This window comes from Streptomyces sp. NPDC026515 (assembly GCF_055567595.1).
In genome coordinates, this window is sequence record NZ_JBVHQD010000001.1 from 173,960 (window position 1) to 230,552 (window position 56,593).

Below are 56,593 nucleotides of genomic sequence, written 5' to 3' on the forward strand. Positions count from 1 at the left end.
AGGACGCGTGGGACAGGGGGGGATAAGAGCCCCCCGGGGGACACCACAACGGGGAGCCGGGGACCAGAAAAGAAAGAGGGGCCCCCCTCCGCCGCGGCGGGGGCCGCCCCTCTGTCGTGCTGCGTCAGTCTTCCCGCCGTACCGACAGCAGATCCTCCAGCTGTTCCTCGCGCGCCTGGGCCGCGACGAAGAGGAGTTCGTCGCCCGCCTCCAGGGAGTCGTCGCGGGAGGGGGTGAGGACCCGGGTGCCGCGGATGATCGTGACCAGCGAGGTGTCCTCGGGCCACTCCACGTCGCCGACCTGGGTGCCGGCCAGCGCCGACTCCTCGGGCAGCGTCAGCTCCACCAGGTTGGCGTCGCCGTGGCTGAAGCGGAGCAGCCGGACCAGGTCGCCGACGCTCACCGCCTCCTCGACCAGGGCGGACATCAGGCGAGGCGTCGAGACGGCCACGTCCACACCCCAGGACTCGTTGAACAGCCACTCGTTCTTCGGGTTGTTGACCCGGGCGACGACGCGCGGAACGCCGTACTCGGTCTTCGCCAGGAGGGAGACGACCAGGTTCACCTTGTCGTCGCCCGTCGCGGCGATCACGACGTTGCAGCGCTGCAGCGCCGCCTCGTCCAGGGAGGTGATCTCACAGGCGTCGGCGAGCAGCCACTCCGCCTGCGGGACCCGCTCCACCGAGATGGCGGTCGGGGCCTTGTCGATCAGCAGGACCTCGTGGCCGTTCTCCAGCAGCTCGCCCGCGATCGAGCGGCCGACGGCGCCGGCTCCGGCAATGGCGACCCTCATCAGTGACCGCTCTCCTCTTCCGGACCCCCGGCGAAGGCGGCCTCGACCTTGTCGACGTCGTCCGTGCGCATCATCACGTGCACGAGGTCGCCCTCCTGGAGCACCGTCTGCGAGGTCGGCAGCATCGCCTCGCCGAGCCGGGTCAGGAACGCGACCCGGACGCCGGTCTCCTCCTGGAGCGTGCTGATCTTGTGCCCGACCCACTTCGGGGAGGCGTGCACCTCGGCGAGCTGGACCCCGCCGGTGGGGTCGCGCCACAGCGGCTCCGCGCCCGAGGGCAGCAGCCGGCGCAGCATCTGGTCGGCGGTCCAGCGGACCGTGGCGACGGTCGGGATGCCGAGGCGCTGGTAGACCTCGGCGCGGCGTGGGTCGTAGATACGGGCCGCGACGTTCTCCACGCCGAACATCTCGCGGGCGACCCGGGCCGAGATGATGTTCGAGTTGTCGCCGCTGGAGACGGCGGCGAAGGCGCCGGCCTCCTCGATGCCCGCTTCACGCAGGGTGTCCTGGTCGAAACCGACCCCGGTGACCCGGCGGCCGCCGAATCCCGGGCCCAGCCTGCGGAAGGCGGTGGGGTCCTGGTCGATCACGGCGACCGTGTGCCCCTGCTGCTCCAGGGTCTGGGCGAGAGCGGAACCCACTCTGCCGCAGCCCATGATGACGATGTGCACGACCGTCCTTCCGGTGTCCCAAAGTTACTGCTCAGCCCCATCAGGGTCTCAGACCGACGCCCAAGCTACACACGCACCGTCCCGGCCGGGCACCCCTCGGCCAAGCTCATCGCCGAGTGATGCTGCGCACGCTCCAGGCGGTGAGGATTCCGAGGCCGAGGAGGGTCACCGCGGCGCCGATCAGTTCTGCGGTCGCGGGCATGAGACCTCCGAAGTGCGATGACAGGCGGGATCTGCCATCTAGGCACGAATGACGCGCAGGGTACGGAATGCGCAGTTCCAGCCGTCACCTTTTTCACTCGGGAGGCAGATCGTGCCCTGCGGCTGGAGCCATGCCAGGTGGAAGCCCTACGATCCTCTCTCGTGTCCAAACTGACCGACGTGCCCAAACGGATCCTGATCGGGCGGGCTCTGCGCAGTGACCGGCTGGGCGAGACGCTCCTGCCGAAGCGCATCGCCCTCCCCGTCTTCGCCTCCGACCCGCTGTCCTCCGTCGCCTACGCGCCGGGGGAGGTCCTGCTGGTCCTGTCCATCGCGGGTGTGTCGGCCTACCACTTCAGCCCCTGGATCGCGCTCGCGGTCATCGTGCTGATGTTCACCGTGGTCGCCTCCTACCGGCAGAACGTGCACGCCTACCCGAGCGGCGGCGGCGACTACGAGGTCGCCACCACCAACCTCGGCAACAAGGCCGGCCTCACCGTGGCCAGCGCCCTGCTCGTCGACTACGTCCTGACCGTCGCCGTCTCCATCGCCTCCGGCATCGAGAACCTCGGCTCGGCGATCCCCTTCGTGGTCGAGCACAAGGTCTTCTGCGCCGTCACCGTGATCGTGCTGCTGACCCTGATGAACCTGCGCGGGGTGAAGGAGTCCGGCAAGCTCTTCGCGATCCCGACGTACGTGTTCGTCGGCGGCGTCTTCGTCATGATCGCGTGGGGGGCCTTCCGGGGCCTGGTCCTCGGGGACACGATGCGGGCCCCGACCGCCGGCTTCCACATCAAGGCCGAGCACCAGGGTCTGGCGGGCTTCGCACTCGTCTTCCTGCTCCTGCGCGCCTTCTCCTCCGGCTGTGCCGCGCTCACCGGTGTCGAGGCGATCTCCAACGGCGTCCCGGCCTTCCGCAAGCCGAAGTCGAAGAACGCGGCGACCACCCTGGCCATGATGGGCCTGCTGGCCGTCACCATGTTCTGCGGGATCATCGCGCTCGCCGCGGTCACCAAGGTCCGCATGGCCGAGAACCCGGCGACCGACCTGATCCACAACGGTGTCCCGATCGGCTCGGGCTACGTCCAGAACCCGGTGATCTCCCAGGTCGCCGAGGCCGTCTTCGGCAAGGGCAGCCTGCTGTTCATCGTGCTCGCCGCCGCCACCGCACTGGTCCTGTTCCTGGCCGCGAACACGGCGTACAACGGCTTCCCGCTCCTCGGCTCGATCCTCGCCCAGGACCGCTACCTCCCGCGCCAGCTGCACACCCGCGGCGACCGTCTCGCCTTCTCCAACGGCATCGTGCTGCTCGCCGGCGCCGCCGCCCTGCTGGTGGTCATCTACGGCGCCGACTCGACCCGCCTCATCCAGCTCTACATCGTCGGCGTGTTCGTGTCCTTCACGCTCAGCCAGACCGGCATGGTCCGGCACTGGAACCGCCACCTGGCGACCGAGAAGGACCCGGCCAAGCGCAGCCACATGACACGCTCCCGCGCGATCAACGCGTTCGGCGCCTTCTTCACCGGCCTGGTGCTGGTCGTCGTGCTGGTCACGAAGTTCACGCACGGCGCCTGGGTGGCGCTGCTCGGCATGTGCATCTTCTACGCGACGATGACCGCGATCCGTAAGCACTACGACCGGGTCTCCGAGGAGATCTCGGCGCCCCAGGAACCGGACGACGACCTGGTCCGCCCCTCGCGCGTGCACTCGGTCGTCCTGATCTCCAAGATCCACCGCCCCACCCTGCGCGCCCTCGCCTACGCCAAGCTGATGCGCTCGGACACCCTGGAGGCGCTCACCGTCAACGTCGACCCGGCCGAGACGAAGGCGCTGCGTGAGGAGTGGGAACGGCGCGGCATAGACGTACCCCTGAAGGTCCTCGACTCGCCCTACCGGGAGATCACCCGGCCGATCATCGAGTACGTCAAGGGACTGCGCGCCCAGTCCCCGCGGGACGCGGTCTCCGTGATCATCCCCGAGTACGTGGTCGGCCACTGGTACGAGCACCTGCTGCACAACCAGAGCGCCCTGCGCCTCAAGGGCCGGCTGCTGTTCACGCCGGGTGTCATGGTGACCTCGGTGCCCTACCAGCTGGCGTCCTCGGAGGCCGCCAGGAACCGGGCCCGCAAGCGGCAGGACTGGAACGCCCCGGGCGCCGTCCGGCGCGGTCCGGCGGAGCACCGGCCGAAGGAGCACAGCGGGGGGTGAGCCGGCGGCCCGCCCCGAGCGGGGCGGGCGCCTTCGCCGAGCACGTAGACTGGTGGGCTGTCGTCGGCCCGCGCGCGGCCGTACCCCCTCTCGTTGATCTGGAGTCACCCCGCCATGCAGGCAGAACCGAAGAAATCTCTGGTGGGGACGGAGTACGAGGTCGAGGTGGGCCCGGTCGCCCACGGCGGGCACTGCATCGCCAGGACCGCCGAGGGGCAGGTGCTGTTCGTCCGGCACGCGTTGCCCGGTGAGCGGGTGGTGGCCCGGGTGACCGAGGGCGAGGAGGGGGCCCGCTTCCTGCGCGCCGACGCGGTGGACATCGTGGACGCGTCCAAGGACCGCGTCGAAGCCCCCTGTCCCTACGCGGGCCCCGGCCGCTGCGGCGGCTGCGACTGGCAGCACGCCAAGCCGGGCGCCCAGCGCCGGCTCAAGGGCGAGGTGATCGCCGAGCAGCTGCGGCGGCTGGCCGGCCTGACGCCGGAGGAGGCGGGCTGGGACGGCACGGTGATGCCCGCCGAGGGCGACAAGCTGCCGGCGGGCGGGGTGCCGCAGTGGCGCACGCGCGTGCAGTACGCCGTCGACGCCGACGGCAACGCGGGACTGCGCCGGCACCGCTCGCACGAGGTGGAGCCGATCGAGCACTGCATGATCGCGGCGCCGGGCGTCAGCGAACTCGGCATCGAGGAGCGCGACTGGTCGGGCATGGTGTCGGTGGACGCGATCGCCGCGACCGGTTCCCAGGACCGGATGGTGATCCTGGAGCCCCGCCCCGGCGCCCGCCTGCCCCTGGTCGAACTCGACAAGCCGGTCTCGGTCCTGCGGGTGGACGAGAACGACGGCGGCATCCACCGCGTCCACGGCCGTGCCTTCGTCCGTGAGCGGGCCGACGGCCGCACCCACCGCGTGGGCAACGGCGGCTTCTGGCAGGTCCACCCGAAGGCGGCGGACACCCTGGTCACCGCGGTGATGCAGGGCCTCCTCCCGCGCAAGGGCGAGATGGCCCTGGACCTGTACTGCGGTGTCGGCCTGTTCGCCGGCGCCCTCGCCGACCGCCTCGGCGAGAAGGGCGCGGTGCTCGGCATCGAGTCCGGCAAGCGCGCGGTGGAGGACGCCCGCCACAACCTCGCCGGCTTCCCCCGGGTCCGCGTCGAGCAGGGCAAGGTCGAGTCGGTCCTCCCGCGCACCGGCATCACCGAGGTCGACCTCATCGTCCTCGACCCGCCCCGCGCGGGCGCGGGCCGCACCACGGTCGAGCACCTGACGTCCCTGGGCGCCCGCCGCGTCGCCTACGTCGCCTGCGACCCGGCCGCCCTGGCCCGCGACCTGGCGTACTTCCGGGACGGCGGGTACCGGGTGCGGACGCTGCGGGCCTTCGACCTGTTTCCGATGACGCATCATGTGGAGTGCGTTGCCATCCTTGAACCGGCCGGAAAGACCGCCTGACCTGCGGGTTCGGGTGGTGTGCGCGATGTGCGGTGTGGGCGTTACGGGCGATGTCTTGACGCTGAAATGACGCTCTCCGGGGTATCTTGACGCTCACTTGACGCTCGTTCTGATGAGGTGTCAGGAGCGCCGCGTCGCTGGTCGAATTCCCTATGGAGGCGTGGGGGACCTCTTCAGTTCTCGATACCGATTGAGGGGGGATCCGTAGGTCAGATGACTAACCTAGAGGATTCCGCAGGCCTCGACGCTCTTGCTGAATGGTGGGAACGGCAGCAGGAGGAGCGTGCGCTGACGGAGTGCAGGATGCCCGCGACGAGTGCGGTGGGCCGGGCTTGTGCGGCGAGGTCGGCCGCGCCTTCTTGCGAGGTGAACACCACGTCCGGCTGCAGCCCGGACAGCAGGCTGTGGAGGGTCGATGCCGTCCGGTGCTGCGGTACGGCGATGCAGTCCACTTTCTTCCACTGGTAGCGCAGGTCGCCCCGCGTCTCCTCGTAGGGGGTGTGGTGGGAGTCGAGGAAGGCTCGTATCTGGGGGAGTTGTGTTGCCTGGTCCCAAGGTGCCTGGTGGGAGCCGAGGTAGACGGTCCGCCAGCCGGCTGCGGCGAATTCTTCAGCGAGCAGTTGTTGGGTGACCTCGGCCCCGCCGATGAGCAGCGGGGGCGGAGTGTGCCGCCAGGCGAAGAGGGCGGTGGGCAACGGCCAGTCACCTTGCCAAGAACGCGACGAGGGATTCGACTGCGTGCGCGACGTCGGCCGGGTCGGTGTCGGCCCGGCCGACGATGACCTCCCGTGACACCGGCGGTCGTGCTCTGGAGACGAAGTAGTTCCGGGCGTGGGTGAGGAACGCCGGATCGTGGAGGAAGTAGTCGGATTCCGTTGCCGTGTGCCTGGCCAGTTTGCGGCGGAGGTTCAGCGCTTCGGCGGGTACGTCGAGGTAGAGGGTGTGGTCGGGGCGTAGGAATGGGAGTTCCTGGAGGCGGTCGCGGAGTTGGTCGTGGACGTCGTATCCGTACAGGGCGTCAAGGGCGTGCGCGTGGGCCAGAAGGGTGTCGACGGAACGGTCGAGGACGGCCCCGGGTTTGGCGCTGGCCAGGGCCGCTCGGACGCGGGTGTTCTCGATGGCCATGAACTTCTCGAAGGCGGCGAGCTGCGCGGCCGCGGATTCGGTGCGGGCCGGGGGGATGTCGTCGCGGTGGGCGATCTGGCGGACGTAGCAATCCGATACGAATGCTTGTCTCTCGATGCCAATGCTGCGCAGATGCTCAATCGCGGTGGACTTTCCCGCGTACGAGGGTCCTTCGACAGCGATGATCTTCATGGTGATTCCATCCGGTAGAAGCGTTCCGCGTAGGTTCCTGTGCCGACCGGGAGAGCGGTGGCGGTGGTCCAGGCGTGCCGGATGGGCCGGTACATCTTCCGGTCCGGGTGCATCTGCGAGCCGTGCATCCGCAGGACGGTGGTCTTGTCGAGGATCACGTCGGTGATGTCGACCCGTTCGGTGGTCAGGGCCGGGCCAGTGCGGGCGCGGAAGAGGTGCTGGTCGCATCCGGCGAGCGCGTAGGTGGGCCAGAACGCGAGGTCTTCCCAGAACCATCGGCATCCCAGGCGTACGGCTGCGTGGTGCACGAGGAGGTGGTCGGGGTGCCGGGTGACGGCGGCCGGGGCGAGGAGTTCGGCGTCGGGATGGGCGTCGATGACTTCGTGGAGTTCGTGGGTGACTTGTTCCAGGCGGTCCTGGTTGTAGGGCCGGTACGGCGGTTCGGCGTCCTTGTGCCCGAGCAGGACGCGCTCGGCGGCCAGCGGGGCAAGTGCGGCGGCGCCTTCCCGTTCGCGCAGGTGGGACACGGCGGCCTCAGTGGTGAAGGCGTCCTCCAGAGCCGGATGGACGATGGTGGACCGGGTGAACACGGTGGCCACGGTGGCCACGGTGAGGGGACGAGGGTGGGCGAGGAAGGTTCCGGAAGCCGACAGGGCGAAGTCGTCGTGGTGCGGCTCGATCACGAGGACCGGGCGGCCGGCGGGGTGGCGGAGCTCGATGAGGTAGGGGTGGCCGTTATAGGGGGTCATCAGCTCGATGACGTGGTCGTCGTGGGCGCGGTGGCGTTCGACGAGGTGGTTGGTCCACTGCTCGCGGGCGCGGGCGCGGACGAGGTCGTCGGGGAACGTGTAGATCCCTTCTGCGTCCGGCACCGGCAGCGTCACGGGCGTATGGCTCTGGTTCATCGGACCGTGGTCCCCTACCAGTGGCGCCACATGCGCGGGGAGCTCAGCCGCAGACGGGCGGTCACGGGGTTCCGCCACCACAGCATCCGGAGGCTGGACCACTGGTCGTAGCGGCGAGTGGAGGGGCGCACGCGCAGCTCGTCCAAGATCGCGACCGAGGCGGCGGTGGCCCGGCCATGGTGGCGGTCAGGCGATGGAAGAAGTCGACGTCCTCGCTCATGAACAGGTCGTCCCGGTATCCGCCGATCTTGTTGAAAGCCAGGGCGGTTGCGAACTGGGCGACGCCCTGCGCGCCACCGTGGGCGGTTCGGTAGTGGTCCCAGTACGCGCACAGCAGCCGTGCCCCGAGCCGCTTGGGGGTGTACAGGGGCGGGATGGCGCCACCGACGGCCCCCGTGTCCATCGCGGTCGCGGCGGCGGTGATCGCTTCCAGGGGCAGTGCGACGTCGGCGTCCGTGAAGAACAGCCGTCGGCCGCCGGCCACGGCCGCGCCGCTGTTGCGGACTCGCCCGATATTGCGCACGCTCTCGCTGATCACGCGCACGCCGAAGGAGGCGGCCACCTCGGCGGTCGTGTCGGTGGAGGCGTTGTCGACCACGATCACCTCCCCCAATTCGCCGCTGCTCTCCTCCCACCTGGTGAGGGAGGCGAGGACGGTGGGGAGGTAGCGGGGCAGGTACGCGGCTTCGTTGTGGGCGGGGATGACGACGGTCAGGCCAGCGGCTCTGGTCATCGGGGAGTCCTTTCCGTGCGTGGTGTGCGGAAGAGGTGGGGTGTCCGGTGGGTGAGGTCTGCGAGCCGGCCCCGCCACAGCGCTTGGTCCTCGCCGGGAGCGGAATACGCCCAGCAGCGGACGGTGATCAAGACCACCCATGCCGACAGACGGGCGCTGTTCAAGGCGAGGGGGTAGCTGCTGGTGAGCGCGTCACGGTCCCACGGCGTGTGGGCGGCGGTCATGACGAGGGCATGGGCGACATCCGACTCCCGCGAGCCGGGGGCCGCGTCGGTGAAGTCGACCAGATGGCGTGTGTCCCGGGGCCGAAGAGCCGTACTGGATCGCCTACTTCGACGAGGCAGAACTCGCTGGCACCACGGGCGGCAGGCTCCTCGAACTCGCCCCCCAGAACCCGAAGAAACACGCCGAAGCCGCAGCCGGAGAGATCCGCCACGCCCTTGCCCGGCGCGGTCCCGAAGCCGGCCGCAGCCATGCCCTCGACCGTATCGGCCTGGCCCAGTGCCACTTCCTGCTCGGCGACCTGACCGGCGCCCTGGCGGAGACCCACCGAGCGGTGGACGCGGCGAGCGGGACCCGCTCGAACAGGGTCCGTGCCCAGCTGGGCGAGCTTTACCCGTACACCGTGGGCAACAGCGCGGCCCGGCCCGTGCGCGAGGCCCGCGATAGGATCCGCGACCTGCTGTCGACCTGAGAAGGAGAACGACGACCGTGACGACGATCGCGGTGACCGGGCACATGGACCTGACCGATGACAGCATCCCTCTGGTCCGCACCGCCCTGGACGACCTGCTCAAGCAGTACGCCGAGGACGGCGATCTCGTCGGCGTCTCCTGCATCGCCAAGGGCGCCGACTCCCTCTTCGCCGAAGCCGTCCTCGCCGCCGGCGGACGCCTGACCGTCGTCATCCCCTCCCAGGACTACCGCCAGAACAAGGTCAAGCCCAACCATGCTGCCCTCTTCGACCACCTCGTCGAAGCCGCCGCCGAGGTCCTCGTCCTCCCTCACGAGACGGCCAACCGGCAGGCGTACGAGGCCGCGAACACCGTCCTCATCGAACGCGCAGACCGGCTCGTCGCGGTATGGAACGGCGAACCCCCGACGGGTAAGGGCGGTGGCACCGCGGACACGGTCCTCGAAGCGCAGGCGGCGGGCATCCCTGTGGACGTGGTCTGGCCCGAGGGAACGGCTCGTAAGAGCTGATTCGCGCGCGTGTGCCCTGGCCTTGCCGGTTACCGGTGGGCGCCCGGCTTGCTGCGGCGCGAGGATGGCTGGGGGACCGGTGCTGGACTGGTGCCCGAGCGCTGATGCGGTGTTCCCGGGTAGGCGGCCAAGTCTGCCATGCGGCGCAGGCGCCAGACGAGGACGTCGCTGACGGAGGATGCGCTGGCCAGCTGGCCTCGGCGAGGACGGTGTCAGCCAGGTCGGGCAGAACCACGCGTAGCTGGACGGCGTACCAGTCACTGACTCGCCGGATGACCTGCCTGCCTTGTTCGCGTAGCCGGGCGATGGGCGCTTCAACGGCCCCAACGTACGCGGCGCGCAGGTGGTCGGCGGCTTGGCGGGCGGCCTCTGCCTGTTGGGCGTGCTGCCGCTTGGCGTGCCAGTGGCCGGCGGAGAGAACCAGGAGCGGTGTCCGTTGCGGTAGTTCTCCCGGCCGCCCTCGGCCCGCTCACCGGGCTCGTGTCCCAGGTGATCGGTGAGCTCGCCCTCCAGGGCTGCCTCCAGCACCCGCTAGGTCAGCTGCTGCAGCAGGCCACCCTCCCCGGTGAGCTTCGCGCCACCAGCCTGGGCCCGGGCAACCAGCTCGGCCACCAGCCCGCCATCCACCGCGTTCGTCCCACTCACAGCGGCCTCCACGGCCTCGGTGCCACTCGTGACGTCAGTCATCAACTGTCGCTTCCAGCGCGGGAGTTGCACCGCTCACCGTACAGACCCGCCCTCGTCATCTTGTGAACGGAGATACGTGATCTTGTGAGCAGAGATACGCAGGCTCATTTGCGCAGTCTGGACTGCGCAAGTTAGCCTGAGTGTATGGATGAGGTCATCAGCACCACCGGCGGAGTGTCCGAGTCGGCCGTACGCGCAGCGCGCGAGGTCCGTGTGGTCTACAGCCGGCTGAGGCGCCGCCTGCGTGAGACCTACGACCGCGGCGAGCTCACACCGTCGCAGACGTCCGTCCTCAGCCGTCTGGACAAGGACGGCGAGGCGTCGGTCAGTGACCTGGCGGCCGCCGAACGGGTCCGCCACCAGTCAGTGGCCGCCATTACGGGCGCCCTGGAAGAGCGCGGTCTGGTCGCCCGCCGTCCGGATCCCCAGGACGGCCGACGTCAGCTGGTCTTCGTCACCGACAGCGGCCACGCCTTCCTGGAGGACCGCCGCCAGGCCGGTGAGGGCTGGCTCGCCAGCGCGCTGGAGGAGCAGTGCACCGAAGAGGAGCGCCGCACGCTTCTCGAGGCAACCGCCGTACTCGAACGGATCGTGCGCTCGTGAGCGGCGTCCTGCACAGGCTGCGTCCCAGCCGGGGCAAGCGCCCGGACGACGGGTTCGACCGTCGTCTGCTGGCCCCGATGATGACGGGAGCGGCCCTCAACCCGGTCAACTCCTCCATCATCTCCGTCTCCCTGGTGCCGATCGGCGCCGCCTTCGGGGCCCCACCGTCCCAGACCGCATGGCTGATCTCCGCCCTCTACCTGGCCACCGCCATCGGACAGCCGGTGGTGGGCCGGCTGATCGATCTCTTCGGGCCCCGCCGTCTGTTCCTGGCCGGGACCGCCCTGACCGGCATTGCCGGCGTCACCGGCATGCTCGCCCCCAGCCTCGGCGTCCTCATCGCCGCACGGGTACTCCTGGGCTTCGGTACGTGCTCCGGCTATCCGGCGGCCATGTACCTCATCCGCAGCGAGGCCCGGCGCACCGGTCACGACAGCCCCGCCGGCGTCCTCACCGCTCTGGCCGTCACCACCCAGACCATCGCCGTGATCGGCCCCAGCCTCGGCGGCCTGCTGATCGGCGTCGGCGGCTGGCGCGCCACCCTGGCCGTCAACATCCCCCTCGCGATAGCCGGCCTCTACCTCGGCGCCCGCCGTATCCCCGTCACCCCCGGCTCCCGCCGTGCCGACGGGCACCGTCCGGTGAGCGACCTGGACGTGCCGGGCATGGGCCTGTTCTCCGCAGCGCTCGTCTGCCTCCTGCTGTTCCTGATGAACCCGGGCGTCGGTGACTGGTACCTACTGCTCCTGGTCGTCGCCGCGGGCGCCGGCTTCGCCTGGCGGGAACTGCACGCACGGCAGCCCTTCATCGACGTACGCGTCCTCGGCGGCAACCTGCCGCTGCTGGCCACCTACGGGCGGACCCTGCTCTGCTACATCGTCACCTACGCCTTCCTGTACGGCTACACCCAGTGGACGGAGGAGGGACGCGGCCTCTCCGCATCGCTGGCCGGCCTGGTGCAGCTGCCCCTGTTCGCCGTCGCGATCGTTGTCTCCACCCTCACCGGACGACGCCAGGCCGTCCGCAGCAAACTCCTGGTCGGTGCTCTCGGCCAGATCACCACCTGTGCCCTGCTGCTCCTCCTGCACTCCGACAGCCCGGTGTGGATGCTGCTGGCCGTCGTGATCGTCCTCGGCATCCCGCAGGGGCTGAACAGCCTTGCCCTGCAAAACGCTGTCTACCACCAGGCCGACGCCGACCGGATGGGCTCCTCTGCCGGGCTGCTGCGCACCTTTGGTTACCTCGGCGCCATCATCGCTTCCGCCGCCAACGGCGCCTTCTTCGGCGAGCACGTCACCACCGGCGGTCTGCACCATCTCGCCTGGTTCATGCTTGCCATCAGTGTCCTGTTCCTCGTGGTCACCGTCGCCGACCCCTCACTGCGCCGCATCGGGCGCGAAGCCGACGACCCCGCCGAGAGCGAACCCCCGCGTCCCGGCCGGTAGCCGACGACATCCGGGCCCGTGCCCGAAAGGATCCGCCTCGCGGCGCCCCGCCGCGCAGGATGACCCGTTCCACCCCGACACCGAGGATGAACCCGTGCCCAACTCCGCCCTGCTCGTGATGGACGTACAGAAGGCCATCATCGGTCGCGTCCCCGACCTCGACCCCGACTACACGCCCCGTCTCGCCCGCGCCGTCAACGCCGCCCGGGCTGCGGGCATTCCGGTGGTGTACGTCGTCGTCGGCTTCCGCGCGGGCCACCCCGAGGCCAAGTCCAGCCCGATGTTCAGCGCCCTGCCCGAGGACGCCTTCATCGATGGCGACCCTGGCGCCGCCATCCATCCCGACGTCGCGCCCCAGCCTGGCGAGAGCATCGTCACCAAGAAGCGCGTCAGCGCCTTCACCGGCAGCGATCTCGACCTCGTCCTGCGCGGCGCCGGCGTCAACCACCTCATCCTGACCGGTCTGGCCACCAGCGGTGTCGTCCTGTCCACCCTGCGCCAGGCCGCCGACCTCGACTACCGCCTCACCGTCCTGGCCGACGGCTGTGTTGACGGCGACCCCGAAGTCCACCGGGTGCTCACCGAGAAGGTGTTCCCCCACCAGGGCGCCATCCTCACGAGCGTCGATGCCTGGGTCTCGGACCTCACCTGACGTCCCCATCGCGCGCGGCGGCTGGCCGTGCCACGCCCGGCCGTCCGGGGCACCACCCCTGACAGCCGGGCGTCACGGTCGGCTCCTGACCGCGCCGAGCGCGGATCCGCGCCTGCGCCCCGGCCGAGCGATCGCGACCATCTTGCCGGTGCTGTCGAGTCCCCTTGATGACGAGCACCGCCAGGCCCCCGGGGGCCAGAGCTTCGGAGATCTGAGCGATGACGTCCCTGGGCCGCGGCGAGTGGCAGAGGCAGAACGCGGCGACGGCGACGGCGCACGGCATGGCGGGCAGTGGGAGGTGGTGAAAGTCGCCTTCGACGAAGGCCCCCGCTGTGTCGGGCAGCTCTTGTGGCGCTCGCGGGCCTGGGCGAGCAGGGCGGGGGCCGCGTCCAGGCCGACGACGTGCTGCGGCCGGAGCCGCCCGGGGATGACCAGACCGATCGTTCCGCGACCGCAGCTGATGCCGAGCACCACGCCGAGGCGGTCCGGACGCGCGTGGTGGGGCCGCACGAGGCTCACGATCGTCTCGGGCTCCGGACGACCGGCGGTCTTCACGCGCATCAGGGCGCTGGCTCGCCCGGCCAGCCGGGAGGCGCGCCCGTAGAGCTCCTGCTGGCGGGCGGGGTCCAGGAAAGGGTCGGGCTCGTTCATGCCGCACCCCTTGTCCAGGGGCACGGGCCGTTCAGGGCTGCTCGGCGGCGACCTTCCGCAGTCAGCGGCACGTCTGCCGCCGGTCGGCCAGCGGCACCACGTCGGCTCTGCCGGCTGCGAACTCCTCGGTCTTCGCCATCAACCGGGGGCCGCATCGTGCGGCGGTACGTGGCGACGTACTTGATCACACCCCAGTGGTGAGCTGCCCCGAGTTTCGTGGGCACACCGACGTGACTCCACCGCATGAGGCTCCGTACCGGGGGAGGTGCTGCTGTACCGCTGGTAGCCATGCCACGCCAGATCGCCCGTGCCGGACCGACGTACGGCCGTGACGCTCATCCGACGCTCCGGGCGCCCGCTGGCCCTCAGTTCCCCGACCAGGTCACCGCCCCGCGGAGACGGCCGGAGGACGATGCCTGCGACGGCCGCAACCGGGCTTGGCACGAGAGCGGCGCACAACCCCCAGGGCCAGGGCGGTCCGTCCTCTCCCTGGGCGCGGAGGGCTGTCGCCGGCAGGGGAGGGCACGACCGCGGACGTCCGTCGACAGCGGTGGTGGTCGGCTCAGTCGGCGGCGAGCAGGTGGGCGGGGGCGATCCGGGACAGCCCCCGGATCGGCACCGCCAGAGCCGCCACCACCAGCGCGGTCGCCGCGAGGGTGGCCAGCAGCGCGGCGCCGGCGATCGTGAACAGGTGTCCGTGCAGCACGCCCCGGCCGAGGGCCAGTACCCCGGCCAGACCGGCCACCGCACCGGACAGACCGCCCAGCAGCGCCAGTCCGATTCCCTCGTAGAGGGTCAGCCTCGCCAGCTCGCGGCTGGTCCAGCCGGTCGCGCGCAGCACCGCGAGATCAGCGGCGCGTTCGCGCTGGGAGATGACCAGGACGTCGATGGCACCGGCGGCGCCCAGCAGCAGGGACAGGGCGACGCTGAGGTAGTCGGCCTCGCGCGCCCGCGCCACCACGGCACTGCCGAGCAGCGACCCGGCCACCTCGCCCCGGAAGGCCAGCGTCAGGGCGAGCAGCACCGTGAAGGCGGCCACTCCCAGCGCCAGCCCCGCCGCACCCAGCAGCGTGCGGCCCCGCACCCGCAGCAGGTTGAGCACGGCCAGTCCGGCCACCGAACGCACCGGGCGCGCGCGGCGGGCCGCCGTCACCGGGGGCCGGACGGCTTCCATCGGTCCCAGCCGGGTGGCGAGCCAGGCGGGGATCAGGCCCGCCGCCGTGGCCAGCAGAAGCGCCACCGGGAGCACGAGGAGCGACTTGACACCGGCTTCGGGCTGTCCCAGCACCCGGCCCAGCACGTACGCGAGCACCGCGCCCGCCGCTCCGGCGGCCAGCCCGATCACCGCCAGTTCGCCGAGGACCAGGCGGAGTACCTCGCCGCCGCTCCAGCCGAGGCAGCGCAGCGTGCCGATCTCGGTGCGGCGCGAGCGCACCGAGGCCAGCGCCGCCTGGCCGAGGAAGAGCGCGCAGACGACGAGGACCAGCACGAAGAGCACCGCGCTCTTGGCGTCCACAGCCCTGAGAATGCGCAGTGCCACGCCCTTGGCGACCCAACGCTCCGTCACCTGCGCCGAGTCACTCAGCGCCACCGTCCGCGGCGCGGGCGAGCTGCCGACGGTGACGTCGACCTGGAGACGGGGGTAGGCGGCCCGGATCTTCCCGGCCACCGCGTTCACCCGCGCCCGGGAGGCGGTGTCGACGCCGGCCACTCCGGCCACCCGGATCCTGATCGCGCTGACCGGCGCCTTGTCCTGGATGCTCGGGACCCGACGGCTCTTGGTGAGCGCGGTGATGGAGTCCATGGTCGTCAGCATGGTGGGCGGCGGGCTGACGTAGCCGCCCAGGTTGCGGTCGGGCTGCAGCGGCCTGCCGTGGAGCCTCGCTCGGGTCGCGGTGTCCGCACCGGTGACCTGCGGTGTCTGGTAGGTCTCCAACGGGGCGTCGGACAGGGGTGAGAAGCCGGCCAGTCTGCCGGTGTCGTAGCGGCCGACGAGGTGGACGAAGGGATTGGGCAGGCGTCCGGAGTCCACACCGTCGCAGGTACCCAGTCCGATGCAGTCCGTGGCGGCGTGGCTGGTCACCTTCCGGTACTGGGTGCCCTGATGGTTCTCCTCGGGGACGCCGGAGAACGGCTGCTGGTTCGAGTTGGTGATCCACAGGCTGGGCTTCTGCGGCGGCTGCGGCCGCGCGGTGAGGTCGCCGTGGGAGGTCCGGCGGTAGGTGACCGGGCCGACCGTCCAGTAGGACCCGGTGTCGAACGAGTCCTCGTTCAGTGCCTTCCGGTAGCCCTTGCGCAGGTCGACCCGGGTCGTGCCCACCGTGGTGCCGTGGAGGCCTCGGACGAAGCTGTCGGCTGTCGGGTTGCCCAGTTTCGAGGGCAGCCCGGCCGGGTCGCCGACGTCGAGCCGCTCGACGGTGGCGTCGAGCGTGCCGGTGGTCAGCGGGTTGTCACTGAGCAGCGCCGGGATGTAGGAGTCGTGCTGTCCGTGAACGCTCTTGGCGGACGACACCGTCCACGGTTTGTCCTGCTCGGTGAGCATCCGGCCCGAGGCGATGGTGTCGCCCAGGCCCACCAGCCGGTCCTCGGCCACCGGGTCGACGGCGGACAGCAGCACGGGGTAACTGACCGGAACGTCGATGGTGGCCTTGTCCTGTCCGGACTGGCAGTTCATCCGCGAACTCAGGTCCGGGTCGAACGGCGACCTGTCCCTGAGGTCCTCGGCGATGATGTTCGGCTTCAACGGCAGCTGCAGGTTGAACTCGGTCTGCTCGGTCTTGTCCCGGTTGAAGTAGAAGCAGACGTCGTACTTCCCCTTGATCCGATACCGCTGGGTGCTCTTGCCGCCCGCACCCGTTTCCAGGGTGTCGGACTCGAAGAGGTGGTCCGACTCCGATGCCGACGTCAGGGGGGAGCGGGTGAGGTAGACGTACTCGTCCGAGGTGCGGTAACTGCCCAGTCCGGAGGTGAGCGTGGGGCTGATGCGCAGGATCTGGCGGGACGCCTTGCCGTCCAGGAAGCGGGACACGTCCACCGTGACGGTGCTCGCCACCATGAGGTAGCCGATGTTGGCGACCGGCGCGGCCACGTCGACCCCGGCCATGCCGCGGATGCGCCGGTACTGGTCCATGGTGATGCCGCCGAACGTGCCGGACAGGAAGTTCGGCGCGACCAGACCGCTCTGCCGCTCCACGTCCGTCTGCGAGTCGGGCGGGCGGACCAGGACGTCGTACGCGGACCGCGCGTTCTTCCGTACGGTGCCCACGGTGGTCGCCTGGCTCGTGCTCACCGTCGCGGTCAGCAGGGTGAAGCTGGTCGCCGCCACCAGGATTCCGGTGGCCAGGGCCAGCGCACGCCCGCGCCGCCGCCGGAGCTGATCGAGGATCATCGTGATCACGGGCGGAGGCCCCCCAGCCGGTGCAGCACGTCGACGGACGGGGTGACCCGCTGGTCCGAGGTGATCCTGCCGTCCTGCAGCCGCACCACCCGGTCGCCGTTGGCGGCGACCTCCGCGTCGTGCGTGGCGATCAGCATCGTCATCCCGTACCGCTCGCGCAGCGACATCAGCAGGTCGATGATCTCCCGACCGATGACGCTGTCCAGGTTGCCCGTGGGCTCGTCGGCCAGCAGCAGTCCCGGCCGGTTGATCAACGCGCGTGCGACGGCGACGCGTTGCTGCTGACCGCCCGACAACTGCGCGGGCAGCGCGTCGGCCCGCTGGTCCAGGCCGACGGCTTCGAGCAGCTCCATGCCGCGCGCCCGCCGGTCGAAGTCCACTCTGCGCGGCAGCACGGGGGCGAGCACGTTGTCCAGCACGGTCAGCGCGGGCAGCAGGTGGAAGCGCTGGAAGACGAAGCCGACACGCCGCCGGTGACGGTCCAGGTCCCGGGGCACCAGTTCCGCGCCGTCGACCTCGACGTGTCCTTCGTCGGGCTGGTCCATGCCACCCGTCACATGCAGGACGGTGGATTTGCCGGCGCCGGACGGCCCGGTCAGCATCACCACCTCGCCGGCCGCGACCTCCAGGTCGACCTCGTCCAGAGCGGTCAGCCCGGGATACCGACGGCTCACCCCGCGCAACGCCACGCTCACAGCCATTGATGCAGCCTCGCCCTCGCACATCGCGGCACAGACCTCGCCGCCCCTGCATTGTGACAATTCAGGGGTATGTTGTCACAATGTAGAAGGGACGTATATGCCGCTCCACCACGCCGTGCTCGCGCTGCTGACCCGGCGGCCGAATCACGGATACGAACTCAAGGCCCGTTTCGAGGAGGCCATCGGCCCGCAGTGGGGTGGCCTGAACATCGGTCACCTCTACCAGATCCTCGAACGGCTGGTCCGTGACGGCTATGTCTCACGCTCGCAGGTCACGCAGACCGACCGGCCCGACAAGAACCTCTACACGCTCACCGAGGCGGGCGAGGCCGAGCTGCGCTCGTGGGCGACCACCGCCTGGGTGCGCGTCGGCGGCTTCCGCGACGAACTGTTCCTGAAGCTCCTCGGCGCCTCCGCCCTGGGCCCGCAGGCCCTTGCCACGCTGATCGAGTCGCAGCGGCAGACGTACCTGTCCGAGCTCGCGGGCCTGGCCCAGCAGCGCCGCGCCCACGCCGACGAGCCGCTGGTCGCCGTCCTGATCGACGCCGCCATCGCGCACACCAAGGCCGACCTCGGGCTGCTGGACGGTGCCGCACGGCATCTGGGCCCGCTCGCCACGGCACAGAGCGCGCAGGCGCCGGAGCGCTCACCCTCACGGGGGCGGGGCGACAGCGACGAGGCCGGGGGGCACGGTGGGACGAGAGGGGACCGTACCGAGTCCGCCTGAGGGCTGTCCCGTGATCGCCGGTGGATCAGCGCGCGGCGTCAGATGCGGTGCATCGCAAGGCGGAGGGTCGTCCTCATCCTGGGCGTATTCGGGCTATCCGGCAACGCGGCGAGGTGCCGTGGCTGTCGTCGTGCGCCCGCCGGGGATCACGGGACAGCCCTTGGTGGCGTTCCCGGGTCGCCGTGGCGTCCGTCCGGATCGCCGTCGCCGGAGCCCGCGGTGAGGCCAGGCCGTGAATTCGCATTTTGCCTGTTGCTCAGGTTCCATTCCTCTTCCCATTCTTTTACTTGCCTTTTGGCTTACGGGAGTTGATTAAAGGGGGGGGTAATTCACGAAACAACCTTGACTGTGAACGGTCAAGGTGCGTAAAAATTACGTCCGTCGGCGCTTGTGGATCATGGGGGACTGCGATGACGCCTGTTCGGATACGCCAAGACGCTTGCGTAAAGGCTGGTTGAGCCTCGGCACCGTTCTGGCCGTGGCCATGGGGACGCTCAACGCGATACCGGCCTCCGCCGTCTCCACCGGGTTCGCCGCTGAAAGCCGGGAATCCCAGACGGACATGACGGACGCCCAGAAGGCGTCCCGGGAAGCGGTGGAAAGCGGCGAACGCGTCGAGGTACACAGCGAGCGCACCGAATACGCCACCACCTATGCCAATCCTGACGGCGCGACCTTCTCACTCGGCCCCACGCCGCCGACAACCCGGCGTCCTTCTCCGACCCGAGCGGCGAGCAGCTCATCGAGTGCGCGCAGGGCCTGATCGAGTGCCGGGGCGGGATGCCGGTCACGCACAGCAAGAAGACCTCCACCGACTCCGGCAACAGCGGCAAGGGCACCGGCGGCAAGACGGTCGTCCGGCACGGCGGCAAGAGCAACGTCGGCTCCGCCTGCGCCCTGACGTTCCACATGAGCGGCCATGACGCCGCCGTCTGCCAGTCCGGCCACGCGGCACAGGTGTGGGCCATGGAGTCCAAGGTCGAGGGCTACGTCACGGTGGACGTGGGCGACGGCGGCACCACCGCGAACACCGTGCCGGGCGCGAGCGGCAACAACACCGGCAACGACGGTGCCGCCGACGTCATCCTGTGGACCAAGGACAAGGTGTACATCTGGGAGGTCAAGCCGGGGAACGCCTACGGTAAGACGGACGGCCCCAAGGACCTGACCAGGTATGTCGAGGGCATGCAGGACTATCTGGAGGACGAGGGCGACGACCGGACCGTGGAACGGGGGGCCGGCCTGCTCTCCGGCCGGGACGCGTCCCGGGAGGGCATAGTGAATGTCTGGTCGAAGTCCGAGCCTGAGTACCAAGGCATGCGCTTCTATGGACGCAAGAACCGGGACAACCCCGCGCCCAGCCCGGACCCGGTCCAGACCCGGTCCAGTTCCCACGCCCAGCGCGAGCACCGCGGCACCGGTCGGGGAACCCGCACCGGGAACGGTCGACGCCCCAGCCGTGGAACCGGCGCCGGGCCCGACGGGGGGCGCGTCGGCCGGTGGGGCGGCGGGTGGCTTCCACATCTCTCCGGATGCGCAGAAGGCCGGAATGGGAGCGGTCGTCTTCACCGGCGTGCTGTTCACGGTCGGCTTCTTCTTCAACGGCCTCACGGGCGGCGCGTTCGCCTAGCGGGGCACCGAGTAGCGTCGGTAACGACGTGAGGAGGAGAGGTCTGTGATGGATTACGAGGCCCCCGACAAGGATGTGACCATCTGGGCGACGCTCGATGAACGGGCCGCGGCGTCCCGCGGGGACCTGGTCGTCCACTGGTTCCGGACCGCAATCGACTCCTTCTTCTCAAGCGGGGCGAAGGAGACGGCCGACTCGTATGCCCGTGCCACCGAGTCGTTCAGGGGCGGGCGGCAAACCCGGCTCAGGAACGTCCGGGAGAACTGGCCGGCGTTCGCCGGGGTCTTGCGCGCCCATCCCTTCTACGCGAGCGTCGGCTTCCACGAGCCGTCGGTGGACGAGGACGAATGGGCCGATGACTACGGGCGCGTGGGCAGTCAGCACGCGGGCCGTGGCGGTACGCACACCGAGCTTTCCGTGTTCCTCCCGGGCGGAGACCGGATCGTCGACCCGGACTTCTGCGCACGCCTGTTCGGCTTCCTGGCGGTGGCCCTCGACGGGGCTGACCCGGTCTTCGCGCGTGTCGACTACCTGAACTTCCACGACAAGCCCGACCTGGAGGTGGCTCTGCGACGGGACCACCGCAAGTATCTCAGCGAGTCCCGCACCCACCTGCGCGGCTACTCCTGGATCACCGGCATGCCTGGCGAACTCGCCGCCCGCCTCGGCGGCGCCCCGCGCCTCACCGCGACCGGCGCCTTCCACGCCGTACGGGAACTGCGCGGCGGCGGTGTGCTGCTGCAGGCGACCGAGACGCTCGCCGGGTACGACGACCGTGCGATGCGCGAGGTCTTCCGCGCCCTCGCGCCGGTGCTGCCACCGGGCATCCCGGAGGACGACCCCGCGCGGGGGAGTCTCCGAGTGGTGTTCGAGGACGCGAGCGGCGTCTGAACGGCGGCCCCGGACGCCCTCGCCCAGCCACCGAGAGGGGTCTCTGTCCGGCTCGGGCTCGGTGCCGGCGATGATGCCGTCGACCTGTGGCCGGTCGGACGGCCGCCGGTACCGCCCGAGCCGGGCGGCGGCGAACGCGATGACGGCCAGGGCCGCGACGGGTGTGCAAGGGGGCCGGATGAGCAGGCCCGCCCGCGGGCGGCGGCGCCGTGCCCCCGTGACCGCACAGGTGGCCAACGACGACGGCGGCACCGATCCGGCGCTCTCGGCGCCCGCACCCGCCCAGACCGCCTATCCGAGCGGCAGGCGGGTCTCGTCCCTCACCTCGTACGCCTCGATCGGCGACGCGTGGCATTCGACGCCGACTCGGACCAACGTGCCGGCGGCGGGCACGCAGCCGGCCATGTTCTCCTCCATGGCCGCCTTGGCGATCCGGTTGTCCAGTACCTGGCCGGAGCGCAGTGACAGCGGCGAGAACAGCTCGCTGGTCATCCGGGCTCCCCTCTCGATCTCGGTCGCCTACGATGTGTGCAGCGTTCACATTAGGGTGACGATGTGAGCGATGTAAACATGAGGGAGCGTGGCGGATGTCGCAGGCGGGAAGCACGTATCACCACGGCGATCTGCGCGCCGCCTGTCTGCGGGCCGCGCGGGAGCTGCTGGAGGAGGACGGCAGTGCCGGGCTGTCCCTGCGGGCGGTGGCGCGACGGGCCGGTGTGTCGGCGACGGCTCCCTACCGCCACTACGCGGACCGCGACGCGCTCGTCTCCGCGGTCGCCGCGCGGGGCTACCGCGAACTCGCCGAGTACCTGGGCGCCGTGCATCCCTCACCCACGACCCCCGACGAACTGGCGGCCGTCGCCGTCGCCTACGTCCGGTTCGCGCTGGAGCGCCCGGCGCTGTTCCGGGTGATGTTCGCGGAGCCCCGTGATCCGGACAGCGAGGAGCGGGTCGCCGCGACCGCCGCGATCTCGGAATACGTCCGCGGTGTCGTCCGCGGTGCCTTCCCCGGCGCCGACGCGGACGCGCTGTCCGTCACGGTGTGGGCCCTCGTCCACGGCCTGGCGTTCCTGCACCTGGACGGCAAGCTCGACACCTCCACGCCCGAGGCGGTCGCCGACCAGGTGCGCTCCGCCGTACGCGCGCTGTTCGTCGCCCCCGTGGCGGCCACGGCGCCGGCGACAGTGGCGGTACGGCCCGAGTAGCCGGCCAACGTCCCTCAGGGCTCGCAGAAGAACAACACGCCGGTTCCGGTTCTGGAACGCGCCGTCGTGCTGTCGGACGCTGCACTTGCAGGTCACGGCGGTCTGCACCGCGCGGGTCCGGAGGGGCTCGTACGTTGCCGCAGGACAGAACGCGGCAGGTCGGTGGCCGCTACCACAGCTGCTCGACACGGCCGGAGAATCAGCGTGTCGTTGTTCTGCAAGCCCTCAGGGAAGGGCCAGTTCCGCCCAGATGGTCTTTCCGGACGCGGTGTAGCGGGTGCCCCAGCGCTGGGAGACCTGGGCGACGAGGTACAGGCCGCGGCCGCCCTCGTCGTCGCGGCGGGCACGGCGCAGGTGAGGGGCCGTGTGCGCGTTGTCGGAGACCTCGCACAGCAGACTGCGGTCCCTGATCAGCCGCAGCATCACGGGACCGGTCGCGTAACGGATGCTGTTGGTGACCAGCTCGCTCACCACCAGCGCGGCGGTGAAGGACAGTTCGGACAGGCCCCAGGTCTCCAGCTGGCGCTCGGTGTCGGTGCGGGCGTCCGCCACCACGGCCGGGTCCGGCGGCAGTTCCAGGTCCGCCACGTGGTCGGCGCCGAGCCGTCGGGTACGTACCAGCAGCAGCGTGGCGTCGTCCGCCTGGGGGCCGGGCGGCAGGGTCGACACCGCCCGGTCGCACAGTTCCTCGAGCGGGCAGCGCTGCCAGGTGAGCACCTGGGCGAGGCGGTCGATCCCGCTGTCGATGTCGGTGCGCCGGTCCTCCACCACGCCGTCGGTGAAGAACGCCACCACGCTGCCGTCGGACAGGTTCAGCTCGACGTTCTCGTACGGCAGACTGCCGAGCCCCAGGGGTGGCCCCGGGGCTCGCGCGGACAGGGCCACCGAGCCGCTCGCGTCGGCCACGATCGGCGGGGGATGGCCCGCGCTGGCCCAGACGCAGCGGCCGCCGACCGGGTCGTAGATGGCGTAGAGGCAGGTCACGCCGACCGCCTCGTCGCCCAGTCCGTCCGCCTGGTCGGGTTCCGGGTCCAGCTCGACCAGGCCGTCCATCCGGGTCAGCAGCTCCGCCGGGTCCAGGTCCAGCAGCGCCAGGGTACGGACCGTGGCGCGCAGCCGCCCCATGGCCGCGGCCGCGTGCACACCGTGACCGACCACGTCGCCGACGGTCAGCCCCACCCTGGCACCGGAGAGCGGGATCAGGTCGAACCAGTCGCCGCCCACCCCCACCCGGCTGTCGGCGGGCAGATAGCGGTACGCCACCTCGACCGCGCTCTGCTCGGGCAGCCGCCGGGGCAGCAGGCTCCGCTGGAGCACCAGGGCGGCCACGTGCTGGCTGGTGTAGCGGCGGGCGTTGTCGATGCCGACGGCGGCCCGCTCGGCCAGTTCCACGGCGAGCGTCTGCTCCTCGGGTCCGAAGGGGTCGGGGTTGTTGTCGCGCCGGAAGGTGGCGAGGCCGAGGACCGCGTCGCGGGCGAGCAGCGGGACGAAGAGTTCCGAGGGCCGGCCGGCCGGTCCCTCCTCGCCCGGCGGCTCGGAGAGACCGACGACGGGGCGGCCGCTGGCCAGGCTCAGCGCCTGCGGTGACGACGGCGGATAGGAGACCGGGCTGGTCCGGAACTCCTCCGGGGTACGGCCGTGCATCCGCAGCAGACTGTGCCCCGGCGCCGAGCGGGTCGGAGGCTGCCGACCCTCGATGACCGCCGACGGCAGATCCACCAGCACCTCGTCGGCCAGCTGCGGCACCGCCACGTCGGCCAGCTCCGCGGCCGTGCGCCGCACGTCCAGGGAGGCGCCGATGCGCTTCCCCGCCCGTACGAGCAGCGACAGGCGCTCCTGGGCGCGGTAGCGGTCGGTGATGTCCAGGGACTCCTCGAACAGCCCGAGCGGTTCGCCCCTGGCGTCCACCAGCCGGTAGTACGAGCAGGACCAGACGTGCTCGCGCACCGGATCGGCGGGGGCGCGCCCGCGGTAGTGCATGCCGAGGACCGGTTCGCCCGTCTTCAGCACCTGCTCCATCACCTGGTCCTCGTCCGGAGGGTGGTGGCGGGAGATGAACTCGCCCTCGGGGAAGAGATCGGCAGCCGGCCGGCCGACGTACTGGGCGACCCCGGCCAGTTCCAGATCGGTGGAGACGTTTCCCCAGACGACGCGCATGTCGGTGTCGTAGACGGTCAGCCCCACGGACGACTCGGTCGCCAGTCCCTGCAGCATCGCCAGCTGGGCCTCCCAGCCGCGCAGGGCCGCCAGCTCGGCCGCCACCACGACGGTCGCGGCGACACCCTGGTGCGAGAGCGGACTGAACGTCACGGCTGCGCGCAGGGTGTGTCCGTTTCGGCAGCGGAGGTCCAGGACCGTGCCGCGGGGGCGGTGCGCCCTGCACAGACCGGACAGCCACGGACCCGGGTCGGCCACCAGCCGGTTTGCCGGCCGGCCGAGCACCTCCTGGGGCGGATGGCCGAGCAGACGCTGGGCCGACAGACTCCAGCCGCAGACGCGGCCCTCCGCGTCCAGAACCGCGGCCGCGGCCCTGGTCAGGTCCAGGGGGCTGTGGAATTCGACGTCCGGAGCATTCGGAAAACGATCCATGGCACCGCTTCCCCTCGTGCTCATTCAGCATCCCGTGCCGCACGACGGACGACAACCGCACACGGTCCGAGTCGGTTTACAGGTCGTAAAGAACCGGCATGCGGCGTATCGTCCGCACGGACTTTGCCGCGGGCGTTCTCAGCCGCCGGTGTCCGCCGCCGCGGCGAGGGCGTCCCGGAGCTGCGCCCTGGCCGTGATACCCAGCTTGGGGAAGACCTTGTGCAGGTGGTAGCCGACCGTGCGCGGCGAGAGGTAGAGCCGGGCCGCGATGTCGCGGTTGGTCAGGCCCTGGGCGGCCAGCTCGGCGATCTGGCGTTCCTGCGGGGTCAGTTCACCGGCCGGGGCGGTGACTCCCGCCGTGCCCGCCGCCCGCAGCTCCGCCGCCGCCCGCTCGGCCCAGGGACGGGCGTCCAGCCGTTCGAAGCACTCCAGCGCCGCACCGAGATGCCGGCGGGCCTCGGCGCCCCGGCGGCGCCGGCGCAGCCACTCGCCGAAGTCGAGGTGGGCCAGCGCCTTCTCGAACGGCCAGCAGTCGGTGCCGACGCCGTCCAGGGCGGCCCGGAAATGCCGCTCGGCGTCGTCGGTGTCGGTCAGCAGGGCGGTGGCCCGGTGGAGCACGGCGGCCAGCCGCGGGGAGGCGTCGGACGTCAGGCCCTGTGCCACGCCGTCGACCACCGTGCGCGCGTCGTCCGTCCGCCCGGCGCGGACCGCGGCGGCGGCCAGGTCGCCCAGGTAGTAGAGCGAGGCGTGGTAATGGACGGGCGCGGGGCGGAAGTCCCGGGTGAAGGCCGCGCGCAGCTGCTCGTAGGCGCCGGCGTGGTCCCCGGCGACGAACGCCGCCATGCCCAGGGCGTGCCGGTGGCGGACCTGGAGACTCAGGGACCTGCGCAGATCCACCTCCCGTACGGCCTCCGTCGCCCGGGCCCGGGCCGCCGCCGGGTCGCCGCGCAGCGCGCACAGTGTGGCCCGCAGGAGGCGGGCGCCCACGGTCACGTTGTCGGCGCCCGCCTCCGTCGCCATCCAGAACGCCTCCTCGGCGGCCTCCTCCGCCGCAGCCCAGGAACCGTTCTCGAACAGGGCGAGGGCGAGCGCCTGGGTCACGGTCGCGTTCGTCCCCGCGCTGCCCGCGCGGCGCAGGACGTCGATGGTCCGGCCGAGGACGCGGACCGCCCGCTCGGTCTCGTCCAGGATCCAGGCCGTGCCGCCCGTCGCCGTGAGGTTCCCGAGGCTCTCCTCGCGGGCCAGCTCGGCCAACCCCTTTGTCAAGTGGGCCATGAGCAGCGGCCGTTCGCGATGGGGGTCGACGACCGCCAGGGCCCAGGAGCGGCCGGCCGGATCGCCGTCCCCGTCGATCAGCTCGCCGATCCTGCGGAGTTCGGCGCGGTAGTACGGCGCGCCGGAGTTGTAGACGGACGTCGCCGCCGTGCTCAGGGCGCCCAGGGCCAGGGCCGGAAACGATGCGGCGGTGGCCTCGGCGACGCCCAGCAGCAGCGCCAGCGCGTCCTCGTGGCGGAGCGTGACCCCGAGGGCCCAGCCGCCCAGCAGGGAGGCCTCGGCGCGTACCCGGGGATCCCCGGTCATCTCGCCGACCCGGCCGCTCATCTCACCGACCCACTGCGGGTGACCGGCGAACATCGCCGACTGCGCGGCCGTCAGCAGCCGCCGGGCGCGCAGTTCCGGGTCCGGGGTCAGTTCGGCGGCGCGTTCCAGCGCGGTGGCGGCGGCCGCGTGACCGCCCCGGCCCCGGGCCCGCTCGGCGCTCTCGGCCAGGGCGTCGGCGACCTCCGCGTCCTGGCCGGTGGCCGCGGCGGCCAGATGCCAGGCGCGGCGGTCCGGCTCCCCGGTGAGCGCGGCGGCCAGGGCGAGATGGGCCTGCCTGCGCTCGTGGAACGAGGCCGCGTGGTAGACGGCCGAGCGGACCAGCGGGTGCCGCGGCAGCACCCGGCCGTCCGCCACCCGGACCAGGCCGGCGCGCTCGGCCGGGTCCAGGGCCCGGACGACGTCCAGCTCCGGAGCGGCCCGGATGAGGTCGGTCAGATCCGCCGTGCCCGCCGCGGCCACCAGCAGCAGGGCCTGACGGGTGGGCGCGGGCAGGCCGGACAGATCGGCGGCGAACAGGTTCTCCAGCCGCGCGGTGAGCGGAAGGGCCGCGCCCCCGGCACCCCCCGCGACACCCGCGGCGCGGCCCCGGGCCAGGGCGCGCGGCAGCTCGATCAGGGCCAGCGGATTGCCGGCCGCCTGCCGGAGGATCTCCGCGCGCGCCTTGCCGCGGGGCGGATCGGGCTGCGCGTCCAGCAGCTGCCCGGCCGCCGTCCGGCTCAGCGGGCCCACGGTGACCTGCGGGAAGTCCCGGTCGAACCGGGCCGGTACGCCCTCCTCACGGGCGGCCAGCAGCAACACCACGGGCCTGCCCTCCAGCCGCCGGGCGAGAAAGGCCAGCACGTCCACCGAACCGAGGTCCAGCCACTGGGCGTCGTCCACCAGCAGAAGCAGCGGCCGGTGCGTCGCGGCGGAGGTGATCAGCGCGAGTGCACCGACGCACAGCGACAACTGGTCGAGCCTCAGTTCGTACTCCGCGGCCCCCGGGCCGAACGCCTGGTCCAGGGCCTCCCGGTGCGCCGCGGGCAGGCCGTCGCCGGGCAGCAGCGGATGCAGCAGCTGGTGCACGCCCGACAGACCGAGGCCGGTCTCGCCCTCGCTGCCCCGCACCCGCAGGATGCCGAAGCCCAGTGCCCGCCCCCGCTCCGCCGCCCGGTTCACGAGGGTGCTCTTGCCCGCCCCCGGCTCCCCGGTCAGCACCAGCACCTGGGGGCCGCCGTCGGTCACCGCCCCGAGCAGCCGGTCGACCCGGTCCAGTTCGGCCGCCCGGCCGAGGACGACCGGATCGGCGGGACGGTCGGTGCCGGTGTGCATGAGCGGTCCTTGTCGTCGAGGGCGCCGAAGGCATCGACATGGCCGGGCCCGTCGACATGTCCGAGCCCGTCGGCGTGGCCGGGCTCCTGATACCGCCATCCTGCCAGCGCCGGCCCGCGCGGCCGCGGCCGCGGGTGACTGGTCACGTGACAGAAGAGAGGCCGCCCGGCCTCGGCGATGATGGCTCTGGCCAGGGAGAACGTCCATCGCCACGGGAGTATGTGCATGACGGTCCAGTCACCCCGGCAGTCCGCTGTCGCCGCCGAGGCCTCCGTTCTGGGCCGGGACGCCGAGATCGAGCGGATCCTGCGGTGTGTGACACGCGAGCCCGGCGCCCCCCAGACCCTGCTGGTCCTCGGACGGGAGGGGATCGGACGCACGACCCTGCTGCGGCGCGTCCGCGAACTGGCCGCCGGTGAGGGCGTGCCGGTGCTCGCGGCGCAGGGCTGGGCCGGTGACCCCCGGCATGCCCGGGCCTGTCTGCAGCAACTGCTGGCGCCGCCGGCCACGGGCGAACCGGCCGATCTGCCCGCCGCGTCCCGGCAGGTGCTGACGGCCGTACTCCGCACAGACGGCCGGCCGGACGAGGAGGAGCTGCGGGCGGCGCTGACCGCGCGGCTGGACCGGCTCGCCGCCGCCCGGCCGGTGCTGGTGTGCGTGGACGACGCCGACCTGTGCGACCGGGCCACCGTGGCGGCGCTGTTCGCCGCCGTCCGGCAACTGTCCGGCCGCCCGCTGACGGTACTGCTCGCCGCCCGCCGGGAGAACGCCCTGCCGGCCCTGCCCCCCGGCACCGAGACCCTGAACCTCGGCCCGCTGGACGACGCGTCGGCCGCCGCACTCCTGGACCGGCAGCCGGCACCGCCCACCGGCCGGCACCGGCTGGAGATCCTTACGGAGGCCGAGGGCAACCCGCTGGCCCTGGCCGAACTGGGGCGCGGCGCGTCAGGTCCCGCCGGAGCGGCACGGCACGCGCCGGCCGAGCCCGTCTTCGGCGTACGGCTGGACGCGCTTCCCGCGCGCACGCGGCGCGCCCTGCTCTACGCGGCGGCCGCCGGGCCCGGCGAGACCGTAGCCGCTGTCATGACCGCTCTGGACACCGATGAACTCGCGGTGTGGGCCCCGGCGGAGGCGGCCGGATTCGTCTCGCTGTCCGAGGACCGGCTCGTCTTCCGGCATCCGCTGGCACGGTCGGCCGCGTACCTGCGGCACCCGGCGGCCGAGCGCCAGCGGGCGCACCGGGACCTGGCCGAGGTCGCCGTCGTGCCGGAGAGCAGGGCCCGCCACCTGGCCGCCGCCACCGTGGGAGCCGACGCGTTCGTCGCCGCCGGGCTGGAGACCTCCGCCTGGCGGGGCGGCGACGCCGTCCGGGCCGCGCGCGCCCTGGAACAGGCGGCCCGGCTCAGTCCACGGCGGCCGGAACACGTGCGCCGGCTCGCCGAGGCCCTGACGGCGGCGCAGGCGGTGGGGGACCCCGGCTGGGTACGGGAGCTGTACGGCCGGCTCCTGCGCGAGTCCGCCGAGCCGGAGTCGGTCTGTGTCGCGGCCGGTGCCCTCGCCTCGGTCCTGTGCCACGAGTCCGCCCAGCGCGAGGCCTTCGAGCTGCTGGCCGCCGCCTCGGAGCACTTCCCCCTGATCGGCCGGCCGCTCGCGCTCACCCTGGCGGGCCTGGCCGCGGGGGTCGCCGACCAGTCCGGGCTCCCCGAACACCGCACGGCCCTGCCCGCGCTGCTCGAACGGGCCCGCCGGGCGGGCGGCGCCGATTCCCATGGGACAGGTGCTCCGGGTGAGCTGGACGTGCCGGGTGTCCGGCGGGGTGACGGGGGTGCGGCGGGGGATCTCACGGCGGGTGGGTCCCCGGGGCAGCGGGTGGGGGCGATCACCGGGGGTGCGTCCGCTGCGACGGCCGGGGCTCCGGGCGGGCCGGGGAGGCCGGGGAGGCCGGGTGCAGCACGGGCCGGCGGGAGCGAGGCGGGGTGCCCCGGAGCGGGTGGGCCCCTCGGGCGGCTGGACGCGCCCGGGACGGAGCGGGCGATGGAGGCGCTGGTAGCCGTGGTGGCCAGGCCGGAGACCGCCACCGGTGCACTGCGCGGTCTCGGCCGGCCGCCCCGCGCACCGCTCGGCGGGCCGGACGCGCCGGCCGGCCGGCTGGCGGCCGCCGCGGTGGCCCACCACGCCGACGAGGCCGACCTGGACCTGGGACAGGCCCGCCTGGCCGACGACCGGCTGCGCAGCACCCGCGCCTTCGGTCTGCGCGGCTGGTCGGTGCTCGGCCTGGTGGACACCCTCATCGCCGTCGCCCGGTTCACCGAGGCCACGACCGTGCTCCACGACGCCCTGACCGAGGCGACGGTGCTGCGCCTGCCGCGCCTGCGGGCGGACCTGGAGACGCAGGCGCTGACCTTGCGGGCGCTGCGCGGCACCCTCCCCGCCGAACCCGGACTCACCCCGGCCGTCTGGCGCGCCGTCTGCCTGGACGAGAACCGGGCCACCCACGCCCGTCTGCTGCGCGCCCGCGGCCTCGCCGCCATGGCCCGCGGCGACTGGGACGACGCCTGGCGGCAGCTGCGCGAGCTGTTCACCGCGGACGGCTCGCCGCTGCACCCCTCCCTGTCGCCCCGGAGCATCGCCGAACTCGCCGTCACGGCCCAGCGGACCGGCCGGCCGGCGGAGGCCCTGCCGATCCTGGAGCGGGTGCGTGCCCGGCAGGGGGACCGGCCCAGCACCAGGATGACGCTGCTCCTGCACCACGCGACCGCCGTACTCGGCCCCGACGAGGAGGCCGAGGAGCACTTCCAGCTCGCCCTGGTCAACCACGCGGCGAACCGCTGGCCGTGGGAGTGCGGCCACGTCCGTCTCAACTACGCGCACTGGCTGCGCCGTTGCCGCCGGACCCTGGAGGCGCGCGGGCAGCTGACCACGGTCCTGGAGACCGCCGAACGCCTGGGCGCCGGACCCCTCGCGGCCGCCGCCGGCCGCGAACTGCGCGCCAGCGGAGCCGCCCCCGCCCCCGAGGCGGGCGGCCCGCTGGCGGAACTGACGGCACAGCAGCGGCAGATCGTCCAACTGGTGGCGCGCGGTCTGTCCAACCGGGAGATCGGCGAACGGCTCTTCCTCTCCCCGCGCACGATCGGCTCGCACCTCTACAAGGTGTATCCCAAGCTCGGCATCAGCAGCCGCCATCAGCTGCGTGACCTCGTGCAGGGCCGGTGAGGAGGGCCGGCGGGCCGGACGGAGCAGCGCCCATGCGGCCGGGACCGGCGGGCAGCGCCGTCGTCCTGGACCGGGCGGCGCAGCGCCTGGTCACCGCGTCCGCCACCCCGCCCGCCCTCGACGACCTCGCGCCGGACACGGCGCGGCGGGCGCTGCGCGAGACCCAGGCCGACCGGTTCGCGGACTTCGACGTGGACGCGGCCTTCCAGGCGGCCCCCGTCGGCCCGGCGGGGCTGCTCGGCTTCTGGACCGTCCGTCCCACGGCGGCCACCGGCCCGCTCCCGACCCTGCTGTACCTGCACGGCGGCCGGTGGACGCTCGGCGACGCCCAGACCCACGCCCGTCTCATCAGCTCTCTCGTCACCGGCGCCGGCGTGTGCGCGCTCGTCCCCGAGTACAGCCGCACCCCCGAGGCCCGTTACCCGCTGGCCCTGGAGGAGTGCTACGCCCTGCTGACCTGGGCGGCCGGCCGGGCCGGTGAACTCGGCCTGGACGCGGGCCGGCTGGCGGTGGCGGGCGACTGCGCCGGAGCCACCCTGGCGGCCGCCGTGACGATGCTGGCCAAGGTCCGGAACGGGCCGCGGATCGCCGCGCAGCTGCTCTACTACCCGCTCACCGACGCCCGCTGCGACAGTGCCTCGCAACGCCAGTTCGCCACCGGATACCTGCTCACCCGCCGGGCACTGCGCGGCTACTGGGCCCGGTACGTCCCCGACCCGGCCCGGCGCGCCGAACCCACCGCGGCACCGCTGCGGGCCCGCCTTGAGCAACTGGCGGGACTGCCACCGGCCCTGGTGGTCACCGCGGAGGCCGACGTGGCCCGCGACGAGGGCGAGCTGTACGCGCGCCGGCTGACCGAGGCCGGTGTCGACGCGCTCTCGGTGCGCTTCCTCGGCACCATCCACGACTTCGTGGCCCTGCACGCCCTCGCCGACAGCCTGCCCGCCCGGGCCGCGATCCGGACGGGCTGTTCCTTTCTGCGGGCCCGGCTGTCCTGACGTACCCGGCACCGGCCGAGGACCAGTCGGCCGACTGATGCGCCGACGCCCCCCGCCGGGCGAAGCTGAGGGCATGCCAACCGCGATCGGCTCCCACGAGGAGAGACGCCGGCGTCCGGCCGTCCCGGCGGGTGTCCGGGCGGGGCTCCTTCCGGCCGCCGCGCCGGCCGCCCGGGCCAGGGTCCTGACCACCCGCACGGTGCCGCCGGACGAGAGCCTGGACTACTGGCACGACGCCGTGTTCGACACCCTGGTGGGGATGGACATCGCCACCGCGGGCGGCACCTACGACGCGACCCTGCGGACCGACCGGCTCGGCGACCTGCAGATCACCACGGTGGAGGCCGACCCCGGCCAGGTCCACCGGGCGCCGCGCTTCATCGCCCGCGGCGACGGGCACCAGATCTTCGTCGCCGTCCAGAGCACCGGCCGGGCCCGTGTCGAACAGGACGGCCGCAGCGCCGAGATGCGCACCGGCGACATCGGGTTCTTCGAGACCATACGCCCGTTCCGCACCACGTTCCCGGAGCGCTTCCTGCTGAAGATCTTCGCGGTCCCACGCCGGCTGCTGCAGCTTCCGGAGGCCGACCTACGGCGGCTCACCGGGCGCGCGGTCCGCCCCCGCGGCGGACTCCCCGCGCTGCTCGCGCCCCTGCTGGAGCGGCTGGCGGACACCTCCGAGTCGTACGCCACCCCGACGGCCGAGCGGCTGGCCGGGAGCGTCATCGACCTGGTGGCCGCCACCGCCGCGGAGCAGCTGGGCGGGGACCCCGCGGAACTGCCGGGCGCCGACGACGTCCTGCTGCTGCGCGTGCGGACGTACATCCGCTGGCATCTGTCGGACCCGGAACTCACCCCGTCCCTCATCGCCGCGGTGCACGGCATCTCGGTCCGCTCCCTGCACCGGCTGTTCCAGTCCGAGGGCACCACGGTGTGCGGGTGGATCCGCGAACTGCGCCTGCACGAGTGCCGCAGGGAACTCGCCGCCCGGCCGCCCGGCACCGTCGGCCTGGGCCAGGTGGCCCGCCGTTGGGGCTTCACCGGCTCCGCCGGGTTCGGCAAGGCCTTCCGCAAGACCTTCGGACTGTCACCGACGGACTGGCTGGACCGGGTGCGGACGGAGGGGACGCCATGCTGACGACGGTGTCCTGCGCCCTCCGGGAACCGGCCCCCGGAGACCGGCCCGCCGCCTGGCAGCGGGCACTGTCGGAGACCTTCGTCGACCTGGAGGTCACGGTGGACCAGGGCCGCCCCTGGACGGGCGAGCTCACCGCCCAGCGCCTGGGCGCCCTCCAGATCGCCACCGAGGAATCCGGCCCCGGGACCGTCCTGCGCAGTGCCCGCGCGGTGGCCGCCGACCCGCGCGGCCACATCCTGGTCCGCCGCCAGCTGGCCGGCACCGCGCTGCTGCTCCAGGACGGCCGCACCGCCGAACTCCGCCCCGGCCGCCTGGCCTTCCACGACGCGCGGCGCCCGTTCCGGATCGTGCTCCCCGAGCGCCAGCGGGCGCGGATCCTCATGGTGCCCCGCGCCCTGCTGCGCCTGGAGGAACGGCACCTGCACGCGCTGACGGCCACGGTGGTGGACGAGGCCGAAGGGGGCGCGGCGGCCCTGCTGCTGCCGCTCCTGGACGGACTCGTCGACGAGGTCGGCCGGGCCGGACCGGCCCGCCGCGAGCAACTGGCCCGCACCGCCGCGGAGATCCTGGCCACCGTGGCCCTCGACCAGGCCGGCCGGCAGCCGGAGCCCGCCCTGTGGGAGCGGATCACCGCGTCGGCGGCGGCCCGGCTGGGCGAGAGCGGACTCACCCCGCGGGACCTCGCCGACCAGCACGCCATCTCGCTGCGCTATCTGCACCTCCTCTTCCAGCGCCACGGCACCACCGTCGGCGCCTGGCTGCGGACCCGGCGGCTGGAGGCGGCCCGCGAGGAGCTCGCCCGGCCCGGGTCGGCGCACCGGTCCATCGCCGCGGTGGCCGCCCGCTGGGGCTTCACCAGCCCCTCCCACTTCAGCCGGGCCTTCCGGGCGGCGTACGGCCTGTCACCGGCGCAGTGGCGGCGGACGGCCGCCGAGAACGTGCACGGGCCGCGGCCGGAACCTCCTACTCTTTCCGGTGACGGCCGGATCGAACTGACGGCCCGAGTGACGATGGAGCACGTATGACCGACGAGGCGATGGGTGACGACGTCTACCAGCCGGACGGTTCGGAGGTGCAGGACGACGCCGGTGTCCTGGACGCGTCCGACACCCTGGACTACCGGGCCGGAGAGGAGGCCCTGGACGAGGGCTACTCGCCGCCGGAGCGGCCCTGGGCCGTGGAGCACACGGGCGTCACGGCGGCGGAGGGGCAGCGCGGTGAGACCCTCGACGAGCGGCTCGCCGAGGAGGTCCCGGACATCGCCGCCCTGGAAGGCGACGACCTCGGCGACACCTGGGACACGGACGGCGAACTCCTCGACGACGAGGTCGGCGACGGCCGCGCCGGACGGCTGGTCGCACCGGACGAGGGCGCCCACGAGAACACCGAGACCGACCTGTTCGCCTCCGACCGGGGCCTGGACGGCGCCGGGGCGTCGGCGGAGGAGGCCGCGATGCACGTGATCCCCGACGCCGACACCTACTGACCGGCGCCATCGGTTCAGGTCATGTGCCGCAGCAGTGCGGCGACCGCCGCCGAAGGCTCGCCGGGCGGGCGTACCACCATCACCTTCCAGCTCGGCGCGTGGCGGCCGAAACGGTAGATGGTCAGGTCCGGGAAGCGGTGGGCGATGGTCGGCGGCATGATGCAGACGCCGAGGTCGTTGCGGACCAGTTCGGACGCGGCCACGATGTCGTTGACCTCGAAGGTCGTGGCGCGTTCGACGCCGGCCGTCCGGAACGCGCGGTCGGCCGCATCGCGGATCGCCCAGCCGGGAGGGAACTCCACCTGCGGCAGGTCGGCGATGCCGGCCAGGTCGACCGTGCCCCCGGGGCCGCTCGCGGTGAGGTTCCGGCGGGGCGAGGCCACCAGGACCATCTCCTCGTGGGACAGCAGTCTGGTCACCAGACCGCGCTGCTGCTGGCGGTCCAGGGCCACCACCGCCAGGTCCACCGTGCCCTCCCGCAGCCCCTGACGGAGATCGACGACCGCGGCCTGCCGCAACCGCACGACCACCTGCGGGTGTTCCTCCCGCAGCGCGGCGAGCGCGAGGTGCAGGTTCGCCCAGACCCCCTGCATCGTGCCGACCGTCACCCGGCCGCGCAGCTCTCCCCTGGCCGCGTCGACCGCCTCGCGGGCCAGCTCGGCGGCGCGCAGCGCCTGCCGTGCCGCCGGGACGAACGCCTCCCCGGCCGGGGTGAGCCCGACCCGGTGGGTGGTCCGGGTGAACAGCGCGGTGCCCAGCTCGCGTTCGAGTGCGCGGACCGTGCCGGAGACCGCGGACTGGACCACGTGCAGCTGCCGTGCCGCCGCGGTGAACCCGCCCGCGTCCGCCACCGCGACGACGACTTCCATCTGCCGTAGGTCCATCATCCGCTCCCGCCGGCGCAGTGCCCCGCCTCGGCGGGGCGGCGATCTTCACAGCATCCTAGGCAGCCACCCGACGCCACCGGCGGTCGTACGGCCCTACGCCGGGCGTTTCGCGCCCGGCCGGAGCTCGGTCAGCCAGTACAGCAGCGCCAGCACCGGCAGGGCCGCCGCGAACAGACTGACCGCGTTCCAGCCGCCGGCCCGGTAGGCGATCGAGCCGAACTGCGAGCCGAGGGCGCCGCCGATGAAGAAGATCGCGATGAAGGCGCTGTTGAGACGGGCGCGGGCGAGGGGGTCGAGCTGGTAGACGGTGTGCTGGCCGAGGATGAGGCTGGTCTGGACGGCCGCGTCCAGCGCGACTGCTCCGAGGGCGATCAGGAGCACGCTGTGCTGACCGAAGCCGGCTATGACGAAGGCCAGCGCGGCGAGCCCGAGCGCGGCACCGGTCATCGGCCGGGTCAGCCCGTGGTCGGCCCAGCGTCCGGCGAGCGGCGCCACGGCCGCGCCGGCGGCTCCGACCAGTGCGAACACCCCGACACCGACGGCGGAGTAGTGGAAGTGCGGCCCGGTCAGGACGTACGAGACGGTGGTCCAGAAGGCGCTGAAGGCACCGAACATCGCCGCCTGGTAGAGGCCGCGGCGCAGCAGCGCGGGGTGCGTGCGCACCAGCGCCGCCGTGGAGCGCAGCACGTGGTGGTAGGGCACCGACGTGGTCGGCGCCTGCCGGGGCAGGGCCAGCCGCAGCGCCACACCCAGCAGCGCCATCAGGACGGCCGAGCCGAGGTAGACGACCCGCCAGCCGGCGGTGCCGGACACCAGGCTGCTGAGCGTGCGGGAGAGCAGGATGCCGGTGAGCAGGCCGCTCATCACCCGGCCGACGATCCGGCCGCGCGCGTGGTCGGGCGCCAGACTCGCGGCGAACGGCACCAGGATCTGCGCGACCACGGAGGTGGCACCGCTGATCAGGGAGGCGATCAGCAGCATCGGGAAACCGGTCGCGAGACCCGCCGCCACCAGGGCGAGGGTGGTGATCGTCAGCAGCGTGGTGATGAGGCTCCGCTTCTCCAGCCGGTCACCGAGCGGGACCAGGAAGATCATGCCGATCACGTAGCCGACCTGGGTGAGCGTGATCAACGCGCCCGCGGTGGCCTCGCCGATGTGGAAGACGCCGCGCAGCTCGGACAGCAGGGGCTGGGCGTAGTAGAGGTTGGCGACCGTCATGCCGGAGGCGACGGCGAACAGCGCGATCAGCCAGCCCGGAACCCCGTGGGCGGGCTCGGCGGCGGGCTTCCGGCGCGGGGAGCTGACTTGGGACGACGACTGGGACACGGGGACCTTCCTCACAGGAGCTGTGACTCTCACTGCGCACAGCGCTCCGCCGCCCGCGATGCTTCCCCGTGCGGAGCGATGGATGAGGATGTCAGTCATCTCACCCGAAGATGACCGCGGTACCCGGCGCCGGGCGTGCGCTGCGGGGTGGCCGGAAGTGCGCTCGGGGGCAACCGCCCGGCGCGGCCGGCTCCTACGGTGAGGCAGGACGGCGCCGGAACGACCGGCGATCCCCGCGCAACTCCAGGAGACTCGCATGTCCGAATCCTTCACGCCCGTCAAGCCGGTGCTCGAACCCGCCGCCCAGGCCTTCGTCGAGGCCACCGCCAACCCGCCCTACCTCTTCGACCTCGCCCCCGCGGAGGGCCGCAAGGCGGTCGACGAGGTGCAGTCCGGCGAGATCGCCAAGCCCGCCGTCGACGAGGAGTGGATCACTGTCCAGGGCGGCCCCACCGGCACCGTCCGGGCCCGCATCGTGAAGCCCGCCGGCGCCACCGGAACCCTTCCGGTGATCATCTACATCCACGGCGCCGGCTGGGTCTTCGGCAACGCCCACACCCACGACCGCCTGGTCCGCGAACTGGCCGTCGGCGCGAACGCCGCCGTGGTCTTCCCCGAGTACGACCTCTCGCCCGAGGTGCGCTACCCGGTCGCCATCGAGCAGAACTGGACCGTCGCCCAGTGGGTCGTGGCACAGGGTGCGACGAAGGACCTGGACGCCGGCCGGATCGCGGTGGCCGGTGACTCGGTCGGCGGCAACATGACGGCCGCGCTGACCCTGATGGCCAAGGAGCGCGGCGGCCTCCCGCTGCTCCAGCAGGTGCTGTTCTACCCGGTGACCGACGCGAGCTTCGACACGCCGTCCTACCACCAGTTCGCCGAGGGCTACTTCCTGCGCCGCGACGGCATGTTCTGGTTCTGGGACCAGTACACGACCGACGAGGCCGAGCGCGCCCAGATCACCGCGTCCCCGCTGCGCGCCACCGTCGAGCAGCTCAAGGACCTGCCCCCCGCCCTGGTCGTCACCGGCGAGGCCGACGTGCTGCGCGACGAGGGCGAGGCGTACGCCGACAAGCTGCGCGAGGCCGGGGTGCCGGTCACCGCGGTCCGCTTCCAGGGCATCATCCACGACTTCGTGATGCTCAACGCCCTGCGTGGGACGCACGCCGCCGAGGCCGCCATCTCGATGGCCGTACGCACCCTGCACGCGGCCCTGCACACCGCCTGATCCGCGGACCGGCGTGAGCACGGACGAGCCGTCCGGGCTCGGCCGCCCGCACCTCGGGCACCTCAGGGAACAGCAGACCGAACACCGCCTCCGGGCCCGGGCGGAACGCGAGGAGGCCGGGCCGGCGGAGGCGGTCGACACCGCGCCTTCGACCTGAGCGCCGGCATCGCAGCCCGTCCCCGGCCACCCGGCCGCCGGATACGACGTCGACACGGACCTCGGTCCCGACGTGCGACGGCCGGCCCCGTCATCCCACCCGCCCGCGTTGACCGCGGACAGCCGAGAAGGAACCCCCATGACCGACCCCGCACCCACCGTCGTCCTGGTGCACGGCGCCTTCGCCGACGCGTCCAGCTTCGCCCAGGTCATCCCCGAGCTGCTCGCCGGCGGGCTGAAGGTGCTCGCCCCGGCCGTGCCGAACCGCAGTCTGACCGGCGACGCCGCGTACATCGCCTCGGTGGTCCGTGCGCTGCCCGGCCCCGTCGTCCTGGTGGGGCACTCCTACGGTGGTGCCGTCATCACCGTCGCGGGGGCCGAGGACAACGTGCGGGCCCTCGTCTACCTGGCCGGCTACGCCCTGGAGGAGGGCGAGAGCCTCGGCGAGCTGCAGGGCCGGTTCCCCGACTCCGAGCTGGCCTCGGCCCTGGTGTACACGCCGTTCCCGGTCGCGGGGTCGGACGAGCCCGGCACCGACGTGACGGTGGAGACCGACCGGTTCCCCGCGATCTTCGCCGCCGACGTAGACCCGGACCTGGCCGAGGTGCTCGCCGTCTCCCAACGGCCCCTGGCCGGCGCGGCCTTCGCCGAGCCGGCCCCGGTCGCGGCCTGGAAGACCAAGCCCTCCTGGGGCCTGGTCGCCTCCTCGGACCGCACCATCAACCCCGACGTCGAGCGCTACGGCTACGAGCGCGCCGGCATGACCGTCGTCGAGGTGGACTCCTCCCACCTGGTCATGCTCGCCCACCCCGAGAAGGTCGCCGCCCTGATCCTGGAGGCGGCCCGGAGCCTCGCCGCGGAGTGACCCGCCAAGGGTGACACCAGGGGGCCGCGTACCGGCGCAGACCGGGCGCGGCCCCCTGGTGCGCACCCGCGCCCCGGGCCGTCGGCCTAGCCCTGCGCGGCCGGCTTCCAGTCCTGGGCCAGGAGGCCGAGGAGCACCTCGTCGAGGAACTCTCCCATCACCCAGGCCGCGGAGCGCAGTACGCCTTCGCGGACGAAGCCGTTGCGTTCGGCGGAGCGCAGCATCGCGGCGTTGTCCGCCAGCGTGTCGACCTGCAGCCGGCGCAGTCCGCGTACGACGAAGCCGTAGTGGCACAGCACGGCGACCACGTCGGTGCCGTAGCCCTTGCCGCGGGCGGACGGCAGCAGCCCGAGCCCCAGGTGCGCGGACCGGTTGTGGGTGTCGAGGCCCCACAGCATGGCGCTGCCGACCAACGTGCCGCCCTCCAGCTCCACCACGGAGAACGGGACGTTCCCCTCCTCCGCGTCGGCCACCACGAACGGCGCTTCCTTGGAGCCGGGCGTGAACGGCCGCCACGGCCGGCGGTTGGCCCGCGAGGCGGTGACCACGGCGTCGTGGAGTTCGGCCTGCAGGACGGGGACGTCCGCCTCGTACCGGGCCCTGAGTCCGACCTTGCTACCCCTGAGCATGCAAGCTTCCTATCCGACCAGGCCGACCGGCGGCAAACGAATAAGGCCCGCCCGGGCCGGTGACCGCGAACCGGCACCCCCCGCCGGCGGGGGCCCGACGCGAGGATGATGCGCCACGACGGCAGGACGGGGTGCACGCTCGGCACGCGCCGCGGTGCCCGCGGCCGTCCCGGCTGGACCCGCTGTCCCGGCCACGGCGAACGGGCCGGCTTCCGCAGCCCGCGGGCCGTCGCCGGCCTCCTCACCGCCGCGGCCGCGGCCGCGGCCGCTGCCCGCCCGGCCCGCCGTACCCGAGCGGCCGTGTCCACGTCCGCCGTGCCGCCGCCCGGCGGACGTCCTCGACCGGCGGCTTGCCGTGGCGCGGGCCGGCCGTACGGGGTGCCGGGCTTCGAGGACGGGGTCGCGCCGTCCGACGAGCGGCGGGAGACGCTTCAGGATCAGGCGGTTCGAGGCGTGTCCGGGGATTCCCCGAACGCCTTGAGGATCCGCTCGGCGGCCAGCGTCGCCGTCAACGTGCCGTCCCGGACCTGCCGTTCGAGGTCGGGGGCGGCCGCCCGTACCGCCGGATGGGCGGACAGCCGGCCGAGCAGCTCCTCCCGCACCATCGACCAGGTCCAGCCGACCTGCTGCTCACGGCGCTTCCGGGCGAGCCGCCCGGTGGAGTCGAGCAGCGCCCGGTGCTGCTCGAGTCGCTCCCAGACGACGTCCAGCCCCGTCGCCTCACGGGCGCTGCAGCTCAGCACCGGCGGCGTCCAGAAGGCGTCCTTGCCGTGCATCAGCCGCAGCGCGCCGGCCAGTTCGCGTGCCGCGGACCGCGCGTCCCGTTCGTGCGGACCGTCCGCCTTGTTGACGGCGATCACGTCGGCCAGCTCCAGGACGCCCTTCTTGATGCCCTGGAGCTGGTCGCCGGTACGGGCCAGGCTGAGCAGCAGGAAGGAGTCGACCATGTCGGCGACCGCGGTCTCGGACTGCCCGACGCCCACGGTCTCGACCAGGATCACGTCGTACCCGGCGGCCTCCATGACCACCATCGACTCGCGGGTCGCCTTGGCCACCCCGCCGAGGGTGCCCGCGCTGGGGGAGGGCCGGACGAAGGCGGCCGGGTCGACCGACAGCCGCTCCATCCGGGTCTTGTCGCCGAGGATCGAGCCTCCGGTCCGGGTGGACGACGGGTCCACGGCGAGCACGGCGACCCGGTGGCCGAGCCCGGTCAGCAGCGTCCCGAACGCGTCGATGAACGTCGACTTGCCCACGCCCGGCACCCCGCTGATGCCGATCCGCCGTGCCCGGCCGCTGTGTGGAAGCAGCTCGGTGAGCAACTCCTGCGCCAGCACCCGGTGCTGCGGACGGGTGGACTCGACCAGGGTGATCGCGCGGGCGACGACCGCGCGCCTGTGGTCGAGCACACCCTTCACATAGGCGTCGACGTCCATCACAGGTCGTGCCCGAGTTCCGCCGACAGCCGCTTCACCAGGTCGTGGGCCGCGTCCGGGATCACCGTCCCGGGCGGGAAGACGGCGGTGGCGCCCATCTCCAGCAGGGTCGGCACGTCCTGCGGCGGGATCACCCCGCCGACCACGATCATGATGTCCGCCCGGCCCTCCTCGGCGAGCTTCTCGCGCAGCGCCGGTACGAGGGTGAGGTGGCCGGCCGCCAGCGAGGAGACGCCGACCACGTGGACGTCCGCCTCCACCGCCTGGCGGGCGACCTCCTCCGGGGTCTGGAACAGCGGGCCGACGTCGACGTCGAAGCCGAGGTCGGCGAAGGCCGTGGCGATCACCTTCTGGCCGCGGTCGTGGCCGTCCTGGCCCATCTTGGCGACCAGGATGCGCGGACGGCGCCCCTCGGCCTCGTCGAAGGCGTCGACCAGGGCCCGGGTGCGGTCCACGTTCGGGGACTCGCCGGCCTCGTTGCGGTACACACCGGAGATCGTACGGATCTGGCTCGCGTGCCGCCCGTACACCTTCTCCAGGGCGTCGGAGATCTCGCCGACGGTCGCCTTGGCGCGGGCCGCGTTCACCGCCAGCTCGAGCAGGTTGCCCTCGCCGTCCGCCGCGCGGGTCAGTGCGTCGAGCGCGGCCCGGCACGCGACGTCGTCCCGCTCCGCGCGCAGCCGCCGCAGCTTCTCGATCTGCTGGGTGCGCACCGAGGAGTTGTCGACCTTGAGGACCTCGATCTGCTCGTCGCTGTCCACCCGGTACTTGTTGACGCCGATCACCGGCTGCCGCCCGGAGTCGATCCGCGCCTGGGTCCGCGCGGCCGCCTCCTCCACGCGCAGCTTCGGGATGCCGGCGTCGATGGCCTGGGCCATCCCGCCCGCCTGCTCGACCTCCTGGATGTGCGCCCAGGCCTTGCGCGCGAGGTCGTAGGTCAGCCGCTCCACGTAGGCGCTGCCGCCCCAGGGGTCGATGACCCGGGTCGTCCCCGACTCCTGCTGGATCAGCAGCTGGGTGTTGCGGGCGATGCGCGCCGAGAAGTCCGTCGGGAGCGCGAGGGCCTCGTCGAGGGCGTTGGTGTGCAGCGACTGGGTGTGGCCCTGGGTCGCCGCCATCGCCTCCACACAGGTCCGCGTCACGTTGTTGAAGACGTCCTGCGCGGTCAGCGACCAGCCCGAGGTCTGCGAATGGGTGCGCAGGGAGAGGGACTTGGTGTTCTGCGGCTCGAACTGCGCGACCAGCTTTGCCCACAGCAGCCGGGCCGCGCGCAGCTTGGCGATCTCCATGAAGAAGTTCATGCCGATCGCCCAGAAGAAGGAGAGCCGCGGGGCGAACGCGTCCACGTCCAGGCCGGCCTCGCGTCCCGCGCGGATGTACTCGACCCCGTCCGCCAGCGTGTACGCCAGCTCCAGGTCGGCCGTGGCACCGGCCTCCTGGATGTGGTAGCCGGAGATGGAGATCGAGTTGTAACGGGGCATCCGCTGCGAGGTGTAGGCGAAGATGTCGGAGATGATCCGCATCGACGGCTTCGGCGGATAGATGTAGGTGTTGCGGACCATGAACTCCTTGAGGATGTCGTTCTGGATGGTCCCGGCCAGCTTCTCGGGTGGTACTCCCTGTTCCTCGGCCGCCACGATGTACAGCGCGAGCACCGGCAGCACGGCGCCGTTCATCGTCATCGAGACGGTCATCCGGTCCAGCGGGATCCCGTCGAAGAGCCGGCGCATGTCGAGGATCGAGTCGATGGCCACGCCCGCCATGCCGACGTCACCGGTCACCCGAGGGTGGTCGCTGTCGTAGCCCCGGTGGGTGGGCAGGTCGAAGGCGACCGACAGGCCCTTCTGGCCGGCCGCCAGGTTGCGCCGGTAGAAGGCGTTGGACTCCTCGGCGGTGGAGAAGCCCGCGTACTGGCGGATGGTCCAGGGCTGGTTGACGTACATCGTCGGGTAGGGGCCCCGCAGGTACGGCGCGATGCCCGGGTAGGTCCCGAGGAAGTCCAGGCCCTCCAGGTCACGGCCGGTGTAGAGCGGCTTGACCCCGATGCCCTCCGGGGTCTCCCACACCGGGGCCTCACCGCCGGATGCCTGCTTGACGGCCGTACGCCATTGCGCGTCACCGCCCTCGGTGACGGGGGTCCCCAGTTCGATGCCGGAGAAGTCGGGGATTCCCATCAGGACACTCCCATGCGGTCGAGGGTCTCGGACAGCACGGCCACGGCGTCGCAGCCCGCGAAGACGTGACCGTCGACGCCGGCGTACTCGCCCCGGCCCGCGAGGAACACGTGCCCGGCACCGGCATCCTTCAGCGACCGGGCGGTCGGCTCGGCCTGTTCGGCGTAGAGCGCGTCGCTGGAGCACAGCACCGCCTCGGTGGCACCGCTCTCCTCGAAACTGCCCTCGGTGACGGGTTCGATGCCGCCGGCCTGGAAGAGGTTGGCGGCGAAACCGGCGCGGGCGGTGTGGGCCGCGGCCGGGCCGATCGTCGCCAGGTAGATCCGGGGGCGGGCGCCGGTCGCCGCGAGATGGGCGTCCGAGCGGGCACGCAGCTCCTCGTACGCCTCGTCCCGGCGGACCCGGGGGAGCCCGCCGGAGGGCGGCTCGGGGGCGGGCTCGCGCACCGGCGTCCTCTCGGCCAGGTGCGGGAACTCGCTGACGCCGGTGACGGGTTCGCGGCGCCTGGCGAGCTTCTTGGAGCGCTCCGCCCAGGTCGTCGCGAGGTCCGTGCGCAGCCGGCCGGAACGGAGCACGGCCGCCTGGCCGCCGTCCCGCTCGATCGACCGGAAGTACTCCCAGCCCGCGTGGGCGAGTTCGTCGGTGAGCCGCTCCACGTACCAGGAGCCGCCCGCCGGGTCGACGACCCGGGCCAGGTGCGACTCCTCGACCAGGATCGTCGAGGTGTTGCGGGCGATACGGCGGGCGAACGCGTCCGGCAGGCCCAGCGCGTGGTCGAACGGCAGCACGGTGACCGCGTCGGCGCCGCCCACGCCGGCGGCGAGCGTGGCCACCGTGGTGCGCAGCATGTTCACCCACGGGTCGCGGCGGCTCATCATCACCGGCGAGGTGACCGCGTGCTGCACCTGGGCGCCCGCGCCGGGCGCCCCGCTGACCTCGGCGACCCGCGCCCACAGCCGGCGCGCGGCGCGCAGCCTGGCGATCGTCAGGAACTGGTCGGCGGTCGCCGCGTACCGGAACTCCAGCTGTCCGAGGGCCTGTTCGACGTCCAGTCCGGCCTCGGTCAGCGCCCGCAGGTAGGCCACCCCGGTGGCCAGCGAGGCACCCAGCTCCTGCCCGGCCGAGCCGCCCGCCTCGTGGTACGGCAGCGCGTCCACGGTCACCGCGCGCAGCCCCGGGAACTCCTCCGCGCACCGCCGCGCGAGGGCGGCGACGGGTGCGAAGTCCAGCGACTCACCCGTACGCGCCTCGAACCCCAGCGGGTCGGCGCCCAGATTGCCGCGTACGGCCTCGGGGTCGACGCCCTTCTCGTCGTACAGCCGGAACAGCTCGGCGGCCGCTCCCGCCACCTCGCGGCCGGCGTCGAGGACGACCGGGGCCAGGTCGAGGTAGACACCGTCGAGGGCGCGGGCGAGGCCGGAGACCGGGATGCCACCCTGGCCGGCCAGCAGCCAGAGCGAGGTGACGCCGTTCTCCAGATCGGCCAGGAGCGCGCCGTCGGGGGCGGTGGCGTGCCGCTGCCTTATGTCCCAGCCGCCCGCGGTGCTCCCCTCGGGCCGGCCGCCGCGCACGAACGGCGCGAAGCCGGGCAGGCCGGGGTCGGGCGCGGTGTCGCGCGCGGTGTAGAGGGGGCGGGTGCGCAGCCCGTCCTCCAGCGTCGTGGACAGGGCGTCCTCAGCGGCCTCGCCCGAGACTTCCCTGCCCGACTTGCGCAGTACGCCCGCCACGAGGTGTTGCCACTGCTCGTGTGTCGCGTCAGGGAACTCGGCGGCCAGTGAGAGCCCGTCGTCAGGCAGGACCGTCATGCTCGGATGCTAGGGCAGCGGGCCGAAGGCGCACGGGTGACGGGGCTGTGAGCTTGCCCTCTCCGTGATTGTGACCTGCGCCTCCCGAGGGGGGAGGGGCGGGATCCGGGGGGTCAGCGGGTGCCGTCGTCCAGGGTCGGCACGAGCGCGCACAGGGCCTCGCGCTGCTCCGCTCCGATGACGTGGGCGAACGCCTCCCCGACCGTCTCGGCCAGGGCGGCGGAGGCGTCCTGGATGCGCCCGCGGGCCTTGTCGGTGAGGGCGACCTCGATGCCCCGCTTGTCGTCGCAGACGGCCTTGCGGGTGACCAGGCCGGCGTGCTGGAGGCAGGCGATCTGGTACGTGAGGCGGGTCTTGGGGCGGCCCAGCAGCTCGGCGATCCGGGTCATCCGCAGGCCCTGGCGGGGCTGCTCGGCGAGCAGGCACAGGATCAGGAACTCGTCGTGCGAGACGTCCAGGGTCTTCTTCACGACCGACCGCAGCCGCTGCTCCACCGCCCCCGTCGCGGCCAGCAGCAGCATCCAGGCGCGCAGCTCGTCCGGGAGCAGCCCGTCGCCCGTCCGGGACGGGCATACGGGCAGCTCTGCGGGGTCTTCCTGGACGGCGGCCATGGCATCGAGTCTACCTGTTGTCCAAATTTGGATATTGGGCTAGCGTGCAGCCGTACCGCAGTCATCCAAATTTGAACCATCAACCGATCGGAGCACAGCCGTGACCGTCACCGTGGCAACCGGCCTCTGGCAGCTCGACCCGGCCGCCTCCACCGTCGCCGTCCGGCACAAGTCGGTGTGGGGTCTGGTCACCGTCAAGGGCGCCTTCACGGGCGTCACCGGCCGGGGCGAGGTCGCCGCCGACGGGACCGCGACCGGCACGCTGACGATCGACGCGGCCACCTTGGACACCAAGAACAAGAAGCGGGACGACCATCTGCGCTCGGCCGACTTCTTCGACGCCGCCAACCACCCGGAGATCACCTTCGCGGTGCGCGGGGCCGAACGGGCCGCGGACGGCGCGGTGCGCGTCGACGGTCAGCTGACCGTCCGTGGCGTCAGCAGGCCGCAGCAGGTCACCGCGGAGCTGGTCGCGGCCGACGCGGACGGGCTGACGCTGCGGACCGAGTTCACGGTGGCGCGCGAGGAGTTCGGGGTCACCTTCAACCAGATGCGCATGATGGGCGGCCCGACCACGGTCACGGCCACCCTGCGCTTCACCCGCGCGGCGGCCTGACCGGCCCTCACGGGGGCGTCCCGCGCAGTGTGACGTACCGGCTGGACAGGGTCTGCGGGTCCGAGGTGAAGGCGCGCAGCCGGATCCGGGTCCCCGGCTTGGCGGGAATACCGAACCGGCCGTCGGGCGGCCGGAGTTCGACGCTCGCCGTGCCGTGCCCGGGGATCGTCGCCGGCCCCCGTACCAGCAGCCAGTACCGGCTCATGCCCTGCCCGGTGGTGAGCGTGTAGTGCGGGGTGAGCGGGGTGCCCCCCGTGTTCACCACCGTCAGCGTCATCGCCCGGACCACCGCGGCCGACCGCTCGGCCCGGCGCAGCGCGGTGACCTCCATCCGCAGCGGCGGCCTGCCGGACACCGCGAGGGCCGCGCTCACCAGCGCCGGGGTGAACAGCAGGGCGACCGCCACGACCCGGACGGACCGGCGGCGGGGCCCGGTCGGGAAGGCCGGCCGCGGCTGCCAGGCGCGCTCGAACTCCGGGAGGGGCGCGGTGACGGCGGCCGCCAGCCACAGCGGGGTCATCAGCAGGTAGTAGCCGTCCTGGGAGCGGGTCGCCACGAAGAAGGCGAGCCAGGGCAGCACGGTCGCGACCGGGCCGAGGCGCCGTACGAACAGCACGAACAGGGCGAGCAGGGCCGCCGCGAGCAGCATGCTGGCGTGCGAGTACCAGGCGATGCGGTCGCTGCCGTCGGTGAAGTACAGGGTGACGTCCACCAGGCCCTGGCCGTGCACCACGGCGCCCTGCGTCAGCGGCAGCGTGATCCCGGCCAGCCAGCGGCCGGGTCCGGACACGATGAAGTACGTGTTGATCAGCAGCCAGACCGTGACGGCGATGCCGACGATCCGCAGGACCACCAGGGCGGCGGCTCGGCCGCCCAGCTCCCCGCGCCGCACCGCGAAGATTCCGGCCAGCAGGAACGGCGTGACGAACCAGGGGAGTTGCTGCGCCGCGCACGCGGCACCCAGGCACCCGGCCCGGGCGATCCCGGCCGCGCCCAGCCGGCCGCCCGCACCGGTCCGCGGCCAGCGCACCGCCACCGGGATCAGCAGGGCCAGGCCGATGACCGCCGGGTAGCCGAGCCGGGCGTACGTCGACAGGAAGCCGAACCCGAGACAGGTCAGCGTCGCGGCCGACCGCCACGGCACCGGGAGCAGCCGCCACAGGGCGACCGTGCCGGCGATCAGCGCGCCCACGCACACCGCCGTCGCCGGTGCGCCGGAGTGGCCGAGCCACAGCAACGGGACGGTGAGCAGCGGGGCCAGCGGGGGATAGCCGTAGGTGTAGTCGTAGCCGCCGTCCATCGTCGGCGTCAGGGCGATGCCCGTGCCGTGGAACAGCCAGGGCCAGGGCTGCCCGTAGACGGCGTGGCCGGTGACGAGTTCCCGGGCGGCCTGGGTGGTGAGGGAGCCCTCGTCGCCGCCGTTGGGGTTCAGCGCCCAGGCGCACAGGGCGAGCGTCACGGCCGTGACCAGGACCAGCAGGTCGAGACGGGCCAGTGAGCGGGTCCCGCGCACGGTCAGGGCCAGTACCCCGGTCACCAGGATCGAGACGTAGCAGAGGGAGATCAGGGCCGCCAGGGCCAGGTGGTGGGTGGCCGCCTGCGTCCAGACCGACCGGGTGCCGATGAACAGGGCGATGTCGGCGAGGAGGGTCAGCACACGGTGCCAGGGGGCGGGGGCTCCGGGAACGCCGGGATCCAGGTGAGGCCCCGGGGCGGCGGACACCGCCGACTGTGTCCGCCGGCCGGGTGTCACCTGCTGTGTTTCTGCCAAGTGCACGCGTCGGACGCTAATCCCGGGCGGTGAACGGGGCGCCGCATGAGGAGAAGAGTCCGGTGTGAGGGCAGTAAGAAGCCCCCAATGCGCGGCAATTGCCCTAATGGTGACAAGAACGCTTGTTCCACGCATCGGTGTCCACCTCGCTCGCGCCTCGTGTCGCTGTTGGGCCGAACGGGTGACTTGGCGTAAGAATTGGCTGGTGCAGGCATCGAGTGTGAGTCAGGTCAGGGGGAGCCGGTGAGCCGTTACGACGTCACCGATGAACAGTGGGAGGGGCTCGCCCAGGTCGTGCCGCTGCGGGGCCGTGACGCCTGGCCGTCCTCGGTGGGCCACCGGTCGCTGCCGGACGCGGAGACCGAGACGCGGCGCCGTTTCGTGGTGCTGCGGGTGAACGTCTTCGCCGACGCCCGCGAGGTCGCCGAGACGCTGATGGCAGGGATACCGGTACTGCTCGACCTGACCGGTGCGGAGACGGAGACCGCCAAGCGCGTCCTCGACTTCAGCACGGGCGTCGTCTTCGGCCTCGCCAGCGGGATGCACCGGGTGGACCGCAACGTCTTCCTGCTCACCCCGCCGGGCACGGAGGTCAGCGGGCTGATGGAGGGCGCGGGGGTGTCGGGCGGCTGAACCGCCGGCCGGCGGGTGCGCGGCTCCTGCGGTGACTTCGGCCGAGGGGCGCGGGCGACGGCGTCCCCCGATCGTGGGAAGGTACCGGCGCCGGAACGGTTCACCGGGCACGCGGAGCCCTACGGTCCCCCTATGGCCGTGCCCTCCGCCTCGCCCGCTTCCCGCCCCGCTCCGACCGCCGAACCGCGCGAAACCGTGCCCCGCGCCCGGTCGGGCCGCCGTACCGCCCCACCGGCCGGAACCGCTGCGCCCACCGTCGCCTCCGCTCCGCCCGCCGCCGAAGCCGCCCCCGAAGCGGCCCCCCGGCTCGATCCCCGTCCCCGGGTCACCGAACTCCGGCTCTCCGCTTTCGCGCGCCATCGTGGGGCGCGGTTCCCGCTCGGACGCGTCACCCTCTTCGCCGGGCCCAGCGGCAGCGGGAAGTCCGCCGTGCTCGCGGCCTACGAGGCGCTGGCACGGCTCGCGGGCGGGTCCTCGGTCACGGAGGTGTTTCCCGACCCCGTCGCGCTGGTGCCGGAACGGGCGCGGCCCGACGCGCGGCGGCGGCGCGGGTTCCGGATCGGCTGTACGGCGGACGGCGCCCAGGGACCCGTACGGCTCGATGTCGCCGTGCAGGCCGAGCCCGAGCTCCGCATCGTCGGTGAGCGGCTGACCGCGGGCGGCGTCGTACTGCTGGAGACCGCCCTGCGTGACCCCGGCCGCCGGGCCGTACAGGCCGCCTGGCACACGGCGGGCAGCTCCCCGGTGACCCGGGCCCCGCTGCCCGACGACCGGCTCGGCACCGCGCTGCTGCCGCTGCGCGTCGCCGGGAAGACCGACGGCCAGCGTCAGGTCCTCGCCGCCGCCGAGCAGATGGTCGTCGCCCTGCGGTCCGTGTTCGCCTGTGATCCGCGCCCCGAGGGCATGCGCGCGCCCGTCCGCACCGGCTCGGGACGCCTGTTGCGCGGCTGCGGCAACCTCGCCGACGTCCTGTGGCGCACCCGCTCCGAGTGCGGCCGCCGGCACGCGCTGCTCGTGGACGCGGTGCGCACCGGCTGCGCCGGGCCCGTGACCGACCTGCTCGCCGAGCCGCTCGGCGACGGCACGGTACGGGCGCTGCTCGACCGAGGCGACGGCCACCGCTGCGAGCTGGCCCGGCTCGGCGACGGCGAGCTGCGCTACCTCGCCCTCGCCCTGGTCCTCTTCACCGGGCCGGGCGTCCTGGAGGTCGACGCGCCCGGTGAGGTCCCCGACGCCATGCGCGGCCTCACCGTCCTCGCCGACGGCTTCGACCGCTGTCTCGACCCCCGGCAGCGCACCGAGCTGCTGCGCACGGCCGTCCTGATCGGCGAACGCGGGCACATCCGCTTCGTCGGCGCGGTGAGCGACGCGCACCGGGCCGACGAAGCCGGGGCGATCACAGTGGTACACCTGGACGCGTGACCGACGAAGCACCCCTCGACGTGGCGAAGCTCCAGCGCAGACTGGCCGAGTTCGCCGCCGCCCGTGACTGGCAGCAGTACCACACGCCCAAGAACCTGGTGGCCGCACTCAGCGTGGAGGCCTCTGAACTGGTCGAGATCTTCCAGTGGTTGACCCCGGAGGAGTCCGCCCGCGTGATGGACGACCCCGACACCGCGCACAAGGTCACGGACGAGGTCGCCGACGTGCTGTCCTATCTGCTCCAGCTCTGCGAGGTCCTGGACGTCGACCCGCTGGCCGCGCTGGACGCGAAGATCGAGCGCAACGAGCAGCGGTTCCCGCCCGCCTGACGGAGCCGCCGCCCGGGAGTACGGAACTCCGGTATGACGCTCGGTAGTCAAGGCTCCGCCCGAATCCGAATTGTTGTCCACAGATTTCCCTCTTCCTCTGGCTGCACGTCTCGCGCACCCTCACTCTGGGTAGTGAACTACTGGCTGCTGTAGGGCAGTTCGGACCGACGGGGACGGGGCGGCGGATGGACGCGATGCGGCTCATCGTGGCGAGCAGACGGGCGCTGGCGAGCGGTGCGGGCGTACCCGAGATGATGACCGAGGTGTGGCAGGCCCAGGCCCTGGCGCAGGCGATCGGCAGCCGGCTGGCCGTCTCCGGCCCGCCAGAGCTGCGCGGCGAGGCCCTCGGCCTGACCGAGCTGGCGGGCCGGGGGTGCGGGATCCTGGGCGCCCCCGACCTTGACCCCGGCACCCTGCGCGCCGCCCAGCTCACCGAACTGGACGACGCCCGTGCCACGCTCCTCTGCCTCGGCGGCCTTCTCGCCGAGGTCGGCATCACGCTGGTCGGCATGGCCAGCGCGGCGGCCGACGAGGCGGCGTACTGGCAGTGCATGGAGGCGATCGACGCGGCCGACGAGTCCCGGGACCGCGTACTGGAGATGCTGCGCAAACTGGCCGCGAGGGAGGAAGTCCGCGACGGCTGAGACCCGAACCGACGGTCCGGCCGGTCGTCCCGGCCCCGGTGTCCGTAGCGGGCGTCGTCTCCCGTGGTGGTTCCAGGCCCCGGAACGGGACGCCGGCGGCGATCGCCGCCGAGGCGGACGCGGCTTCGGTGTGCGGGAACCGTCGTTCGCGTCGCGTCCGGCACCGGCTGGCGCAAGCCCCGTGGGGGCGTGATGCAGCTCCGCTCGCCGGGCAGGCCCAGGCGTTCGGCGGGACGCCGAAGCATTCCCGGCAGTCGGCGGCGGAGCCCGCTTCCTGCTGGAGGCCGGACAGATCCACGTTCAGCGCCGCCATGAGTTCCCCCGTCTGCTGGAGCAGCCCCTTCGGCCGGCCCAAGGGGTCAGCCTGCTGCGGAACGGACCCTTGGACGGCCTTCCCGGCCCCCGGCCCGCCGCCGTCGGCGGGCCGCGAACGGCGCGCGCCGGCGAGGACCGTCCGGCGCGGGCGCCGGTCACTGGCCCGCCCCGCGCGGGGGCCCCGCCGTCGTGATGTTCTCCCCGGCGGGGACATGCGCAACCACCGGTGCCGATGCGGTTGACGGGACTCCGGCGATGCAGGATGGACGCATGGACCTTCGCATCTTCACCGAGCCCCAGCAGGGCGCGAGCTACGACACCCTCCTCACCGTCGCCAAGGCGACCGAGGAACTCGGGTTCGACGCCTTCTTCCGCTCCGACCACTACCTGAAGATGGGCGACGCCGACGGCCTGCCCGGCCCGACCGACGCCTGGATCACCCTGGCCGGACTCGCCCGCGAGACCAAGCGGATCCGCCTCGGCACCCTCATGACCGCGGGCACCTTCCGGCTGCCCGGCGTCCTCGCCATCCAGGTCGCCCAGGTCGACCAGATGTCCGGGGGCCGGGTCGAACTCGGCCTCGGCGCTGGCTGGTTCGAGGAGGAGCACAAGGCGTACGGCATCCCCTTCCCGAAGGAGAAGTTCGGCCGCCTGGAGGAGCAGCTGGCGATCGTCACCGGTCTGTGGGGGACCGCACTCGGCGAGACCTTCGACTTCCACGGCACCTACTACGACCTCACCGACTCGCCCGCGCTGCCCAAGCCCGCCCAGGCGCGGATCCCGGTGCTGATCGGCGGCCAGGGCGCCACCCGTACCCCGAAGCTGACCGCCCGCTACGCCGACGAGTTCAACATGCCGTTCGCCTCGGTCGAGGACAGCGCGGCCCAGTTCGGCCGGGTGCGTGCCGCCGCCGAGGCGGCCGGCCGCAAGGACGGCGACCTGACGTACTCCAACGCCCTCGTGGTCTGTGTCGGCAAGGACGACCAGGAGGTCGCCCGCCGCGCCGCCGTGATCGGCCGTGAGGTCGACGAGCTGAAGGCGAACGGCCTGGCCGGCACCCCGGCCGAGGTCGTCGACAAGATCGGCCGCTACGCGGAGATCGGCGCGACGCGCTTCTACCTCCAGGTTCTCGACCTGTCCGATCTGGACCACCTGGAGCTGATCTCCGCCCAGGTCCAGCCGCAGCTGCCGTAACCGGCCCGGTCCGCGCATCCGGCCGGTTGTGACGTGGCTGTGACCGGAACTATGGCTTCCATCACAGGCGTTGGGGGTTCGTCCTGATGAGGTGGCCGGATGCGCAGACCTCACCCGCGTCTCCTCGCTCCCGCCGTCGCCCTGCTCCTGGCCACGGCCTGCGGCGCGGAGCACGCCGACACCGGCCGCGGCGCCGGCGCGACCGTGCCCGGACCCCGCACCACCGTCACCGACCCCCCGGTGGACGGCGTGCGGATCACCTCGGTCACCCTCCCCGCGGCCTCCCCGAGCCCGACCCCGTCCGGCATGCCGTTCCGGGTGCACGCCGACCCGCTGCCCGAGTCCGGCGACTCCGGCATCTCCGCCGCCTACCAGGTCAGCAACGACGGCGACGAAGCCATGACCTACACCGTGCTCTTCGACTTCACGACGGACACCGGCGCCGTCATGGACTCCCGGAAGGTGACCGTGCGCAGGGTCGAGCCGGGCCGCACCACCAGCGGCACCGTCGGCCTGGGTGCCCTCGCCCCCGGGGCCTCCCCGGTGACCCGGGTGAAGGTCGCCGAGGTCACCAAGGTCCCCGCCGACGAGGCGCCGGCCCGGACGGGCGCCTGTCCCCCCTCCGGCGTGCGGCTGTGGGCCGACGACGGGGACGCCGCGATGGGCCTGCGCGTCGTCGGACTCCACCTGGAGAACTGCGGAAAGCGGGACTACGCGCTGGACGGCTACCCGGAGCTGAGCCTCCTGGACGACGACCGCGAGCCCGTCGACGGCATACACGTCCTGCGCGGCGGCGCCGCCATCGCCACGGGAACCGGCTTCGACGGGCCGCCCGTCGCGCTCGTCCTCAAACCCGGTGAGACCGCCCTGTCCGGCCTGGTCTGGCGCAACACGACACTGGCGGGCACGCCGGTGAACGTGCCCTACGTCCGGGTCCTGGCGAAGCCGGGCGCCGCACCCGTGACGGTCACCCCGGGCCTGGACCTCGGGACCACGGGGAAGCTCGGCGTCGGCGCCTGGCGGCGGGCCGGCCGGTAGCCCCGGAAAAAATCCGGGGCCCCACGCGGTGACCCTCGGTACGTTGGAACCGCGCACAAGCGCACGACCAGCGCTTTCGCACAGATTCCTGACCCCTTTCGAGGCGACCCACCGTGTTCCTGACGATCACCACCACCGGCACCCCCGCACGTCCCGCGACCGACCTCGGGTTCCTGCTGCACAAGCACCCCGACAACGCGCAGACCTTCTCGACCTCCTACGGCATCGCGCACGTCTTCTACCCCGAGGCGGATGCCGAGCGCTGCACGGCGGCACTGCTCCTGGAGATCGACGCGGTGGCGCTGGTCCGGCGCGGCAAGGGCAAGGGGCACGGCGGGGCACCCGACGCGGCGCTCGCGCAGTACGTCAACGACCGCCCGTACGCCGCCTCCTCGCTCCTCGCCGTGGCGATCGGCAACGTCTTCTCCAGCGCGATGCGCGGCGTGTGCCGGGCCCGTCCCGAAGCCCCCGAGCGGCCAATGCCGTTGCGTATCGAGGTGCCCGCGCTGCCCGCACGCGGCGGCCCCGGTCTGGTCCGGCAGCTCTTCGAGCCGCTCGGCTGGACGGTGACCGCCGAACCGGTCGCCCTGGACACCTCGTTCCCGCAGTGGGGCGACTCGCGGTACGTCGGCCTCGTTCTGGAGGCGGAGTCGCTGACCCTCGCCGAGGCGCTGCGCCACCTCTACGTCCTGCTCCCCGTCCTCGACGACGCCAAGCACTACTGGGTGTCCGCCGAGGAGGTCGACAAGCTGCTGCGCGCCGGTGAGGGCTGGCTGCCCGGACACCCCGAGCAGAGGCTCATCACCACCCGCTACCTCTCCCGTCGCTGGTCGCTGACCCGGCAGGCGATGGAGCGGCTGGAACTGGTGCGGCTCGCCGAGACCGACGACAGCGAGGTCGAGGAGATCGACAACGCGGTCGAGGAGGAGACGGAGACGGAGGAGAAGCCGGCGCCGCTCGCGGTGCGGCGCCGGGAGGCGATCCTCGACGCGCTGCGCCGGTCCGGTGCCGCCCGGGTCCTCGACCTCGGCTGCGGGCAGGGCCAGTTGGTGCAGGCGCTGCTGAAGGACCCCGCGTTCACCGAGATCGTCGGCGTCGACGTGTCGGTGCGGGCCCTGACCGTCGCGGCGCGCCGGCTCAAGCTGGACCGCATGGGCGAGCGGCAGGCGTCCCGCGTCAAGCTCGTCCAGGGCTCGCTGGCCTACACCGACCGGCGGCTCAAGGGGTACGACGCCGCCGTGCTCAGCGAGGTGATCGAGCACCTCGACCTGCCCCGGCTGCCCGCCCTGGAGTACGCCGTGTTCGGCGCGGCCCGCCCGCGCACGGTCCTGGTGACCACGCCGAACGTGGAGTACAACGTCCGCTGGGAGACCCTCCCCGCCGGTCATGTCCGGCACGGCGACCACCGCTTCGAGTGGACCCGCGAGGAGTTCCGCACCTGGGCCGCCCGGGTCGCCGCACTCCACGGCTACGACGTCGAGTTCGTCCCCGTGGGGCCGGACGACCCCGAGGTCGGGCCGCCCACCCAGATGGCCGTCTTCCAGACGAACACCACCACTCCCACCGCGAAGGAGGCGAAGGCAGCATGACCGAGCAGACCGCAGGACGGGTCCTGCCCGTCACCGACCTCTCGCTGGTCGTCCTCGTCGGCGCCTCCGGCTCCGGCAAGTCCACCTTCGCGCGCCGCCACTTCAAGCCGACCGAGGTGATCTCCTCCGACTTCTGCCGGGGACTGGTCAGCGACGACGAGAACGACCAGGGCGCCACGAAGGACGCCTTCGACGTGCTGCACTACATCGCCGGCAAGCGGCTGGCGGCCGGCCGCCGCACGGTCGTCGACGCCACCAGCGTGCAGCAGGAGTCCCGGCGTCAGCTGATCGACCTGGCCAGGCAGTACGACGTGCTGCCCATCGCCATCGTCCTGGACGTCCCCGAGGAGGTGTGCGCCGAGCGCAAAGCGGCCCGCGCCGACCGCGCCGACATGCCCCGCCGGGTCGTCCAGCGCCACATCCGCGAACTCCGGCGCTCCCTCAGGCACCTGGAGCGTGAGGGCTTCCGCAAGGTGCACGTCCTGCGCGGGGCCGAGGAGGCGGAGTCGGCCACCGTCGTCACCGAGAAGCGCTTCAACGACCTGACCCACCTCACCGGCCCCTTCGACATCGTCGGCGACGTCCACGGGTGCGCCTCGGAACTGGAGGCCCTGCTCGGCAAGCTGGGCTACGCCGACGGGGTGCACCCGAAGGGCCGCACCGCCGTGTTCGTCGGCGACCTCGTCGACCGCGGCCCGGACAGCCCCGGCGTGCTGCGCCGGGTGATGTCGATGGTGAAGTCGGGCAACGCCCTGTGCGTGCCCGGCAACCACGAGAACAAGTACGGGCGCTATCTCAAGGGCCGCAAGGTCCAGCACACCCATGGACTCGCCGAGACCATCGAGCAGATGGACGGCGAGAGCGAGGAGTTCACCCGGCAGGTGAGGGAGTTCATCGACGGACTCGTCAGCCACTACGTCCTCGACGGCGGGAAGCTGGTCGTCTGCCACGCCGGGCTGCCCGAGAAGTACCACGGCCGCACCTCCGGCCGGGTCCGCTCGCACGCGCTGTACGGCGAGACCACCGGCGAGACCGACGAGTTCGGCCTGCCCGTGCGCTACCCGTGGGCCGAGGACTACCGGGGCCGTGCGGCCGTCGTCTACGGCCACACCCCGGTCCCGGAGGCGAGCTGGCTGAACAACACCATCTGCCTGGACACCGGAGCGGTGTTCGGCGGCAAGCTCACCGCGCTGCGCTGGCCGGAACGGGAACTGGTCGACGTACCCGCCGAGCGGGTCTGGTACGAGCCGGCCCGGCCGCTGCGCACCGAGGCACCCGGCGGCCACGACGGGCGCCCGCTCGACCTGGCGGACGTGCACGGCCGGCGGGTCGTGGAGACCCGGCACCAGGGCCGGATCGCGGTCCGCGAGGAGAACGCGGCGGCCGCTCTGGAGGTGATGAGCCGCTTCGCGGTCGACCCGCGCCTGCTGCCGTACCTGCCGCCGACGATGGCGCCGACGCCGACCTCGCACGTCGAGGGCTACCTGGAGCACCCGGCCCAGGCCTTCGACCAGTACGCGCAGGACGG

At 72.6% G+C, this 56,593-nt stretch carries 49 protein-coding genes and 1 pseudogene (1 of these 50 only partly in view); 29 read left to right on the plus strand and 21 right to left on the minus strand.

The features are described from left to right. Nucleotides 1-124: 124 nt before the first annotated feature. Nucleotides 125-793 (minus strand): potassium channel family protein, encoded by a 669-nt coding sequence (locus ACZ4O3_RS00750; protein WP_362728232.1) that lies wholly within the window; start codon nt 791-793, stop codon nt 125-127. Further along, nucleotides 793-1,464 (minus strand): potassium channel family protein, encoded by a 672-nt coding sequence (locus tag ACZ4O3_RS00755; protein ID WP_351325777.1) that lies wholly within the window; start codon nt 1,462-1,464, stop codon nt 793-795. Before ACZ4O3_RS00755 ends, ACZ4O3_RS00750 begins: the two co-directional genes overlap by 1 nt. Nucleotides 1,465-1,827: 363 nt before the next feature. On the opposite strand from ACZ4O3_RS00755, the gene ACZ4O3_RS00760 reads away from it, so the two are divergent. Next, complete coding sequence (locus tag ACZ4O3_RS00760) at nt 1,828-3,873, plus strand: APC family permease (protein ID WP_362728230.1); 2,046 nt, start codon at nt 1,828-1,830, stop codon at nt 3,871-3,873. 114 nt (nt 3,874-3,987) lie between these two features. Continuing rightward, entirely contained in the window at nt 3,988-5,316 is a 1,329-nt protein-coding gene (locus tag ACZ4O3_RS00765; RefSeq protein ID WP_467720689.1) for a class I SAM-dependent RNA methyltransferase, read from the plus strand. A gap of 209 nt (nt 5,317-5,525) precedes the next feature. Here the strand turns inward: ACZ4O3_RS00765 and ACZ4O3_RS00770 are convergent, their stop codons facing one another. The 4 genes from ACZ4O3_RS00770 to ACZ4O3_RS00785 form a co-directional block, all read right to left on the minus strand. Next, entirely contained in the window at nt 5,526-6,011 is a 486-nt protein-coding gene (locus tag ACZ4O3_RS00770; protein WP_467720690.1) for a hypothetical protein, read from the minus strand. 7 nt (nt 6,012-6,018) lie between these two features. Next, nucleotides 6,019-6,633: a hypothetical protein gene (locus tag ACZ4O3_RS00775; RefSeq protein ID WP_467720691.1), complete on the minus strand. Its 615-nt coding sequence runs from the start codon at nt 6,631-6,633 to the stop codon at nt 6,019-6,021. Further along, on the minus strand, nt 6,630-7,538 hold the full coding sequence (locus ACZ4O3_RS00780; protein WP_467720692.1) for a PIG-L deacetylase family protein: 909 nt from the start codon (nt 7,536-7,538) through the stop codon (nt 6,630-6,632). The genes ACZ4O3_RS00775 and ACZ4O3_RS00780 overlap by 4 nt, the downstream gene beginning before the upstream one ends. 61 nt (nt 7,539-7,599) lie before the next feature. Beyond that, a complete protein-coding gene (locus ACZ4O3_RS00785; RefSeq protein ID WP_467720693.1) occupies nt 7,600-8,271 on the minus strand; it encodes a glycosyltransferase in 672 nt (223 codons plus the stop codon). A 292-nt stretch (nt 8,272-8,563) separates the two neighbouring features. Here ACZ4O3_RS00785 and ACZ4O3_RS00790 point away from each other — a divergent pair, with 292 nt between their 5' ends. Together ACZ4O3_RS00790 and ACZ4O3_RS00795 are read left to right on the plus strand one after the other, a co-directional pair. Then, nucleotides 8,564-8,965 carry a hypothetical protein gene (locus ACZ4O3_RS00790; protein WP_362721375.1) on the plus strand — a complete coding sequence of 134 codons (402 nt, stop codon included), beginning with the start codon at nt 8,564-8,566 and terminating at the stop codon, nt 8,963-8,965. Nucleotides 8,966-8,982: 17 nt separating this feature from the next. Next, complete coding sequence (locus ACZ4O3_RS00795) at nt 8,983-9,474, plus strand: hypothetical protein (RefSeq protein WP_362721378.1); 492 nt, start codon at nt 8,983-8,985, stop codon at nt 9,472-9,474. Between the two features lie 423 nt (nt 9,475-9,897). On the opposite strand, the pseudogene ACZ4O3_RS00800 reads toward ACZ4O3_RS00795, so the two are convergent. Further along, nucleotides 9,898-10,161, minus strand: a pseudogene (locus ACZ4O3_RS00800) (transposase); the annotation flags it as partial. 144 nt (nt 10,162-10,305) lie between these two features. On the opposite strand from ACZ4O3_RS00800, the gene ACZ4O3_RS00805 reads away from it, so the two are divergent. The 3 genes from ACZ4O3_RS00805 to ACZ4O3_RS00815 all read left to right on the plus strand — a co-directional run bounded on the left by ACZ4O3_RS00805 (nt 10,306) and on the right by ACZ4O3_RS00815 (nt 12,861). Continuing rightward, the gene (locus ACZ4O3_RS00805) at nt 10,306-10,764 is read left to right on the plus strand and encodes a MarR family winged helix-turn-helix transcriptional regulator (RefSeq protein WP_362721382.1); all 459 of its coding nucleotides are present in this window, start codon (nt 10,306-10,308) and stop codon (nt 10,762-10,764) included. 77 nt (nt 10,765-10,841) lie between these two features. Then, entirely contained in the window at nt 10,842-12,209 is a 1,368-nt protein-coding gene (locus ACZ4O3_RS00810; RefSeq protein ID WP_467720993.1) for an MFS transporter, read from the plus strand. 94 nt (nt 12,210-12,303) lie between these two features. Continuing rightward, complete coding sequence (locus ACZ4O3_RS00815; protein ID WP_467720694.1) at nt 12,304-12,861, plus strand: cysteine hydrolase family protein; 558 nt, start codon at nt 12,304-12,306, stop codon at nt 12,859-12,861. Here the strand turns inward: ACZ4O3_RS00815 and ACZ4O3_RS00820 are convergent. From ACZ4O3_RS00820 to ACZ4O3_RS00830, 3 genes are all read right to left on the minus strand, one after another. Continuing rightward, on the minus strand, nt 12,854-13,144 hold the full coding sequence (locus tag ACZ4O3_RS00820; protein ID WP_467720695.1) for a hypothetical protein: 291 nt from the start codon (nt 13,142-13,144) through the stop codon (nt 12,854-12,856). The genes ACZ4O3_RS00815 and ACZ4O3_RS00820 overlap by 8 nt on opposite strands. Before the next feature lie 930 nt (nt 13,145-14,074). Then, on the minus strand, nt 14,075-16,900 hold the full coding sequence (locus ACZ4O3_RS00825) for an FtsX-like permease family protein (protein ID WP_467720994.1): 2,826 nt from the start codon (nt 16,898-16,900) through the stop codon (nt 14,075-14,077). Between the two features lie 5 nt (nt 16,901-16,905). Then, nucleotides 16,906-17,610 carry an ABC transporter ATP-binding protein gene (locus ACZ4O3_RS00830; protein WP_362717616.1) on the minus strand — a complete coding sequence of 235 codons (705 nt, stop codon included), beginning with the start codon at nt 17,608-17,610 and terminating at the stop codon, nt 16,906-16,908. Between the two features lie 97 nt (nt 17,611-17,707). Between ACZ4O3_RS00830 and ACZ4O3_RS00835 the strand changes: the two genes are divergently transcribed. The 4 genes from ACZ4O3_RS00835 to ACZ4O3_RS00850 all read left to right on the plus strand — a co-directional run bounded on the left by ACZ4O3_RS00835 (nt 17,708) and on the right by ACZ4O3_RS00850 (nt 20,858). Further along, nucleotides 17,708-18,337 (plus strand): helix-turn-helix transcriptional regulator, encoded by a 630-nt coding sequence (locus ACZ4O3_RS00835; protein ID WP_362717613.1) that lies wholly within the window; start codon nt 17,708-17,710, stop codon nt 18,335-18,337. A gap of 454 nt (nt 18,338-18,791) precedes the next feature. Then, nucleotides 18,792-19,100, plus strand: a complete 309-nt coding sequence (locus tag ACZ4O3_RS00840) for a hypothetical protein (RefSeq protein ID WP_467720696.1) — start codon at nt 18,792-18,794, stop codon at nt 19,098-19,100. A 17-nt stretch (nt 19,101-19,117) separates the two neighbouring features. Further along, the gene (locus ACZ4O3_RS00845; RefSeq protein ID WP_467720697.1) at nt 19,118-19,999 is read left to right on the plus strand and encodes a hypothetical protein; all 882 of its coding nucleotides are present in this window, start codon (nt 19,118-19,120) and stop codon (nt 19,997-19,999) included. Between the two features lie 13 nt (nt 20,000-20,012). Continuing rightward, entirely contained in the window at nt 20,013-20,858 is an 846-nt protein-coding gene (locus tag ACZ4O3_RS00850; protein ID WP_467720698.1) for a hypothetical protein, read from the plus strand. Between the two features lie 291 nt (nt 20,859-21,149). Here the strand turns inward: ACZ4O3_RS00850 and ACZ4O3_RS00855 are convergent, their stop codons facing one another. Further along, complete coding sequence (locus tag ACZ4O3_RS00855) at nt 21,150-21,350, minus strand: hypothetical protein (protein ID WP_467720699.1); 201 nt, start codon at nt 21,348-21,350, stop codon at nt 21,150-21,152. 95 nt (nt 21,351-21,445) lie between these two features. Here ACZ4O3_RS00855 and ACZ4O3_RS00860 point away from each other — a divergent pair, with 95 nt between their 5' ends. Further along, on the plus strand, nt 21,446-22,063 hold the full coding sequence (locus tag ACZ4O3_RS00860) for a TetR/AcrR family transcriptional regulator (protein WP_467720700.1): 618 nt from the start codon (nt 21,446-21,448) through the stop codon (nt 22,061-22,063). 225 nt (nt 22,064-22,288) lie between these two features. Here the strand turns inward: ACZ4O3_RS00860 and ACZ4O3_RS00865 are convergent, their stop codons facing one another. Together ACZ4O3_RS00865 and ACZ4O3_RS00870 are read right to left on the minus strand one after the other, a co-directional pair. Continuing rightward, complete coding sequence (locus ACZ4O3_RS00865; protein ID WP_467720701.1) at nt 22,289-24,652, minus strand: SpoIIE family protein phosphatase; 2,364 nt, start codon at nt 24,650-24,652, stop codon at nt 22,289-22,291. Nucleotides 24,653-24,790: 138 nt separating this feature from the next. Beyond that, nucleotides 24,791-27,565, minus strand: a complete 2,775-nt coding sequence (locus ACZ4O3_RS00870; protein ID WP_467720702.1) for an ATP-binding protein — start codon at nt 27,563-27,565, stop codon at nt 24,791-24,793. Nucleotides 27,566-27,790: 225 nt separating this feature from the next. Between ACZ4O3_RS00870 and ACZ4O3_RS00875 the strand changes: the two genes are divergently transcribed. The 5 genes from ACZ4O3_RS00875 (at nt 27,791) to ACZ4O3_RS00895 (ending at nt 34,400) form a co-directional block, all read left to right on the plus strand. Beyond that, on the plus strand, nt 27,791-30,778 hold the full coding sequence (locus ACZ4O3_RS00875; protein ID WP_467720703.1) for a helix-turn-helix transcriptional regulator: 2,988 nt from the start codon (nt 27,791-27,793) through the stop codon (nt 30,776-30,778). Between the two features lie 32 nt (nt 30,779-30,810). Continuing rightward, nucleotides 30,811-31,776: an alpha/beta hydrolase gene (locus tag ACZ4O3_RS00880; protein WP_467720704.1), complete on the plus strand. Its 966-nt coding sequence runs from the start codon at nt 30,811-30,813 to the stop codon at nt 31,774-31,776. Nucleotides 31,777-31,849: 73 nt separating this feature from the next. Next, nucleotides 31,850-32,914 (plus strand): AraC-like ligand-binding domain-containing protein, encoded by a 1,065-nt coding sequence (locus ACZ4O3_RS00885; protein ID WP_467720705.1) that lies wholly within the window; start codon nt 31,850-31,852, stop codon nt 32,912-32,914. After that, on the plus strand, nt 32,908-33,939 hold the full coding sequence (locus tag ACZ4O3_RS00890) for a helix-turn-helix domain-containing protein (protein WP_362725524.1): 1,032 nt from the start codon (nt 32,908-32,910) through the stop codon (nt 33,937-33,939). Before ACZ4O3_RS00885 ends, ACZ4O3_RS00890 begins: the two co-directional genes overlap by 7 nt. After that, on the plus strand, nt 33,936-34,400 hold the full coding sequence (locus ACZ4O3_RS00895; RefSeq protein ID WP_362725527.1) for a DUF5709 domain-containing protein: 465 nt from the start codon (nt 33,936-33,938) through the stop codon (nt 34,398-34,400). Before ACZ4O3_RS00890 ends, ACZ4O3_RS00895 begins: the two co-directional genes overlap by 4 nt. A 14-nt stretch (nt 34,401-34,414) precedes the next feature. Here the strand turns inward: ACZ4O3_RS00895 and ACZ4O3_RS00900 are convergent, their stop codons facing one another. Further along, the gene (locus tag ACZ4O3_RS00900; RefSeq protein WP_467720995.1) at nt 34,415-35,284 is read right to left on the minus strand and encodes a LysR family transcriptional regulator; all 870 of its coding nucleotides are present in this window, start codon (nt 35,282-35,284) and stop codon (nt 34,415-34,417) included. 96 nt (nt 35,285-35,380) lie between these two features. Further along, entirely contained in the window at nt 35,381-36,613 is a 1,233-nt protein-coding gene (locus ACZ4O3_RS00905) for an MFS transporter (protein ID WP_467720706.1), read from the minus strand. Nucleotides 36,614-36,869: 256 nt separating this feature from the next. Here ACZ4O3_RS00905 and ACZ4O3_RS00910 point away from each other — a divergent pair, with 256 nt between their 5' ends. The 3 genes from ACZ4O3_RS00910 to ACZ4O3_RS00920 all read left to right on the plus strand — a co-directional run bounded on the left by ACZ4O3_RS00910 (nt 36,870) and on the right by ACZ4O3_RS00920 (nt 38,862). After that, complete coding sequence (locus ACZ4O3_RS00910) at nt 36,870-37,841, plus strand: alpha/beta hydrolase (RefSeq protein WP_362725536.1); 972 nt, start codon at nt 36,870-36,872, stop codon at nt 37,839-37,841. A 13-nt stretch (nt 37,842-37,854) separates the two neighbouring features. After that, nucleotides 37,855-37,998: a hypothetical protein gene (locus tag ACZ4O3_RS00915; protein ID WP_467720707.1), complete on the plus strand. Its 144-nt coding sequence runs from the start codon at nt 37,855-37,857 to the stop codon at nt 37,996-37,998. 138 nt (nt 37,999-38,136) lie between these two features. After that, a complete protein-coding gene (locus tag ACZ4O3_RS00920; RefSeq protein ID WP_362732893.1) occupies nt 38,137-38,862 on the plus strand; it encodes an alpha/beta fold hydrolase in 726 nt (241 codons plus the stop codon). Between the two features lie 86 nt (nt 38,863-38,948). Here ACZ4O3_RS00920 and ACZ4O3_RS00925 read toward each other — a convergent pair whose 3' ends face one another. From ACZ4O3_RS00925 to ACZ4O3_RS00945, 5 genes are all read right to left on the minus strand, one after another. Then, nucleotides 38,949-39,491 carry a GNAT family N-acetyltransferase gene (locus ACZ4O3_RS00925; RefSeq protein WP_467720708.1) on the minus strand — a complete coding sequence of 181 codons (543 nt, stop codon included), beginning with the start codon at nt 39,489-39,491 and terminating at the stop codon, nt 38,949-38,951. 437 nt (nt 39,492-39,928) lie between these two features. Further along, nucleotides 39,929-40,927 (minus strand): methylmalonyl Co-A mutase-associated GTPase MeaB, encoded by a 999-nt coding sequence (gene meaB / locus ACZ4O3_RS00930; protein ID WP_467720709.1) that lies wholly within the window; start codon nt 40,925-40,927, stop codon nt 39,929-39,931. Next, nucleotides 40,924-43,098, minus strand: a complete 2,175-nt coding sequence (scpA, locus tag ACZ4O3_RS00935) for a methylmalonyl-CoA mutase (RefSeq protein ID WP_362729895.1) — start codon at nt 43,096-43,098, stop codon at nt 40,924-40,926. The genes meaB and scpA overlap by 4 nt, the downstream gene beginning before the upstream one ends. Continuing rightward, nucleotides 43,098-44,903: a methylmalonyl-CoA mutase family protein gene (locus ACZ4O3_RS00940; protein WP_384996920.1), complete on the minus strand. Its 1,806-nt coding sequence runs from the start codon at nt 44,901-44,903 to the stop codon at nt 43,098-43,100. The genes scpA and ACZ4O3_RS00940 overlap by 1 nt, the downstream gene beginning before the upstream one ends. Nucleotides 44,904-45,016: 113 nt before the next feature. Next, nucleotides 45,017-45,514: a MarR family winged helix-turn-helix transcriptional regulator gene (locus ACZ4O3_RS00945; RefSeq protein WP_467720710.1), complete on the minus strand. Its 498-nt coding sequence runs from the start codon at nt 45,512-45,514 to the stop codon at nt 45,017-45,019. 100 nt (nt 45,515-45,614) lie between these two features. Between ACZ4O3_RS00945 and ACZ4O3_RS00950 the strand changes: the two genes are divergently transcribed. Beyond that, entirely contained in the window at nt 45,615-46,130 is a 516-nt protein-coding gene (locus tag ACZ4O3_RS00950) for a YceI family protein (RefSeq protein WP_362727838.1), read from the plus strand. A 7-nt stretch (nt 46,131-46,137) separates the two neighbouring features. On the opposite strand, the gene ACZ4O3_RS00955 is transcribed toward ACZ4O3_RS00950, so the two are convergent. Beyond that, nucleotides 46,138-47,853 carry a hypothetical protein gene (locus ACZ4O3_RS00955; RefSeq protein ID WP_467720996.1) on the minus strand — a complete coding sequence of 572 codons (1,716 nt, stop codon included), beginning with the start codon at nt 47,851-47,853 and terminating at the stop codon, nt 46,138-46,140. 291 nt (nt 47,854-48,144) lie between these two features. Here ACZ4O3_RS00955 and ACZ4O3_RS00960 point away from each other — a divergent pair, with 291 nt between their 5' ends. The 8 genes from ACZ4O3_RS00960 to ACZ4O3_RS00995 form a co-directional block, all read left to right on the plus strand. Next, entirely contained in the window at nt 48,145-48,534 is a 390-nt protein-coding gene (locus ACZ4O3_RS00960) for a cell division protein SepF (RefSeq protein WP_362727836.1), read from the plus strand. Between the two features lie 132 nt (nt 48,535-48,666). Beyond that, on the plus strand, nt 48,667-49,956 hold the full coding sequence (locus tag ACZ4O3_RS00965; RefSeq protein WP_467720711.1) for an AAA family ATPase: 1,290 nt from the start codon (nt 48,667-48,669) through the stop codon (nt 49,954-49,956). Then, on the plus strand, nt 49,953-50,285 hold the full coding sequence (locus tag ACZ4O3_RS00970) for a nucleotide pyrophosphohydrolase (protein WP_362732106.1): 333 nt from the start codon (nt 49,953-49,955) through the stop codon (nt 50,283-50,285). The genes ACZ4O3_RS00965 and ACZ4O3_RS00970 overlap by 4 nt, the downstream gene beginning before the upstream one ends. 185 nt (nt 50,286-50,470) lie before the next feature. Beyond that, nucleotides 50,471-50,929: a DUF6099 family protein gene (locus tag ACZ4O3_RS00975; protein ID WP_384996931.1), complete on the plus strand. Its 459-nt coding sequence runs from the start codon at nt 50,471-50,473 to the stop codon at nt 50,927-50,929. 585 nt (nt 50,930-51,514) lie between these two features. Then, nucleotides 51,515-52,438: an LLM class F420-dependent oxidoreductase gene (locus ACZ4O3_RS00980; RefSeq protein WP_362726495.1), complete on the plus strand. Its 924-nt coding sequence runs from the start codon at nt 51,515-51,517 to the stop codon at nt 52,436-52,438. A 99-nt stretch (nt 52,439-52,537) separates the two neighbouring features. Next, nucleotides 52,538-53,476 carry a DUF4232 domain-containing protein gene (locus tag ACZ4O3_RS00985; protein ID WP_467720712.1) on the plus strand — a complete coding sequence of 313 codons (939 nt, stop codon included), beginning with the start codon at nt 52,538-52,540 and terminating at the stop codon, nt 53,474-53,476. A gap of 113 nt (nt 53,477-53,589) precedes the next feature. Next, a complete protein-coding gene (locus tag ACZ4O3_RS00990; protein WP_362726490.1) occupies nt 53,590-55,065 on the plus strand; it encodes a 3' terminal RNA ribose 2'-O-methyltransferase Hen1 in 1,476 nt (491 codons plus the stop codon). Continuing rightward, nucleotides 55,062-56,593, plus strand: partial view of a polynucleotide kinase-phosphatase gene (locus ACZ4O3_RS00995; RefSeq protein WP_467720713.1) — the 5' portion only. 1,012 nt of this gene lie beyond the right edge of the window; 1,532 of the gene's 2,544 nt are visible here — the first part of the coding sequence; its start codon is at nt 55,062-55,064; the stop codon falls past the right edge of the window. Before ACZ4O3_RS00990 ends, ACZ4O3_RS00995 begins: the two co-directional genes overlap by 4 nt.

Coding starts and splice junctions, on each gene's coding strand:
- ACZ4O3_RS00875 (WP_467720703.1), top strand. CDS start 27,791: ATGACGGTCCAGTCACCCCGGCAGTCCGCTGTCGCCGCCGAGGCCTCC.
- ACZ4O3_RS00910 (WP_362725536.1), top strand. CDS start 36,870: ATGTCCGAATCCTTCACGCCCGTCAAGCCGGTGCTCGAACCCGCCGCC.
- ACZ4O3_RS00820 (WP_467720695.1), bottom strand. CDS start 13,144: ATGCCGTGCGCCGTCGCCGTCGCCGCGTTCTGCCTCTGCCACTCGCCG.
- ACZ4O3_RS00965 (WP_467720711.1), top strand. CDS start 48,667: ATGGCCGTGCCCTCCGCCTCGCCCGCTTCCCGCCCCGCTCCGACCGCC.
- ACZ4O3_RS00845 (WP_467720697.1), top strand. CDS start 19,118: ATGCCGGTCACGCACAGCAAGAAGACCTCCACCGACTCCGGCAACAGC.
- ACZ4O3_RS00810 (WP_467720993.1), top strand. CDS start 10,842: ATGATGACGGGAGCGGCCCTCAACCCGGTCAACTCCTCCATCATCTCC.
- ACZ4O3_RS00895 (WP_362725527.1), top strand. CDS start 33,936: ATGACCGACGAGGCGATGGGTGACGACGTCTACCAGCCGGACGGTTCG.
- ACZ4O3_RS00885 (WP_467720705.1), top strand. CDS start 31,850: ATGCCAACCGCGATCGGCTCCCACGAGGAGAGACGCCGGCGTCCGGCC.
- ACZ4O3_RS00880 (WP_467720704.1), top strand. CDS start 30,811: ATGCGGCCGGGACCGGCGGGCAGCGCCGTCGTCCTGGACCGGGCGGCG.
- scpA (WP_362729895.1), bottom strand. CDS start 43,098: ATGGGAATCCCCGACTTCTCCGGCATCGAACTGGGGACCCCCGTCACC.
- ACZ4O3_RS00940 (WP_384996920.1), bottom strand. CDS start 44,903: ATGACGGTCCTGCCTGACGACGGGCTCTCACTGGCCGCCGAGTTCCCT.
- ACZ4O3_RS00865 (WP_467720701.1), bottom strand. CDS start 24,652: ATGGATCGTTTTCCGAATGCTCCGGACGTCGAATTCCACAGCCCCCTG.
- ACZ4O3_RS00805 (WP_362721382.1), top strand. CDS start 10,306: ATGGATGAGGTCATCAGCACCACCGGCGGAGTGTCCGAGTCGGCCGTA.
- ACZ4O3_RS00835 (WP_362717613.1), top strand. CDS start 17,708: ATGCCGCTCCACCACGCCGTGCTCGCGCTGCTGACCCGGCGGCCGAAT.
- ACZ4O3_RS00785 (WP_467720693.1), bottom strand. CDS start 8,271: ATGACCAGAGCCGCTGGCCTGACCGTCGTCATCCCCGCCCACAACGAA.
- ACZ4O3_RS00890 (WP_362725524.1), top strand. CDS start 32,908: ATGCTGACGACGGTGTCCTGCGCCCTCCGGGAACCGGCCCCCGGAGAC.
- ACZ4O3_RS00775 (WP_467720691.1), bottom strand. CDS start 6,633: ATGAAGATCATCGCTGTCGAAGGACCCTCGTACGCGGGAAAGTCCACC.
- ACZ4O3_RS00900 (WP_467720995.1), bottom strand. CDS start 35,284: ATGGACCTACGGCAGATGGAAGTCGTCGTCGCGGTGGCGGACGCGGGC.
- ACZ4O3_RS00860 (WP_467720700.1), top strand. CDS start 21,446: ATGTCGCAGGCGGGAAGCACGTATCACCACGGCGATCTGCGCGCCGCC.
- ACZ4O3_RS00780 (WP_467720692.1), bottom strand. CDS start 7,538: ATGAACCAGAGCCATACGCCCGTGACGCTGCCGGTGCCGGACGCAGAA.
- ACZ4O3_RS00855 (WP_467720699.1), bottom strand. CDS start 21,350: ATGACCAGCGAGCTGTTCTCGCCGCTGTCACTGCGCTCCGGCCAGGTA.
- ACZ4O3_RS00870 (WP_467720702.1), bottom strand. CDS start 27,565: ATGCACACCGGCACCGACCGTCCCGCCGATCCGGTCGTCCTCGGCCGG.
- ACZ4O3_RS00830 (WP_362717616.1), bottom strand. CDS start 17,610: ATGGCTGTGAGCGTGGCGTTGCGCGGGGTGAGCCGTCGGTATCCCGGG.
- ACZ4O3_RS00975 (WP_384996931.1), top strand. CDS start 50,471: ATGGACGCGATGCGGCTCATCGTGGCGAGCAGACGGGCGCTGGCGAGC.
- ACZ4O3_RS00980 (WP_362726495.1), top strand. CDS start 51,515: ATGGACCTTCGCATCTTCACCGAGCCCCAGCAGGGCGCGAGCTACGAC.
- ACZ4O3_RS00750 (WP_362728232.1), bottom strand. CDS start 793: ATGAGGGTCGCCATTGCCGGAGCCGGCGCCGTCGGCCGCTCGATCGCG.
- ACZ4O3_RS00765 (WP_467720689.1), top strand. CDS start 3,988: ATGCAGGCAGAACCGAAGAAATCTCTGGTGGGGACGGAGTACGAGGTC.
- ACZ4O3_RS00825 (WP_467720994.1), bottom strand. CDS start 16,900: ATGATCCTCGATCAGCTCCGGCGGCGGCGCGGGCGTGCGCTGGCCCTG.
- ACZ4O3_RS00985 (WP_467720712.1), top strand. CDS start 52,538: ATGCGCAGACCTCACCCGCGTCTCCTCGCTCCCGCCGTCGCCCTGCTC.
- ACZ4O3_RS00925 (WP_467720708.1), bottom strand. CDS start 39,491: ATGCTCAGGGGTAGCAAGGTCGGACTCAGGGCCCGGTACGAGGCGGAC.
- ACZ4O3_RS00945 (WP_467720710.1), bottom strand. CDS start 45,514: ATGGCCGCCGTCCAGGAAGACCCCGCAGAGCTGCCCGTATGCCCGTCC.
- ACZ4O3_RS00920 (WP_362732893.1), top strand. CDS start 38,137: ATGACCGACCCCGCACCCACCGTCGTCCTGGTGCACGGCGCCTTCGCC.